The 57,142-nt window shown below is 73.7% G+C and carries 50 protein-coding genes, 1 tRNA gene, 1 other RNA gene and 2 riboswitches (2 of these 54 running past the window's edge); of the genes, 15 read left to right on the top strand and 37 right to left on the bottom strand.

Features of this window, described 5'->3' with window-relative positions:
- From AB0302_RS00790 to argS, 15 genes are all read right to left on the bottom strand, one after another.
- Positions 1-397: the 5' end (the start) of a F0F1 ATP synthase subunit delta gene (locus tag AB0302_RS00790; protein ID WP_366370236.1), read on the bottom strand. 416 nt of this gene lie to the left of the window's left edge; only the first 397 of its 813 coding nucleotides appear in the window; the start codon lies at positions 395-397; its stop codon lies off the left edge, out of view.
- Positions 397-951, bottom strand: coding sequence for a F0F1 ATP synthase subunit B (locus AB0302_RS00785; RefSeq protein ID WP_248115162.1), 555 nt, complete (start codon positions 949-951; stop codon positions 397-399). The genes AB0302_RS00790 and AB0302_RS00785 overlap by 1 nt, the downstream gene beginning before the upstream one ends.
- 88 nt (positions 952-1,039) lie before the next feature.
- Positions 1,040-1,249, bottom strand: a complete 210-nt coding sequence (gene atpE, locus AB0302_RS00780; protein ID WP_248115163.1) for an ATP synthase F0 subunit C — start codon at positions 1,247-1,249, stop codon at positions 1,040-1,042.
- Between the two features lie 146 nt (positions 1,250-1,395).
- On the bottom strand, positions 1,396-2,196 hold the full coding sequence (atpB, locus tag AB0302_RS00775) for a F0F1 ATP synthase subunit A (protein ID WP_319075346.1): 801 nt from the start codon (positions 2,194-2,196) through the stop codon (positions 1,396-1,398).
- Positions 2,197-2,450: 254 nt separating this feature from the next.
- Entirely contained in the window at positions 2,451-2,882 is a 432-nt protein-coding gene (locus AB0302_RS00770) for a hypothetical protein (RefSeq protein ID WP_319075347.1), read from the bottom strand.
- A complete protein-coding gene (locus tag AB0302_RS00765) occupies positions 2,879-3,997 on the bottom strand; it encodes an MraY family glycosyltransferase (protein WP_319075349.1) in 1,119 nt (372 codons plus the stop codon). Before AB0302_RS00765 ends, AB0302_RS00770 begins: the two co-directional genes overlap by 4 nt.
- 9 nt (positions 3,998-4,006) lie before the next feature.
- Positions 4,007-4,807: an L-threonylcarbamoyladenylate synthase gene (locus AB0302_RS00760; protein ID WP_248115167.1), complete on the bottom strand. Its 801-nt coding sequence runs from the start codon at positions 4,805-4,807 to the stop codon at positions 4,007-4,009.
- Complete coding sequence (locus AB0302_RS00755) at positions 4,795-5,757, bottom strand: HemK/PrmC family methyltransferase (RefSeq protein WP_298984695.1); 963 nt, start codon at positions 5,755-5,757, stop codon at positions 4,795-4,797. The genes AB0302_RS00760 and AB0302_RS00755 overlap by 13 nt, the downstream gene beginning before the upstream one ends.
- Complete coding sequence (gene prfA / locus AB0302_RS00750) at positions 5,754-6,845, bottom strand: peptide chain release factor 1 (protein WP_298712992.1); 1,092 nt, start codon at positions 6,843-6,845, stop codon at positions 5,754-5,756. Before prfA ends, AB0302_RS00755 begins: the two co-directional genes overlap by 4 nt.
- A 131-nt stretch (positions 6,846-6,976) precedes the next feature.
- Positions 6,977-9,088 (bottom strand): transcription termination factor Rho, encoded by a 2,112-nt coding sequence (gene rho / locus AB0302_RS00745; RefSeq protein ID WP_366370235.1) that lies wholly within the window; start codon positions 9,086-9,088, stop codon positions 6,977-6,979.
- A gap of 318 nt (positions 9,089-9,406) precedes the next feature.
- Positions 9,407-10,360, bottom strand: a complete 954-nt coding sequence (thrB, locus tag AB0302_RS00740; protein ID WP_319075351.1) for a homoserine kinase — start codon at positions 10,358-10,360, stop codon at positions 9,407-9,409.
- Between the two features lie 4 nt (positions 10,361-10,364).
- Complete coding sequence (gene thrC / locus AB0302_RS00735) at positions 10,365-11,477, bottom strand: threonine synthase (RefSeq protein ID WP_319075353.1); 1,113 nt, start codon at positions 11,475-11,477, stop codon at positions 10,365-10,367.
- 3 nt (positions 11,478-11,480) lie between these two features.
- Positions 11,481-12,821, bottom strand: coding sequence for a homoserine dehydrogenase (locus AB0302_RS00730; protein WP_298712981.1), 1,341 nt, complete (start codon positions 12,819-12,821; stop codon positions 11,481-11,483).
- Positions 12,818-14,305, bottom strand: a complete 1,488-nt coding sequence (gene lysA, locus AB0302_RS00725) for a diaminopimelate decarboxylase (protein WP_366370234.1) — start codon at positions 14,303-14,305, stop codon at positions 12,818-12,820. The genes AB0302_RS00730 and lysA overlap by 4 nt, the downstream gene beginning before the upstream one ends.
- Positions 14,306-14,313: 8 nt before the next feature.
- Positions 14,314-15,984 (bottom strand): arginine--tRNA ligase, encoded by a 1,671-nt coding sequence (gene argS / locus AB0302_RS00720; RefSeq protein ID WP_366370233.1) that lies wholly within the window; start codon positions 15,982-15,984, stop codon positions 14,314-14,316.
- A gap of 133 nt (positions 15,985-16,117) precedes the next feature.
- Between argS and AB0302_RS00715 the strand changes: the two genes are divergently transcribed.
- Both AB0302_RS00715 and AB0302_RS00710 read left to right on the top strand, forming a co-directional pair.
- Positions 16,118-16,193, top strand: a tRNA-Arg gene (locus AB0302_RS00715).
- A 73-nt stretch (positions 16,194-16,266) separates the two neighbouring features.
- On the top strand, positions 16,267-17,424 hold the full coding sequence (locus AB0302_RS00710) for a hypothetical protein (protein WP_366370232.1): 1,158 nt from the start codon (positions 16,267-16,269) through the stop codon (positions 17,422-17,424).
- Between the two features lie 21 nt (positions 17,425-17,445).
- On the opposite strand, the gene AB0302_RS00705 is transcribed toward AB0302_RS00710, so the two are convergent.
- Genes AB0302_RS00705 through AB0302_RS00690 form a run of 4 tightly spaced genes read right to left on the bottom strand, consistent with a single transcriptional unit; the run spans position 17,446 to position 20,998 of the window.
- Positions 17,446-18,621, bottom strand: coding sequence for a ThiF family adenylyltransferase (locus AB0302_RS00705; protein ID WP_366370231.1), 1,176 nt, complete (start codon positions 18,619-18,621; stop codon positions 17,446-17,448).
- A 1-nt stretch (position 18,622) separates the two neighbouring features.
- Positions 18,623-19,453 carry a thiazole synthase gene (locus AB0302_RS00700; RefSeq protein WP_366370230.1) on the bottom strand — a complete coding sequence of 277 codons (831 nt, stop codon included), beginning with the start codon at positions 19,451-19,453 and terminating at the stop codon, positions 18,623-18,625.
- Complete coding sequence (thiS, locus tag AB0302_RS00695; RefSeq protein ID WP_366370229.1) at positions 19,446-19,691, bottom strand: sulfur carrier protein ThiS; 246 nt, start codon at positions 19,689-19,691, stop codon at positions 19,446-19,448. The genes AB0302_RS00700 and thiS overlap by 8 nt, the downstream gene beginning before the upstream one ends.
- Positions 19,688-20,998, bottom strand: coding sequence for an FAD-dependent oxidoreductase (locus AB0302_RS00690; protein WP_366370228.1), 1,311 nt, complete (start codon positions 20,996-20,998; stop codon positions 19,688-19,690). Before AB0302_RS00690 ends, thiS begins: the two co-directional genes overlap by 4 nt.
- A 4-nt stretch (positions 20,999-21,002) precedes the next feature.
- Positions 21,003-21,107: riboswitch (TPP riboswitch) on the bottom strand.
- Positions 21,108-21,153: 46 nt separating this feature from the next.
- Here AB0302_RS00690 and AB0302_RS00685 point away from each other — a divergent pair.
- Positions 21,154-21,867 carry a thiamine phosphate synthase gene (locus AB0302_RS00685; RefSeq protein ID WP_366370227.1) on the top strand — a complete coding sequence of 238 codons (714 nt, stop codon included), beginning with the start codon at positions 21,154-21,156 and terminating at the stop codon, positions 21,865-21,867.
- 187 nt (positions 21,868-22,054) lie between these two features.
- Here AB0302_RS00685 and thiD read toward each other — a convergent pair whose 3' ends face one another.
- The gene (gene thiD / locus AB0302_RS00680) at positions 22,055-22,918 is read right to left on the bottom strand and encodes a bifunctional hydroxymethylpyrimidine kinase/phosphomethylpyrimidine kinase (protein ID WP_298712954.1); all 864 of its coding nucleotides are present in this window, start codon (positions 22,916-22,918) and stop codon (positions 22,055-22,057) included.
- A gap of 73 nt (positions 22,919-22,991) precedes the next feature.
- Positions 22,992-23,103, top strand: a riboswitch (TPP riboswitch).
- Between thiD and thiC the strand changes: the two genes are divergently transcribed.
- From thiC to AB0302_RS00665, 3 genes are all read left to right on the top strand, one after another.
- Positions 23,102-24,958, top strand: coding sequence for a phosphomethylpyrimidine synthase ThiC (thiC, locus tag AB0302_RS00675; protein ID WP_366370226.1), 1,857 nt, complete (start codon positions 23,102-23,104; stop codon positions 24,956-24,958). Its footprint overlaps the riboswitch before it by 2 nt.
- A 174-nt stretch (positions 24,959-25,132) precedes the next feature.
- Positions 25,133-25,843 (top strand): DNA-3-methyladenine glycosylase I, encoded by a 711-nt coding sequence (locus tag AB0302_RS00670; RefSeq protein ID WP_366370225.1) that lies wholly within the window; start codon positions 25,133-25,135, stop codon positions 25,841-25,843.
- Positions 25,844-25,917: 74 nt separating this feature from the next.
- Positions 25,918-27,336, top strand: a complete 1,419-nt coding sequence (locus AB0302_RS00665) for an NAD-dependent succinate-semialdehyde dehydrogenase (RefSeq protein WP_366370224.1) — start codon at positions 25,918-25,920, stop codon at positions 27,334-27,336.
- A 119-nt stretch (positions 27,337-27,455) separates the two neighbouring features.
- Here AB0302_RS00665 and putP read toward each other — a convergent pair whose 3' ends face one another.
- Positions 27,456-29,084, bottom strand: coding sequence for a sodium/proline symporter PutP (gene putP, locus AB0302_RS00660; protein ID WP_319075376.1), 1,629 nt, complete (start codon positions 29,082-29,084; stop codon positions 27,456-27,458).
- A gap of 161 nt (positions 29,085-29,245) precedes the next feature.
- Here putP and hrpA point away from each other — a divergent pair, with 161 nt between their 5' ends.
- Positions 29,246-33,445, top strand: coding sequence for an ATP-dependent RNA helicase HrpA (hrpA, locus tag AB0302_RS00655; protein WP_366370223.1), 4,200 nt, complete (start codon positions 29,246-29,248; stop codon positions 33,443-33,445).
- 22 nt (positions 33,446-33,467) lie between these two features.
- Here the strand turns inward: hrpA and AB0302_RS00650 are convergent, their stop codons facing one another.
- Both AB0302_RS00650 and AB0302_RS00645 read right to left on the bottom strand, forming a co-directional pair.
- The gene (locus AB0302_RS00650; protein ID WP_248115187.1) at positions 33,468-33,896 is read right to left on the bottom strand and encodes an HIT family protein; all 429 of its coding nucleotides are present in this window, start codon (positions 33,894-33,896) and stop codon (positions 33,468-33,470) included.
- Positions 33,897-33,954: 58 nt separating this feature from the next.
- Complete coding sequence (locus tag AB0302_RS00645; protein WP_366370222.1) at positions 33,955-34,920, bottom strand: sulfurtransferase; 966 nt, start codon at positions 34,918-34,920, stop codon at positions 33,955-33,957.
- A gap of 192 nt (positions 34,921-35,112) precedes the next feature.
- On the opposite strand from AB0302_RS00645, the gene AB0302_RS00640 reads away from it, so the two are divergent.
- The gene (locus tag AB0302_RS00640) at positions 35,113-35,541 is read left to right on the top strand and encodes a transcriptional repressor (RefSeq protein ID WP_298712918.1); all 429 of its coding nucleotides are present in this window, start codon (positions 35,113-35,115) and stop codon (positions 35,539-35,541) included.
- Between the two features lie 12 nt (positions 35,542-35,553).
- Here the strand turns inward: AB0302_RS00640 and AB0302_RS00635 are convergent, their stop codons facing one another.
- From AB0302_RS00635 to AB0302_RS00610, 6 genes are all read right to left on the bottom strand, one after another.
- Positions 35,554-36,330: an ABC transporter ATP-binding protein gene (locus AB0302_RS00635; RefSeq protein ID WP_298712915.1), complete on the bottom strand. Its 777-nt coding sequence runs from the start codon at positions 36,328-36,330 to the stop codon at positions 35,554-35,556.
- A complete protein-coding gene (locus AB0302_RS00630) occupies positions 36,327-37,217 on the bottom strand; it encodes a metal ABC transporter permease (RefSeq protein WP_366370221.1) in 891 nt (296 codons plus the stop codon). Before AB0302_RS00630 ends, AB0302_RS00635 begins: the two co-directional genes overlap by 4 nt.
- Before the next feature lie 65 nt (positions 37,218-37,282).
- Positions 37,283-38,281 carry a metal ABC transporter substrate-binding protein gene (locus tag AB0302_RS00625; protein ID WP_366370220.1) on the bottom strand — a complete coding sequence of 333 codons (999 nt, stop codon included), beginning with the start codon at positions 38,279-38,281 and terminating at the stop codon, positions 37,283-37,285.
- Between the two features lie 105 nt (positions 38,282-38,386).
- The gene (locus AB0302_RS00620) at positions 38,387-39,445 is read right to left on the bottom strand and encodes a hemolysin family protein (protein ID WP_248115193.1); all 1,059 of its coding nucleotides are present in this window, start codon (positions 39,443-39,445) and stop codon (positions 38,387-38,389) included.
- The gene (locus tag AB0302_RS00615; protein ID WP_366370219.1) at positions 39,442-40,761 is read right to left on the bottom strand and encodes a hemolysin family protein; all 1,320 of its coding nucleotides are present in this window, start codon (positions 40,759-40,761) and stop codon (positions 39,442-39,444) included. The genes AB0302_RS00620 and AB0302_RS00615 overlap by 4 nt, the downstream gene beginning before the upstream one ends.
- 194 nt (positions 40,762-40,955) lie before the next feature.
- A complete protein-coding gene (locus AB0302_RS00610) occupies positions 40,956-42,440 on the bottom strand; it encodes a GuaB1 family IMP dehydrogenase-related protein (protein ID WP_319074780.1) in 1,485 nt (494 codons plus the stop codon).
- Between the two features lie 194 nt (positions 42,441-42,634).
- Here AB0302_RS00610 and AB0302_RS00605 point away from each other — a divergent pair, with 194 nt between their 5' ends.
- Both AB0302_RS00605 and AB0302_RS00600 read left to right on the top strand, forming a co-directional pair.
- Positions 42,635-46,411, top strand: a complete 3,777-nt coding sequence (locus tag AB0302_RS00605; RefSeq protein ID WP_366370218.1) for a multifunctional oxoglutarate decarboxylase/oxoglutarate dehydrogenase thiamine pyrophosphate-binding subunit/dihydrolipoyllysine-residue succinyltransferase subunit — start codon at positions 42,635-42,637, stop codon at positions 46,409-46,411.
- A 22-nt stretch (positions 46,412-46,433) separates the two neighbouring features.
- The gene (locus AB0302_RS00600) at positions 46,434-47,039 is read left to right on the top strand and encodes a GDSL-type esterase/lipase family protein (RefSeq protein ID WP_248115197.1); all 606 of its coding nucleotides are present in this window, start codon (positions 46,434-46,436) and stop codon (positions 47,037-47,039) included.
- Between the two features lie 227 nt (positions 47,040-47,266).
- On the opposite strand, the gene rsrA is transcribed toward AB0302_RS00600, so the two are convergent.
- Together rsrA and AB0302_RS00590 are read right to left on the bottom strand one after the other, a co-directional pair.
- Positions 47,267-47,542 (bottom strand): mycothiol system anti-sigma-R factor, encoded by a 276-nt coding sequence (gene rsrA / locus AB0302_RS00595; RefSeq protein ID WP_248115198.1) that lies wholly within the window; start codon positions 47,540-47,542, stop codon positions 47,267-47,269.
- Entirely contained in the window at positions 47,539-48,237 is a 699-nt protein-coding gene (locus tag AB0302_RS00590; protein ID WP_366370217.1) for a sigma-70 family RNA polymerase sigma factor, read from the bottom strand. Before AB0302_RS00590 ends, rsrA begins: the two co-directional genes overlap by 4 nt.
- Positions 48,238-48,458: 221 nt before the next feature.
- Here AB0302_RS00590 and aroA point away from each other — a divergent pair, with 221 nt between their 5' ends.
- Genes aroA through AB0302_RS00565 form a run of 5 tightly spaced genes read left to right on the top strand, consistent with a single transcriptional unit; the run spans position 48,459 to position 52,825 of the window.
- Positions 48,459-49,868, top strand: a complete 1,410-nt coding sequence (gene aroA, locus AB0302_RS00585) for a 3-phosphoshikimate 1-carboxyvinyltransferase (RefSeq protein ID WP_319074774.1) — start codon at positions 48,459-48,461, stop codon at positions 49,866-49,868.
- Positions 49,868-50,965 (top strand): GTPase RsgA, encoded by a 1,098-nt coding sequence (gene rsgA, locus AB0302_RS00580; RefSeq protein ID WP_298712893.1) that lies wholly within the window; start codon positions 49,868-49,870, stop codon positions 50,963-50,965. Before aroA ends, rsgA begins: the two co-directional genes overlap by 1 nt.
- A gap of 20 nt (positions 50,966-50,985) precedes the next feature.
- Positions 50,986-51,843 carry a histidinol-phosphatase gene (gene hisN, locus AB0302_RS00575; protein ID WP_319074772.1) on the top strand — a complete coding sequence of 286 codons (858 nt, stop codon included), beginning with the start codon at positions 50,986-50,988 and terminating at the stop codon, positions 51,841-51,843.
- Positions 51,840-52,400: a CrcB family protein gene (locus AB0302_RS00570; RefSeq protein WP_366370216.1), complete on the top strand. Its 561-nt coding sequence runs from the start codon at positions 51,840-51,842 to the stop codon at positions 52,398-52,400. Before hisN ends, AB0302_RS00570 begins: the two co-directional genes overlap by 4 nt.
- Positions 52,397-52,825: a CrcB family protein gene (locus AB0302_RS00565; protein WP_366370215.1), complete on the top strand. Its 429-nt coding sequence runs from the start codon at positions 52,397-52,399 to the stop codon at positions 52,823-52,825. Before AB0302_RS00570 ends, AB0302_RS00565 begins: the two co-directional genes overlap by 4 nt.
- 77 nt (positions 52,826-52,902) lie before the next feature.
- On the opposite strand, the gene ssrA is transcribed toward AB0302_RS00565, so the two are convergent.
- The 6 genes from ssrA to prfB form a co-directional block, all read right to left on the bottom strand.
- Positions 52,903-53,273, bottom strand: a transfer-messenger RNA (tmRNA) gene (gene ssrA, locus AB0302_RS00560).
- A gap of 157 nt (positions 53,274-53,430) precedes the next feature.
- Positions 53,431-53,940 (bottom strand): SsrA-binding protein SmpB, encoded by a 510-nt coding sequence (gene smpB / locus AB0302_RS00555; RefSeq protein WP_298712880.1) that lies wholly within the window; start codon positions 53,938-53,940, stop codon positions 53,431-53,433.
- Positions 53,941-54,025: 85 nt separating this feature from the next.
- The gene (locus AB0302_RS00550) at positions 54,026-54,703 is read right to left on the bottom strand and encodes a CoA transferase subunit B (RefSeq protein WP_366370214.1); all 678 of its coding nucleotides are present in this window, start codon (positions 54,701-54,703) and stop codon (positions 54,026-54,028) included.
- Positions 54,700-55,521 carry a CoA transferase subunit A gene (locus AB0302_RS00545; protein ID WP_319074767.1) on the bottom strand — a complete coding sequence of 274 codons (822 nt, stop codon included), beginning with the start codon at positions 55,519-55,521 and terminating at the stop codon, positions 54,700-54,702. Before AB0302_RS00545 ends, AB0302_RS00550 begins: the two co-directional genes overlap by 4 nt.
- Before the next feature lie 41 nt (positions 55,522-55,562).
- Positions 55,563-56,771, bottom strand: a complete 1,209-nt coding sequence (locus tag AB0302_RS00540) for an acetyl-CoA C-acetyltransferase (protein WP_248115208.1) — start codon at positions 56,769-56,771, stop codon at positions 55,563-55,565.
- Positions 56,772-56,974: 203 nt separating this feature from the next.
- Positions 56,975-57,142, bottom strand: partial view of a peptide chain release factor 2 gene (gene prfB, locus AB0302_RS00535; protein WP_248115209.1) — the 3' portion only. It continues 966 nt past the right edge of the window; 168 of the gene's 1,134 nt are visible here — the last part of the coding sequence; the start codon falls outside the window, past its right edge; it ends in the stop codon at positions 56,975-56,977.

Raw genomic sequence — 57,142 nt, 5'->3', positions numbered from 1 at the left:
ACTCCTCGGTGAGGCGGTTGAAGGCCAGCAGCTCGCCCGAGAGGGCGGACAGGCCGTCATGGCCGCCACGCGCGGACTCGGCGGCCGCGGCATGCGCGGCCACCGTCTCCAGCGCATCGCCGAAGTCACGTTCCGCCGACCAGCGGCGGCCGGCCAGGTCCTTGAGGACCTGCAGAGCACCGGGGGTCGCCCGGGTGCCGAACAGGGAGTCCACGAGGCCGTGACGGCGCTCGGTGCTCCAGGCGGGGTCGGTCAGGGCACGCCGCAGCGCCCCCTGCTCGTCCACGACGTCCAGCGCGCTGAACAGCTCGCGTGCCAGGGCGACGCCGCCCTCGTCCAGCACCGGACCGACAGCCTGCAGAGAGGCGGTCAGGGAGTCCCTCGATGCACCCGTCATCATTCGGCCACACCCGCGCTCTGGTGCCGATCGAGATCAGCCAGGAAGCGGTCGACCACGCGCTGCGCGCGCGCATCGTCGTTCAGGGACTCGCCCACGATCTTGCTCGCGAGCGTCGTGGCCAGCGTGCCGACCTCGCCCTTGAGCTGCGTCGCGGCCTGGGCGCGCTCCGCGGCGATGTGGGCCTGGGCCTGCTCGGAGACGCGGTTCGCCTCGGCGACGGCACGCTCGCGGGCCTCGGCCACGATCTGGGTGGCCTCGGTGCGAGCCTCCTCGCGGATGCGGTTCGCCTCGGTGCGGGCGTCCGCCAGCTGGGACTCGTAGTCCGCCATCATCGCGTTCGCCTCAGCCTGGGCCTTCTCGGCCTTGGCGAGACCGCCCTCGATCGCCTCGACGCGGTCCGTGTAGGACTTCTCGAGGGTCGGGACGATGAACTTGATGACGATGAACATGAGCAGGGCGAAGCCCACCGCGACGACGAGGATCTCCCACGGATTGGGGATCAGGGGGTTGGCCCCCTCGGCCGCCGCGAGGATCAGTCCATTGCTGATCATGTTTCAACCATCCTTCGGTCGTGTGTCCTACAGGGCGTGAGGTGCGGACGACGTGGACACGGCGTCCCGCCCCGTGCGGTGCAGGGGATCAGAGGACGAACGCGAAGACCAGGCCCAGGATGGCGAGGGCCTCGGCGAGGGCGAAGCCGAGCAGCGCGATCGGCTGCAGGATGCGCTGGGCCTCGGGCTGACGGGCGACGCCGTTGATGTAGGCGGAGAAGATGAGGCCCACGCCGATGGCGGAGCCGATGGCGGCCAGGCCGTAGCCGATGAGGTTGAGGGAGCCCGAGATTTCCATGGTGTTCCTTTCACGGTGCCGGGGAGCCGGCAGGGTTGTGGAGGTAAGTCCGCCCGGGCGGCGCCCGTGGGGCGCTCCGAGTGGTCGGGTGGCGGCGAACCGCCGGACCGTGGCGACGATCTCGGATGAGGTCGCCGCCCGGCTGGTCAGTGGTCGTTCGCGTCGATCGCGCCCTGCACGTAGATGGCGGTGAGGAGCGTGAACACGAACGCCTGGAGGTACATGATGAGCAGCTCCAGGAAGTAGAGGGCCACGGAGCCGAGGATCACGAGGATGCCGGTCCCCTGCAGCGCGAGGTTGTGCGTCTGCGTGATCAGGAAGGCGGCGCCCGCGCCGGCGAGCATGACGATCATGTGGCCGGCGAGCATCGTCGCCATCAGACGCAGGGAGTGGGTCAGCGGACGCACGAGGAAGTTGGAGATGAACTCGAGCGGCACGAGCAGCGGGAGGATCCAGCCCGGCACGCCGCTGGGGACCACGGCGAGCTTGAGGTAGCGCGGGCCGTGGTGGCGCAGGCCGACGCCGATCCAGATCACATAGACGATGAGCGCGAGGCCGTAGGCGGCGCCGGCGTGGGAGAAGGAGGGCAGCTGCAGCAGCGGGATGGCGCCGAACAGGTTGTTCACCAGCACGAAGAAGAAGAGGGCGAACAGCAGGGGCACCCACTGCTTGAAGTGCTTCTCCCCCAGGATGTCCTTGGCGATGGAGTTGCGCACGAAGGAGTAGCCCGACTCGGCGAGCCACTGGGCCTTGCCCGGCACCAGCTTCGGGCGGCGCATCGCCCACGCGAAGAAGCTCGTGATGAGGACGACGCTCAGGAGGACGAGCAGCATCTGCTTGCCGAAGCCCGTGCCGTAGTGACCCATCCACGGGAAGATCTCCGGGAGGTGGCCGTCACTGATGGACGGGGGCACGAATTCCTTGGTGGCCAGCACGAGGGGTAGCACGCGGTTCCTCTCCGAAGTGATGCGTCGACTGGACGGCGGCATCGCCCCGTGCCGCGCTCGAGACCCGCGTCGATGCGGGGCTGAGAGGCGGTGCCGGAGGCGAGAGGCGGCACGAACATGCCGTCGAAGTGTTCGCTGGCAACGATACCAAACGGCGGCCCTTGTTCCGTACCGCACACGCGGCCCGCTGGCCAGGCGTCATGCACCGTCGATCGCGCCCTCCGCGGCGGGCGGACGGCCGGAGGCGCCGCGGCTCAGTCCGCGTAGATGGAGCGGCGCGTGCGGGCGAAGACGAGCACCTCGGCGGCCTGCCACGCCACGATCACCACGAGGGCGGCGACGGCGGCCGGCGTCGCCTCGAGCCACCCCGGCCGCGGCGCCATCCCGACCAGGATGCCGAACACGGCGATCTTCACCACGAACATCCCGATGCTCACCGGGAGCACGGCCTCGCGGGCGTGGTCCCACGCGAGCGCCGTCGTCGCGCCGGTGACCGCGGAGAGCGCCAGCACGATCCCCCCGCCGGTGAGGACAGAGGGCACGCCGCCGGGCCCGGAGAGGGTCAGGAACGCGAGCGCGGTCAGCGCGAGGGCGGCGCCGGCGCCGCACACGCTCCACCAGAGGATCCCCCACCACCCCGCGCGGTTCTCCCAGCGGCGGCGTGGTCGGGCGGTGCGGGCGGTCATCGGACCTCCTGGTCGGGGCGGGCGTCACGACGACGGCGCGCGAGGGGCCGCAGCGTGAGCCACCCGGCTGCGGCGAGCGCGAGGGCGAGCACGGGGAGGACGATCGCGTCGTCCACGAAGTTGAGGGACACCACGCCCCAGGCCACGAGGAAGGCCCACAGCCACAGCAGCCAGACCGCCTGCGCGTGCGTGTACCCCCCGTCCACCAGCTTGTGGTGCAGGTGGCCGCGGTCCGCGGAGAAGGGGCTCGTGCCGCGGGCCGTGCGGCGCAGCACGGCGAGCACGAGGTCGGCCAGCGGCAGGGCCAGCACGGCGAGCGGCAGGAGGATGGGCATGTAGGCCGGCACGTTGCGGAAGCGGAGCCCGGCCAGGGAGTCGAGGTCCGCGGTCACGGCGACGGCGGCCGAGGCCATGAGCAGGCCGAGCAGCAGCACGCCCACCTCGCCCATGAAGATGCGGGCCGGATGGTGGTTGGACGGCAGGAAGCCGATGCACGTGCCGATCAACAGGGCCATCAGCAGCGTGGCGAGGTTCGAGTAGTCGAACTGGTCGATCGTGCGCGTGAGCAGGTAGGAGTAGACGAAGAACGCCGACCCGCCGATGAGGGCCATCCCGGCGGCCAGCCCGTCCAGCCCGTCCACGAAGTTGATGGCGTTCATGGTGAGCACGATGGCGAACACCGTGAGCCCGACCTGGACCGTCGGACTGCCCACGGGGATCCATCCCACCGGCATGGCCTCGATCCGGATCCCTCCGAACGCCACGGCGAGGGCCGCGGCGCACTGGCCGAGCAGCTTGATCCACCAGCGCAGGTCCCACAGGTCGTCGGCCATGCCCACGAGGATCACGATCCCCACCGCGACGAGCAGTCCGCGCACGGCGGCATCGTCGGTGAAGATGCCGTGGAAGAAGGGGACGGTGCCGGCCGTCGCGAGGCCGATCAGCACCGCGGCCGCCATCGCCACGCCGCCCAGCTTGGGCACGGGGGCACGGTGCATGTCCCGCTGGCGGGCGGGCGTGTACACGTGCGCCGCGGTGCCCACGCGGCGCACGAGCGGCGTCAGTGCTGCGCACGCGACGGCGGTGACCACCACCACGAGGAGGTAGGCGCGCATGGGCGGGGCTCAGGCCTCGCGGGTGTCGGACGCCCCGGGCTCGGCGGCGGTCGGCGCGGGCTCGGCCGATTCGACCTCGGCGGCGGTCGTCGCAGGGCCGTCGGCGCCGCCGGTGCCCTGCGGCGTCAGCATGGCCTCCGGGACGGGCGGCTCCTCGCCCTCCGCCAGCAGGTCCGGCACGATCTCGCGCAGCTCCTCGAGCGGGACGGCGCCCTGCCGGGCCACGCGGAACGGGGTCACGGTGCAGTCCACGATCGTGGACGGCGCCTGCTCGGCGCGGTCCCCCGCATCCAGGTACAGCGCGACGGACTCCCCGAGCATCTCCTGCGCGGCCACCGCCGTGGTGGCCGCGGGCAGGCCGGTGCGGTTGGCGCTCGAGACCGCCATGGGCCCCACGGCGTAGAGCAGCTCGCGGGTGACGGCGTCGTCCGGCACGCGCAGTGCCACGGTGCCGCGTGTCTCCCCCAGGTCCCACGTCAGGGTGGGCTGGGACTTCAGGATCAGGGTGAGGGCGCCGGGCCAGAAGCGATCGGCGAGCTCCTCGGCCTCCGCGGGGACGTCGTAGGCCAGCCCCGCCATCACCTTGGCGTCCGCGATGAGCACGGGCGGCGGCATGGTGCGCCCCCGGCCCTTGGCGGCGAGCAGCACGGCCACGGCCAGGGGGGAGAAGGCGTCCGCGCCGATCCCGTACACGGTGTCCGTGGGCAGGACCACACACGCGCGGTCGGCGAGGACCTCGCGGGCCCGGGCGATGCCCTGTTCCAGCGCGGCGGGGTCGGAGACGTCGAAGAACTCACTCACGGCGCCCATTCTTCCACTACTGTCCCGCGGGACGGGCCCCGGCTCGCCCCGCCCGCCGCGGGACGGTCCGTGCGCACGGCGCCGATCCAGCGGTCACGGCCGGTCAGGTCCTGGTGGACCCGCACGTCGGAGAACGCCCCGGAGTCGAGGAGGGCCGCCGTCAGCGCGGCCCCCTGGGTCTCGTGGTGCTCCATCGCGAAGACGCCGCCCGGGCGCAGCAGGACGGCCGCGCGTCCGGCGATCCCCAGCGGGAGGCGCAGCCCACGGTCGTCTCCCCCGTACAGCGCGCGGGGCGGGTCCGCCAGCGCCTCGGGCTGCACGGCGAGCTCCGCCTCCGGGACGTAGGGAGGGTTGGACAGGACCACGTCCACGACGCCGGCCAGGTCCTCCCCCGCCAGCAGCGCGTCCTCGTGGCGCAGGTCCACGCCCCACGGCTCGAGGTTGCGCCGCGCCCACGCGTGGGCGGCGTCGTCCAGCTCGACGGCGGTGACCGCCACGTCCCGCCCGTGCGCGCGGGCCCACGCGGCGAGCGCGGCGGCGAGGGCGCCCGAGCCCGTGCACAGGTCCACCGCGCGGGCCGGGCGGTCGAGGGCCCTGAGCGCGCGGACGCCCTCGGCGGCGAGGAGCTCCGTCTCCGGCCGCGGCACGAAGACGCCGGGACCCACCGCGAGGTCCACCCCGTGGAAGTGCGCCACGCCGGTGATGTGCTGGAGCGGGTCGCGCCGCACGCGCCGGGCCACGGCGAGCTCGAAGCGCCGGGCCTGGTCCTCGCTCGGGCGCGCGCCGGCGAAGACGCGGGCGAGGGCCACGCCGCGGTCGGCCTCCATCACCGGGGCCAGGAGGGCCTCGGCGTCGGCGCGTGGGGCCTCGACGCCGGCCTCGGCCAGACGGGCGACGGCGACCCGCAGCAGCTCGGACCACTCGGGGAGCGCCCCCGTGTCGCGCGGCGCGGTGCTCACGCCCCCTCCCCCAGGGCGGCGAGACGGCGCTCCTCGTCGAGGGCGATGCAGGAGGCGACGACGGCCTCGAGCTGGCCGTCGAGGACGGCGTCGAGGTTGTGCGCCTTGTACCCCGTGCGGTGGTCGGCGATCCGGTTCTCCGGGAAGTTGTAGGTGCGGATCCGCTCTGAGCGGTCCATCGTGCGCACCTGGGCGGCGCGCGCGGCGGAGTCCTCGGCCTGCTGCTCCGCGCGCTGCCGTTCGAGGAGCCGGGAGCGCAGCACGCGCAGCGCCGCCTCGCGGTTCTGGATCTGCGACTTCTCGTTCTGCATCGAGACGACGATGCCCGTGGGCACGTGGGTGAGCCGGACCGCCGAGTCCGTGGTGTTCACGGACTGACCACCGGGGCCCGAGGAGCGGAACACGTCCGTCTTGACGTCGTTCGGGTCGATCTGGACCTCATCCGGGGCGTCCACCTCGGGCAGCACGAGGACGCCGGCGGCGGAGGTGTGGATGCGCCCCTGCGACTCGGTGACGGGCACGCGCTGGACCCGGTGCACGCCGCCCTCGAACTTCAGCCGGGCGTAGACGCCCTCGGCCGGGTCCGTGGCACTGCCGCGGATCGCCACGTGGACGTCCTTGTAGCCGCCGAGGTCCGAGTGGGTGGCGGAGAGGACCTCGGCCTTCCAGCCGCGGGACTCCGCGTAGCGCAGGTACATGCGCAGCAGGTCGCCGGCGAAGAGGGCCGCCTCCTCGCCGCCCTCGCCGCCCTTGATCTCCAGGATCACGTCGCGGGCGTCGTCCGGGTCGCGCGGGATGAGCAGTCGGCGCAGCCGCTCGGCGGCCTCCGCCTCGGCGGCCTCGAGGCCGGGGAGCTCCTCGGCGAACGCCGCGGCGTCGTCGCCGCCCTCCCCCGCGAGCTCCCGCGCGTCGGCGAGGTCCGCCGCCGCGACCGTCCACACCTCGTGCGCGGCGGCGACCGCGCCGAGCTCGGCGAAGCGCCGGCCCAGGCGTCGGGCGAGCGCCGCGTCCGCGTGCACGGCGGGATCCGAGAGCCGGCGGGTCAGCTCGCGGTGTTCGTCCAGCAGCGTCTGAACGGAGTCGAACACGTCGGTCAGGCCTCTCGTCGTCGGAAGGATGGGGCGCCGTCGTCCCTCGGGGCCGGCGCGGCGCCCCACCACGACGGCCCCGCCCCGCGCCGGTCAGGTCGCGGGACGGGGCCGAGGCGGTCACGCCGGGATCAGTCGTCGCCCTTGGCGCCGGGCGTGTTCTTGGAGACCATCATGAGGAACTCCGCATTGGACGCGGTGTCCTTGATCTTGTTGGTCAGCAGCTCGAGGGCCTGCTGCTGCTCGAGGCCCGAGAGCACACGACGCAGCTTCCACATGATCTTGATCTCCTCGGCGGAGAGCAGGGCCTCCTCGCGGCGCGTGCCGGACGCGTTGACGTCCACGGCCGGGAAGATGCGGCGCTCGGCGAGCTGGCGGGACAGGCGCAGCTCCATGTTGCCGGTGCCCTTGAACTCCTCGAAGATCACCTCGTCCATGCGCGAGCCGGTCTCGACGAGCGCGGTGGCCAGGATGGTCAGCGAGCCGCCGTTCTCGATGTTGCGGGCGGCGCCGAAGAACTTCTTCGGCGGGTACAGCGCGGAGGAGTCCACGCCGCCGGAGAGGATGCGGCCCGAGGCCGGTGCCGCCAGGTTGTATGCGCGGCCCAGGCGGGTCATGGAGTCCAGGAGCACGACGACGTCGCGGCCCATCTCCACGAGGCGCTTCGCGCGCTCGATGGCGAGCTCGGCCACGGTGGTGTGGTCGTCGGCCGGGCGGTCGAAGGTGGAGGCGATGACCTCGCCGGCCACCGAGCGCTGCATGTCGGTGACCTCCTCGGGACGCTCGTCGACGAGCACCATCATGAGGTGCACCTCGGGGTTGTTCGTGGTGATCGCGTTGGCGATCGACTGCAGCACCATGGTCTTGCCCGCCTTGGGCGGGGAGACGATGAGGCCGCGCTGGCCCTTGCCGATGGGGCTGACCAGGTCGATCACGCGCGGGCCCACGAGCTTGTGGTCCGTCTCCAGGCGCAGGCGCTCCTGCGGGTAGAGCGGCACGAGCTTGGCGAACTCCACGCGGTCCGGGTTCTCCGTGGCGGGCACGCCGTTCACCGTGGTGATCTTGGCCAGCGCATGGAACTTCTGGCGGTTGCCGCTCACGCTCTGCGAGGGCTTCTCGCCCTCGCGGGGGGCACGGATCGCACCTACGACGGCATCGCCCTTGCGCAGGCCGTAGCGCTTGACCATGGCCAGCGAGACGTAGACGTCGTTGTTGCCGGGCAGGTAGCCCGAGGTGCGCACGAACGCGTAGTTGTCCAGCACGTCGAGGATGCCGGCCACGGGCTGCAGGACGTCGTCCTCGGCCAGCTCGACCTCGTCCACCTCGGGGTTGTTGCGGCCCCGGCGGACACGGCCGCGCTCGTTGCGATTGCGACGATTGCGGCGCCCGCCCTCGTCGTTGCGGTCCTCGCGGCGGGAACGGCCGGAGCCGCCCTCGGAGCGGTCGCGGCCGCCGTCGTCGCCACGGTCGTTGCGATCCCGGTCGTTGCTGCGGTCACGATCGCGGTCCCCGCCACGGTCACGATCGCGGTCGTTGCGCTCGCGGTCCCCGCCACGGTCACGATCGCGGTCGTTGCGCTCGCGGTCCCCGCCACGGTCACGATCCCGGCCTCGGCCACGTCCGCGGCCGGAGTCCTCGCGGGTGCCCTCACGCCCGCCGCGGTCGTCCTCGCCGGAGGCCGAGGAGTCCTGCTCGCCGCGCTCGGCGGCGCGGTCCTCGCCGGAGGCGGCGTCGGCGTCCTCGGAGCGGCCGCGGGCGTCCTCGTCCCCGGCGCGACGGCGGCCACGGCCCCGACGCTCCTGGCGGGAGTCATCGCCGCGGGTGTCGTCGGCACGGGTGTCCTCGCCGCGGGAGTCGCCGCCACGGGCGGTCTCCACGGCATCCTGCTCGGCGCGCTCGGCGACGGGGGCCGTCTCGACGGAGCCCGAGGACTCCGCGCGGCGGGAGCGGCGGCGGGCCGGACGCTCGGCGGGGGCCTGCTCGGCGTCGCCGGAGGCGGCGGGAGCGGCGGCCGGCGTGTCAGCGGGCTTCTCGACCGGCTTCTCCGCGCGGGCCGCGGCATCGCGGTCGGCGACGGAGCCGCCGCGCTGATGGTCGGAGATCGCGGTCACGAGGTCCGACTTGCGCATGCGCGAGCCGCCCGTGATCCCGAGCTGCGAGGCCAGGGCCTGCAGCTGCGCGAGCTTCAGCGAGGCAAGGCCTCCGCCGGTGGTCGGCGTGGACTGTTCCGTGGATTCGGTCACGAAGGTTCCTTCTCCCTCGACAGCAGCTTCGGGGGCGCGGTGCGCGGTGAGGCTGCAGTGTGCGTCCGGCCGGGCACGCAGTGGTGCCCTGAGAACCGGGTCTGATGGTCTTCCCTGGGGTGGCCCCTCCCCGGCTCGCGCGCAGTCACTGCGTGGCGGAGCGGAGGAGCCGGAACTCGACCGGGCCGGGAGGCGGGGTGGCGACGCGCTCCGTGGATTCCACGGAAGCGGGGTGCCGCGTCCACTCAGCCGGCGGCGGGCTGGCGCGCGATCCTCACGAGGATCCCGCACCGGCGACGAGGCCGTGGGCCGGCCAGGTCAGCCGCGGTGGAGTGCTTCCACCCTAGCACCCTCGGTGGCCACGCCCGGCACCAGCACGCGCCACGCACGGCCCGTCTCCGCCGTCAGCGCACGGGCCGCGGCGGCCGCCTCCTCCCCGGCGCCAGCGCCGTGGGCGAGGACGAGCACGGTGGGACCGGCCCCCGAGACGACCGCGGCGTGGCCGCGGGCGCGCAGCCCGGCCACGAGGGCCGCGCTGTCCGGCATCGCCGCGGCGCGGGCGTCCTGGTGCAGCCAGTCCCGCGTCGCCGGCAGGAGCAGTTCGGGCGCAGCGGCGAGCGCGTGGACGAGCAGCGCCGCACGGCCCGCCTGCGCCGCCGCCACCGCGTGCGGCACGGTCGCGGGGAGCGCGGCGCGCGCGGCGCGCGTGGAGAGCTGCACGTCCGGGATCGCGATGACCGGAGTGAGGTCCGGGTGCAGGGTCAGGGGCGCCGTCTCGAAGCCGTCGCCCTCGTCCCGCGTCCATGAGACGGAGGCGCCGCCCGCGAGGGCGGGCGCCACGTTGTCCGGGTGTCCCTCTCGCCGGGCCGTGGCGTCCAGCAGCGCCGCGGTGGGCAGCCGCTCCTCCTCCGGCAGCAGCGCCTCGGCCGCCACGCACGCCGCCACCACGGCCGCCGCCGAGGACCCGAGCCCCCGCGCATGCGGGATCCGGTTGACGGCGCTCAGGCGCAGCCCCGGCGCCCGGAAGCCGCGGAGCCCGAGGTGCTCGTGGGCCAGGCGAAGGATCAGGTGGCTCCCGTCGGTCGGGAGCGTGCCCGCCCCCTCCCCCGTCACGGATGCCCGGTCCGGGCCGTCCACGACGCTCAGCCGGACCTCGTCCCTCAGCTCGACGGCCAGGCCCAGGGAGTCGAAGCCGGGACCGATGTTGGCCGACGTCGCCGGGACCGCGACGACGGACTCGGCACCGACGGGGAGCTCACGCAGCGCAGCCATGCGCTCAGGCGAGCCCGAGGGCGTCGGCCACGGTCACGACGTCGAACGGCACCGAGCGGGGCGTGATGTCGTCGCCCTCCGCCGTCTTGAGGGCCCACTGCGGGTCCTTCAGGCCGTGGCCCGTCACGGTGATGACCCAGGTCTTGCCCGCGGGGACGTCCCCGGCGGCGTGGTGCTTGAGCAGGCCCGCGACGCCCGCGGCGGAGGCCGGCTCCACGAAGACGCCCTCCTTCGAGGACAGCCAGCGGTGCGCCGCGAGGATCTCCTCGTCCGTGACCGAGTCGATCAGGCCGCCGGAGGCGTCACGCGCCGCCGTGGCCATGTCCCACGAGGCGGGGTTGCCGATGCGGATGGCGGTGGCGATCGTGTCCGGATCGGTGACGGGGTGGCCGAGCACGATCGGGGCCGCGCCGGCGGCCTGGAAGCCCCACATCACCGGGGTCTTCGTGGCCACGGCCGGCAGCTCCTCGTCCGAGGTGCCCGGGTGCGGGTTCACGTAGGGGCGGGCGTACTCCTGGTAGCCCTTCCAGTACGCCGTGATGTTGCCGGCGTTGCCGACGGGCAGCAGATGGTAGTCCGGGGCGTCGCCCAGGAAGTCCACGACCTCGAAGGCACCGGTCTTCTGGCCCTCGATGCGCGCCGGGTTCACCGAGTTCACGAGGAACACGGGGTAGTTCTCGGACAGCTTGCGGGCCACGTCGAGGCAGTCGTCGAAGTTGCCCTGCACCTGGAGGAGCTCGGCGCCGTGCGCGACGGCCTGGGACATCTTGCCCATCGAGATCCGGCCCTCGGGCACGAGGACAGCGCACGTGATGCCGGCCTGGGCCGCGTAGGCCGCGGCCGAGGCGGAGGTGTTGCCGGTGGACGCGCACACCACCGCCTTCGCACCGTTCTCCACGGCGGCGGTGATGGCCATGGTCATGCCGCGGTCCTTGAACGACCCGGTGGGGTTCATGCCCTCGAACTTGACGTGCACCTCGCCCTCCACGAGCGCGGAGAGGTGCGGCGCGCGGATGAGCGGGGTGCCGCCCTCCCCCAGCGTGATGACGCGGGTGTCCTCGGTGACGGGCAGGCGGTCGGCGTACTCGCGGATGACTCCGCGCCACTGGTGGGCCATGGTTCAGTTCCCTTCGACTTTCAGGACGGAGACGACCTCATGGACGGCGTCCAGGGCGGCGAGCGCGTCCACCGTGGCGTCGAGGTCGCGCTGGCGCGCTCGGTGGGTGATGAGCCGCAGCGAGGCGCCCGGGGCGGCGGCGCGGTCGGACTGCACCTGGCGCAGGGTCTCGAGGGACACGCCGTGCTCCTCGAACACCGCGGCCACCCGCCGCAGCACGCCGGGCTCGTCCGCCACGTGCAGCACCACCATGCAGGAGGTGCTGGCCTCGGCGGCGTCGAGGGCGGGGAGCTGCGCGACGGGGGTGCGCAGCCGCGCCGGGCCCCCGCGCACGATGCGCTGGGCGATCGAGACGACGTCGCCCATCACGGCGGACGCGGTGGGCGCCCCGCCCGCGCCGGGACCGTAGAACATCAGCTGGCCGGCGTTCTCCGCCTCCACGAACACGGCGTTGTACGCGCCCCGCACGGAGGCGAGCGGGTGCTCGCGGGGAAGGAGCGTGGGATGCACGCGCAGCACGGCGCCGGACGTGCCGTCCTCGGCGGTGGCCCGCTCCGCGATCGCCAGCAGCTTGATGACGTAGCCGGCGTCCGCGGCCGCCGCGTTGTCCTCCGCCGTGATCGCGGTGATGCCCTCCACCGCGACGTCGTCCAGCGTGTAGGGCGCGCCGAAGGACAGCGTGGCCAGGATCGCCGCCTTCGCGGCGGCGTCGAGGCCGCCGACGTCGGCGGTGGGGTCCGCCTCCGCGTAGCCCAGGCGCTGCGCCTCGGCGAGGGCGTCCGCGAAGTCCGCGCCCTCGGTGTCCATGCGGTCCAGGATGAAGTTCGTGGTGCCGTTGGCGATGCCCATCACGCGGGTCACGGTGTCGCCCGAGAGCGAGTCGCGCAGGGGGCGGAGGATGGGGATGGCGCCGGCCACGGCGGCCTCGAAGCTCAGCTGCGCGCCGGTCTCGGAGGCCAGGGCGAACAGCTCCTCGCCGTGCTGGGCCAGCAGCGCCTTGTTGCCCGTGATCACGGAGGTGCCGGCGGCCAGGGCGCGGCGGATGAGGGTGCGGGCGGGCTCGATGCCGCCCATCAGCTCGATCACGATGTCCGCGCCGTCCACGAGCGCCTCGGCGTCCGTGGTGTACAGCGCCGGGTCGGCCCGCCAGTCGCGCTCGGCCCCGCGGGAGCGCACCGCGATGCCGGTGAGCTCGAGCGGGGCGCCCACGCGGTCGCGGAGCGCCTCGGCGTCCTCGGTCAGGATGCGCGCCGCCTGGGAGCCCACGGTGCCGCCGCCCAGCAGGGCGACCTTGAGGGCGGCGGGGCCGGATGCCGCAGGGGCGTCCTGTGCAGGGTTCGTCATGCTCGGGTCTCCTCGTTGTGGGGATCCGCCTCGCGGGCGAAGAGGTCGTCCTCGGTCTCGCGCCGGATGATCACCCGGGCGGCGCCCTCGCGCACGGCGACGACCGCCGGGCGCGGCAGCGCGTTGTAGTTCGAGGACATCGCGTGGGTGTAGGCGCCCGTGGCGGGCACGGCGAGCAGGTCACCGCGGCCCAGGTCGGCCGGCAGGTAGACGTCGCGCACCACGATGTCGCCGGACTCGCAGTGCTTGCCCACCACGCGGGAGAGCACCGGCTCGGCCTCCGAGGTGCGGCGCGCCGAGACTGCGGTGTAGTCGGCGTCGTAGAGCACGGGCCGCGGGTTGTCGGACATGCCGCCGTCGACGGCGACGTACCGGCGCGAGGCCGTCCCGCCGTCGGGGGCGTCCGCGTCCACCGTCTTGGTCACGCCCACGGTGTACAGCGTCAGGCCCGCCGGCCCGGAGATCGCGCGGCCGGGCTCGAGCGAGATGCGCGGGCACGCCAGGCCGAGGCGCTCCACCGCCCTCTGCACGTCCGCCGCGAGGGCGTGCGCGATCTCGGCGGCCGGGCGCGGGGAGTCCACCGCGGTGTAGGCGATGCCGTGGCCGCCGCCGAGGTCCAGCTCGCCCAGCTCCACGCCGTGGCGCTCCTTCACCTCGGCCAGGAACGCGAGGACGCGCTCGGCGGCCAGGCCGAAGCCGTCCGCCTCGAAGATCTGCGAGCCGATGTGGCAGTGCACGCCCAGCAGCTCGACGCCCGGCGCCGCCAGGGCGGTCTCCACGGCGACGGCGGCCGGGGAGCGCCCGGCCGCGTTGCCGTCCGCGTCCTGCACGGACGGGGCGAGCGAGAGGCCGAACTTCTGGTCCTCGTGCGCGGTGGCGATGAAGTCGTGCGTGTGGGCGTGCACGCCCGGCGTCAGGCGCAGCATGACCGGGGCGGTGCGGCCCGTGGCCTCCGCGAGCGCGGCGAGGTGCGTCAGCTCGTCCACCGAGTCCACGATGATCCGGCCCACGCCGACCTCGAGGGCACGGCGCAGCTCGGCGTCGGACTTGTTGTTGCCGTGCAGGCCGATGTGCGCGGGGTCGACGCCGGCGCGCAGGGCGATGGCCAGCTCTCCGCCCGAGGCGGTGTCCACGCGCAGCCCCTCCTCGGCGGCCCACCGGGCGGTGGAGACCGTGAGGAAGGACTTGCCGGCGTAGTACACGTCCGCTCCCCCGCAGAGCTCGCGGAACGCGGCGTCGAAGCCGTCGCGGAAGGCGCGGGCGCGAGCACGGAAGTCGTCCTCGTCGATCACGAGCAGCGGGGTGCCGAACTGCTCGGCGAGCGCCGAGGCGGCGATCCCCTGCACCGTCAGCTCGCCGGAGGCGTCGCGGTCCACGCCGGCGGCCCACAGGACGGGCTCGAGGCGGTCCGGATCCCCGGGCGCAGGCAGCCAGGCGGGGGCCAGCGGGGAGGCGGCGAAGGCGCCGTCGTTCGTCGTCGCCACCCGCGCGCTCACATCGTCTCCGGCGCGGACACGCCGAGCAGGCCGAGGCCGTTGGCCAGCACCGTGGTGGTGGCGTCGTTCAGCCACAGGCGGGTGCGGTTCAGCGTCTCGACGGGACGGGGCGTGCCGTCGTCGGTGGGCAGCGGCACGATCCGGCACGCGGCGTACCACGCGTGGTACGCGCCGGCGATCACCTCGAGGTGCCGGGCCACGCGGTGCGGCTCCCGCAGGCGCGCCGCGGACGCGACGACGGCGGGGAACTCCGCCAGCTGGGCCAGGAGCTCGGACTCGGTCTCGTGGGTGAGCAGGGCGCCGTCGAACTCCGTGCGCTCCACGCCGTGGGCCACGGCCGTGCGCGCCGCGCCGCGGGTGCGGGCGTGGGCGTACTGCACGTAGTACACGGGGTTGTCGTTGGTGTTCGAGCGCAGCTTCTCGGGGTCGATCGTGATGGGCGAGTCGGCCGGGTAGCGCGCCAGGTCGTAGCGCAGCGCGTCCTTGCCGAGCCACTCGACGAGGTCCTTGAGCTCGATGATGTTGCCCGCGCGCTTGGAGAGCTTCGCTCCGTTCACCGAGATGAGCTGGCCGATGAGGATCTCGATGTTCTTCGCGGCGTCGTCGCCGGCGGCGGAGGCGATCGCCTTGAGGCGGTTCACGTAGCCGTGGTGGTCGGCGCCGAGCAGGTAGACCTTCTCCTCGAAGCCGCGGTCCCGCTTGTCCAGGTAGTAGGCGGCGTCGGCGGCGAAGTACGTGGGCTCGCCGTTCGCGCGGATGAGCACGCGGTCCTTGTCGTCGCCGAAGTCGGTGGTCTTCAGCCACACGGCGCCCTCGCGGTCCTCGATGTGCCCCTGCTCGCGCAGACGGGCGACGGCGGACTGGATGGCGCCGGACTCGTGGAGGGTCCGCTCCGAGGTGAAGACGTCGAAGTGCACGCCGAACGCGGTGAGGGTGTCCTTGATGTCCTGCATCTGCAGCCGGTAGGCGGTCTCGCGGACCACGGGGCGAGCGGCCTCGTCCGTCAGCTCGCGCACATCCGGGTGCTCGGTGAGGACCGCGTCGGCGAGGTCCTTGACGTAGCCGCCCGGGTAGCCGCCCTCCGGCACGTCGCGGCCGTGGAGGCGCGCGAGGACCGAGTCGGCGAAGACGTTCATCTGGTTGCCGGCGTCGTTGACGTAGTACTCGGCGGTGACCTCCGCGCCCGAGGCGCGCAGCAGGCGGGCGATCGCGTCGCCGAGCGCGGCCCAGCGGGTGTGGCCGATGTGCAGGGGGCCCGTGGGATTGGCGGAGACGAACTCCATGTTCACCACGTGGCCGGTCAGCGCCGTGTTCCGGCCGTAGGACTCGCCGGCCTCGACGATCTGGCGGGCCAGCTCGCCCGCGGCGGCGGCGTCCAGGGTGATGTTCAGGAAGCCCGGGCCGGCGACGTCCACGGAGGCGATGCCCTCGGCGGCGGCGAGGCGCTCGGAGAGCAGGGCGGCGAACTCCCGCGGGGCCATCCCGGCCTTCTTGCCCAGCTGGAGGGCGACGTTGGTGGCCCAGTCGCCGTGCTCGCGGCTGCGGGGTCGCTCCACCTTCACGCGCGCGGGGGTGATCTCCTCCCGCAGCGCGGCGGGGAGGTCACCGGCGTCGACGGCGGCGTTGAGGACGGCGGACAGCAGGGCGGAGAGGTCTTCGGGCTTCACCCGGGCAAGTCTAGTTTGGCGGCGGGCGCCGTCCGTGCGGGTGAAGGCGGGAGACCCGCCGGGCCGGCCGGACCCATGGTGTAGTGTTGGGGAGTCCGCCGCGCGATCGACTCAGCCGCGCGTGCGCACCCCCGCCTCCGTAGCTCAGGGGATAGAGCGTCTGCCTCCGGAGCAGAAGGTCGTAGGTTCGAATCCTATCGGGGGCACCAGCCACGGGCGGCCACCACACGGTGGCCGCCCGTCGTCGTCCCCGCCCCGCCGGCATCGTGAGAACCTGGAGCAATGCCCCAGGTCACATCCGCCAGCCCAGTCCCGACCCCGACGTCGGAGCCCGCGTCCGCCCTGCGCCCCACCTCGGCGCTCGGGATCGCGGCCACGTTCATCGGCACCACGATCGGCGCCGGCTACGCCTCCGGCAACGAGATCCTGCAGTACTTCGTGAGCTTCGGGCTCTGGGGCGGAACGGGGGCGCTCATCATCGCGGGCGCCCTCTTCTTCCTGCTCTCGGCCATCGTGCTGCGCCTGGCGCAGACGCTGCGCACCACGGACATCCACCGGCTCGTGAACCCCACGACGTCGCGCATCCCCACGTGGTTCGCGGACCTGTGCATCACCACGTCCCTGCTCGGCACGCTCGTGATCATGCTGGCCGGGGCCGGCGCGGCGGTGCAGACCTCCTTCGGCCTGCCGCACCTCGTGGGGTCCCTGCTCATGGCGGGCGTCTGCGTCGTCACCGTGCTGGCCGGCATCAGCGGACTCGTGAAGGTCCAGGGGATCGTGGTGCCCCTGATCATCGTCGTCGCCGTCGGCGTCGCGTGGTGGGGGCTCGCGCACCCCGCTCCCCCCGTGGCCGACGTCGCCGCGCTGGTGACCTCGTCCCCGCTGATCAACCAGTGGTGGGTCTCCGGCATCCTCTACGTGGCGTTCAACGTCCAGCTCGCCTACGCCGTGCTGGCCCCGATCGGCAAGGAGAGCTCCTCGTCCGGCCGCACCCTCGTCGCCGGCGCCGGGCTCGGGGCGATCGGACTCGTGGTCATGGCCGGCGCGATCATGGTCGCGATGAGCGCCCACGCGGACCTCATCGGCCGCGCCGAGCTTCCCATGGTGGAGCTCGCCGCCATGATCGGCGGCTGGGCCGCCCTCCTGTACACGGTCATCCTCCTGCTCGCCCAGTTCACGACGGCGGTCTCCTGCCTGTACGGCGGCGTGGAGCGCCTGAAGATGCTCAGCAGCCTCCAGGCCGTGCCGGGCTGGGCGATCGCCGTCGCGACGGCGATCGCGGCCACCCTGCTCTCGAGCGTCGGCTTCTCCCAGCTCGTGGGCACCGTCTACCCCGTGCTCGGCTACGCGGGCATCGTGATCGTGGTGATGCTCGTCATCACCGGGATCATCGAGCGGACCACGGTCCGCCGCCGGGCGGCGCGGGCCGCCCGCACCTGAGCCTCGCCACGGCGTCGACGCTCAGCCCCCCTCCCGCTCCCACGCCGCGTACCCGCCGGACAGGGAGAGCACCCGGCCGGTCAGCTCGGGTCGGGCGGCGACGATGAGGTCCCGGGCCTTCGCGGAGCGCACCCCGGCGGCGCAGTGCAGCACCCAGCGTGCCGGCTCGCCGTCCCCCGCGCGCGCCAGGCCTGCCGCAGGATCCCGTTCGATCGCCCCGAGCGGCACGTGGACCGAGCCCTCGATGGCGCCGAGCCGGCGCTCCCAGTCCTCGCGCACGTCCACCACCACGACGTCGCCGCCCGGCTCGGCCAGCGCCCGCGCCAGCGCCGCGGCCGAGACCGCCTCCCCCGCCGACGGGGCCGCGCAGCCGACGTCGCCGCGGACGGCCCGGTGCGCGTCCAGCGAGGTCACGGGCGAGCGGTCCGGATCCGGGGCGAGGGCCAGCGTGGTGAACCGCATGGTCAGCGCGTCGACGGTCAGGAGGCGCCCGAGGAGCGTCTCCCCCACGCCGGCCAGGTGCTTGATCGCCTCCGCCGCCATGAGCGTGCCGATGATCCCCGGCAGGACGCCGAGCACCCCCGCCTGCGCACACGTGGGGACATCGCCGGGCTCCGGCGGCTCGGGGAACAGGTCGCGGTAGACGGGGCCGTGGCCGGCATGGAACACGCTCACCTGCCCGGAGAAGCGCAGGATCGCGCCCCACACCACCGGCATGCCGAGGATCTCGCACGCGTCGGCCACGAGGTAGCGGGTGGCGAAGGTGTCCGTCCCGTCGACGACGAGATCCACCGCGCCGACCAGCTCCAGCGCGTTCTGCACCGTGAGGCGCTCGCGGTGCTCCACGACGCGCAGCTCGGGGTGCAGCGCGCGCATGCGGGCGGCGGCCGAGGCGGTCTTCGGCCGCCCGAGGACGTCCTCGCCGTGGATGACCTGGCGGTGCAGGTTCGAGCGCTCGACGACGTCGTCGTCGATCACGTGGACCTCCCCCACCCCGGCCGCGGCCAGGTAGGTGAGCACGGGCGCACCGAGGCCGCCGGCTCCCACCACCAGCACGCGGGAGCGCAGCAGCGCGAGCTGGGCCTCGGGGCCGAAGCCCTCGAGGGCGATCTGCCGGGAGAAGCGCTCGAGCTGCGTGTCGGCGAGCTCGTCGAGGCCCTGCGGCGCGCGGCGCGCGCGGGGGTCCGCGGCGCTCACCTCACCACCACCCCGTCCGGTCGTCGCCCTCGCCCACGGGGGCGATCCGCCCGGCCATCGGCGAGGACGCCGTGGCGAGCGCACGCGGCGGGATGCGCCCGGCGTGGGCGGCCTCCCAGCCGGACTCGACCGCGAGCGCGAGCGCCCGGGCCATGCGCGCCGGATGCGCGGCGCGCGTGATGGCGGACGCGGCCAGGACGGCGTCGCACCCGGCCTCCATCGCGAGGACCGCGTCCGAGGCGGTGCCCACGCCGGCGTCGAGGATGATCGGCACGGACGCGCGCTCGCAGATCAGCTCGAGGGAGTGGCGGTTGAGGATGCCCAGGCCGCTGCCGATCGGCGAGCCGAGCGGCATGACGGCGGCCGCGCCCGCCTGCTCGAGGCGCCGCGCGGCCACGGGGTCGTCCGAGGTGTAGGCCAGCACGGTGAAGCCGTCGGCGACGAGCCGCTCGGTGGCCTCGAGGGTCTCGACGACGTCGGGCAGCAAGGTGCTCTCGTCGGCGATCACCTCCACCTTGACCATGTCCGTCTCGAGCGCCTCGCGGGCCAGCTGCGCGGTGAGGACGGCATCGCGCGCCGTGTGGCAGCCCGCCGTGTTGGGGAGCACCGCGATGCCGAGACGGTCCAGCAGCGGGATCACGCCCGAGCCCCCGCCCACGGCGTGGCGGCGCATGGCGACTGTCGTGAGCGTGGTGCCCGAGGCGACCAGGGCGGCCTCGAGCGCGGCGAGGTCCGTGATGCCGCCCGTGCCCATGATGAGGCGCGAGCCGATCTCGCGACCGCCGACGGTGAGGGGCGGGACGACGTCCGGTGCTCCCCCGCGCTCAGCCACCCTGCACCGCCGTCACGATCTCGAGACGCGCACCGGCCTCGGGCACGGTGGCGTCCCAGCGGGAGCGCGGCACGACGGCCTCGTCCACCGCGACCGCGACGCCGAGCCGTCCGCCGTCGGCGGCCGTGCCATCGGGGCGGATCTCGCGGCCGGTCAGCTGCGCGACCACCGCGCGGAGGGAGAGCGGCGCGTCGAACGCTCTCACCTCGCCGTTGACCGTCAGGGTGTGCGGGCTCATGCGGGGACCTCCTGCGTGGGGGCGGGGGACGACTCGGCGGACGGCGCCGAGATGGCGAAGCGGTCGGGGCGGACGAGGTCGAGCAGCCCCTCGTCGTCGGCGGTCCAGGCGGGGCCGGCCCCGCCTGGCCTGCCCGGCTCCCCCGCCGCCCGGCGAACCAGCTCCAGCGCGGCGTGCGCCGACCACGCCGCGAGCAGCACCCCGTGCCGGTGGTGGCCGGTGCAGACGATCACGCGGGGCGCATCCGGCAGCGGGCCGAGGAACGGGGCGTCGTCGGGGCTGCCGGGGCGGGCGCGCGTGGTGACCTCCTCAAGCAGGCAGTCCCGGATGGCGGGCAGGATGCGGGCGGCGTCCTCGAGGAGGTCGAGCACGGCGCCGGCGGGGGTGCCGGCCTCGCGGTCCTCGCGGCTCGTCGCGCCGAGCACGAGCCCGCCGCCCGCGCGCGGGACGAGGTACACGGGCCGTCCGCCCACCAGAGCGCGCACGGTCCGGCTGAGCAGGTGCTCCTCTCCCGGGGCCAGCAGGGACGCCGGCACCCGCAGGCGCAGGATGTCCCCGTGCACGGGGCGCAGCGGCAGGGGCAGGGCGGCGGGGTCGCCCCCGAGCGCGGCGTGGCCGAGCCCCGCGGCCAACACGGCGACGTCGGCGGTGATCGGCTGCGCGGTCCCGGCACACCCGGCGGTGGTCACCTCCACCTCCTCGCCCACCTGGTGCACCGTCACGGCACGGGCGGGGACCAGGTGCACGCCGTCGTCGGCGGCGAGGCGCGTCAGGGCCGCGGCACGGGCCCGGCGGGGGTCGAGCTGATCGTCGTCGGGGGCGTCGAGGGCGCCGGCGAGGGCGGGTGAGAGGGCCGGCTCGGCGCGGCGCAGCGCCGCGACCGTCACCGGGGCGACGGGACGCGGCAGCCGCAGGGCGGTGCCGGGCTCCGCGGCGGGGGCCTGATCCGCGCCCGCGGCGTCGACGGACGAGAGCGTCTCGCGCCAGCGCCGCGCGTCGGCGGGCTCGGCGCCCACGAGCCACGCACCCTCCACGCGGTGGCCCGCGGAGGCGCCACCGGCCTCGATCCGGGCGACGAGGTCGCCGGTGAGCGCCCAGGACCGGGCGAGGAGCGCGCCGAGCCCGGACTGCGAGTACTGGGTCTCCCCGAGCGGGGCGAGCATGCCGGCCGCGGCGTGGGTGGCGGCGTCGCCGGCGGCGGGCGCGTCCAGGTCCGGGGCGATCACGGTCACCTCGTGGCCGGCGTCCCGCAGGCGCACGGCCGTCGCGAGGCCGACGATCCCGGCCCCCACCACCACGCAGCGCATGGGCTCCTCCTCACGGCGGCATGATCCGCATCGAGTCTGATGGTCGGCGCGCCCCGCGCGTGCGCGGACTGCGTCCCTCTCAGCCCGCTGTGGCGCGGGCTCCCATGGATGCCGCCCAGCATACGCCCGGTGGGCGGACGTGGCAGGGTGGGCGCATGCCGCACCGCCCCGCCGCCCTCGCCACACGCGCCGAGCGCGCCCGCCGCCTCGCGGGCGCCCGCCTGTACGTCTGCACGGACCTCTCCCGCCACGTCCGCGACGACGGCGCCCTCGACGCCGGCGCGTTCGCCGCCTTCGCGGCCGCGTGCTTCCGCGGCGGCGTGGACGCCCTGCAGGTGCGAGACAAGCAGGTCGAGGTGGGCGTCGAGCTCGAGGCCCTGGCGATCGTGGTGGAGCTGGCGCGCGAGCACGGGGCGCTTTCCGCCGCGAACGACCGGGCCGACGTCGCACTCCTGGCCGGCGTGGACGTGTTCCACGCGGGCCAGGACGACCTGACGAGCACGCAGGCGAGGCGCGTGCTCGGCCCCGAGGTGCTGCTCGGGCGGTCCTGCCGCACCGAGGAGCAGGTGCGCGGGGCCGCGGCCGATCCGGAGCTGGACTACTTCTGCACCGGGCCGGTGTGGGAGACGCCGACCAAGCCCGGCCGGGCCGCCGTGGGGCTCGCTCTGCCGCGGTTCGCGGCGGAGATCACCGCCCCCGGCGGCGAGGCGGCGGGACGTGTGTTCTTCGCGATCGGCGGGATCGACGAGGACCGTGTGCCCGCGGTGCTGGGCACGGGCGCCGAGCGGATCGTGGTGGTGCGGGCCGTGACCGGCGCCGACGATCCGGAGGCGGCGACGCGGAGTCTGCGTGCGGCGGTCACGGGCTGACGCTGCCGCGCCCGGGTGGGAGCGGCGCGGCAGCGCCGCGTGGACGACCCCCGCCCTCGCCACGGGGTCATCGACCGTGACCATGACGCGGTCGTGCTCCTGCGTCTCGTCGAGGGGGACCTCCAGGAGCGGCCTCGTCGAACTCCCTGGGTCTGCCCATGGTTCGAGGGGAGCCATTCCAGAACGATCAGTCCCGATCGCCCGCCCCCCGGTCCCGATGGCTGTGGTCGAGCGGGCCGTGCCAGCGGTCGGTGCGCCGGCCGACGTCGAGCCGCTCCCCCGCCGCGATGGCCTCCGCGAGCCACGGCTTGGCCGTGCGCAGGGCGTCCTCCCAGGCCGTCCCGCCCGCGGCGAGCACCGCGAGCGCCGAGGAGAGCGTGCAGCCCGTTCCATGCGTCGACCGGGAGGAGACGCGCGCGCCGCGCACCTCGGTGACCCGGCCTTCGGGGCCGATCACGGCGTCCGGGACCCCTTCCGCGAGGTCCGCGGCATGCCGGAGGTGGCCGCCCTTCAGGACGACCGTCACACCGTGCTCCGCGGCGAGGCCGCGGGCCAGCTCCAGGGCGTCCGCCCACCGCGCGGGGACGTCCGCGCCGGTCAACGCCGCGAGTTCGGGCAGGTTGGGCGTGACGACGTCCACCGCTGCGAGCAGCGGCGCCCACCCGGCGGGCACGGCGGCGTCGGAGAGCGCGTCCCCCGAGCTCGCCACCATCACGGGATCCAGCACGACGCGCGGGGGCCGGACCCGCTCGAGCCAGTCGCGGACGGCATCCCGGAGCTCGGGCGAGCCGAGCATGCCGATCTTCACGGCGTCGAGCCCGATGTCCGCGGCGACCGAGTCCAGCTGGGCGCGGACGACGTCGACGGGCAGCGGATGCACCGCCTGCACGCCCTGCGTGTTCTGCGCCGTGACGGCCGTGATCGCGGTGAGCCCGTAGCCGCCCCACGCCGCGATGGTCTTGAGGTCGGCCTGGATGCCGGCGCCGCCGCCGGAGTCGGAGCCGGCGATGGACAGGACGCGGGGCACGGACCGGCAGTCGGGGGCGCTCATGCGGCCCAGGGTGCCACGTCCGGCGCCCCCGCCGTGCGGTTCGACACACGCGGCCCGGATGGTCTAGCGTCCGTGGCATCCCCACGGGGGCCCCTGGCATGGGGCTGAGATCGGACTGACGCCGTCCGACCACCGTCTGAACCTGTCCGGGTCATGCCGGCGAAGGAAGAAGGAGACACGGCCATGGCCGTTTCCGAGCGCACCGCTCCGCCCACCGCCCCTGCCCCCGCCGAGGCCGCCGCGTCCGAGTCCGCCGAGGCCGGCGCCGCCGTCGTCGCGGAGGAGAACTACCCCACGCACCGCCTGGGCTTCCTCGAGGACCCCGAGCACGGCATCCGCGTGCCGGTGACCCGCGTGCACCAGGACGACTCCCCCGCCGGCACCCCGAACGAGCCGCTCACCGTGTACCGCACCATGGGCCCGGGCGCCGACCCCACCCGCGGCCTTCCGCCCCTGCGCGCGGAGTGGATCCGCACGCGCGGCGACGTCGAGGAGTACGCGGGCCGCGAGCGCGACCTGCTCGACGACGGCCGCTCGGCCGTGCGCCGCGGCGCCTCCACCCAGGAGTGGCAGGGAGAGACGCGCGCACCCCTGCGCTCGGTCGAGGGCCGGCGCGTGACCCAGATGCACTACGCCCGCCGCGGGGAGATCACCCCGGAGATGCGCTACGTCGCCCTGCGCGAGGGCGTGGACGTGGAGCTGGTGCGCTCCGAGGTCGCGGCCGGCCGCGCCATCATCCCGACGAACGTGAACCACCCCGAGTCGGAGCCGATGATCATCGGCAAGGCGTTCGCCGTGAAGGTCAACGCGAACATCGGCAACTCGGCGGTGACGTCGTCGATCGCCGAGGAAGTCTCGAAGCTGCAGTGGGCCACCCGCTGGGGCGCGGACACCGTGATGGACCTGTCCACGGGCGACGACATCCACACCACCCGCGAGTGGATCCTGCGCAACTCCCCGGTGCCGATCGGCACCGTGCCGATCTACCAGGCCCTCGAGAAGGTCGGCGGCGACCACCAGGCCCTGACCTGGGAGATCTTCCGCGACACCGTGATCGAGCAGTGCGAGCAGGGCGTGGACTACATGACCGTGCACGCCGGCGTGCTGCTGCGCCACGTGCCGCTGTCCGCGGACCGCGTCACCGGCATCGTCTCCCGCGGCGGCTCGATCATGGCCGGCTGGTGCCTGGGCCACCACAAGGAGAACTTCCTCTACGAGCACTACGACGAGCTCTGCGAGATCTTCGCGCGCTACGACGTCGCGTTCTCCCTGGGCGACGGCCTGCGGCCGGGTTCCGTGGCGGACGCCAACGACGCCGCCCAGTTCGCCGAGCTCGACACGCTGGCCGAGCTGACGGAGCGGGCGTGGGCGTACGACGTCCAGGTCATGGTGGAGGGCCCCGGCCACATCCCGCTGCACCTGGTGCGGGAGAACGTGGAGCGCCAGCAGGAGCTGTGCAAGGGGGCCCCGTTCTACACGCTCGGCCCCCTCGTCACGGACATCGCCCCGGCGTACGACCACATCACCTCGGCCATCGGCGCCACGGAGATCGCCCGCTACGGCACGGCGATGCTCTGCTACGTCACGCCCAAGGAGCACCTGGGCCTGCCGAACCGCGACGACGTGAAGACGGGCGTGATCACCTACAAGATCGCGGCGCACGCCGCCGACGTCGCCAAGGGACACCCGGGCGCCCGCGACCGCGACGACGCGCTGTCCAAGGCCCGCTTCGAGTTCCGCTGGCGCGATCAGTTCGGCCTGGGCCTAGATCCGCAGCTCGCCGAGGAGTACCACGACGAGACGCTGCCCGCCGAGCCGGCCAAGACCGCGCACTTCTGCTCGATGTGCGGGCCGAAGTTCTGCTCGATGCGCATCAGCCAGGACATCCGCTCCGAGTTCGGCACGGCCTCGGACCAGGCGCGGATCGCGGAGGCGGGCATGGCGGCGAAGTCGCAGGAGTTCCTGTCCCAGGGCGGCTCCGTGTACCTGCCCCAGCCGACCGTGCGCTCGGGCGGGGAGCCGGTGCCCGCGGCGGAGTGAGTGCCGGCGCGGGGGCGGCCCGGCCGTCCTGACCGCCCTGGCGGCGTGCGCGAGAGCACCGCCTGGTCCACGTGCTGCGCCGCCGCTCCTGCACCGGCGCCCGCACCGGGGAGCGCGTCCACCGGCGGCCTCCCCGGCTGACGACCCGTGCCATCGCTCCCCTAGCCTGGCCGCATGGACACCGACACCACGCACGGGACCCGGACTCCCCCCGGCGCCGAGTCCCCCGCCCTGGTCATCGGCGACGGCGGCCGGGCCCGTCCCGCCTGGGCCGCCGCCGACCCCCTGCTGCGCGCCTACTACGACGAGGAGTGGGGCGTCCCCGTCACGGACGAGGCGGGCGTGTTCGAGCGGCTCGTCCTCGAGGCGTTCCAGGCGGGCCTGAGCTGGCGGACGGTCCTGGCGAAGCGGCCCCGCTTCCGCGAGGCCTTCGTCGGCTTCGACCCGGACGCGGTCGCGGCCTTCCGCGAGGGCGACGTCGCGCGGCTCATGTCGGACGCCGGCATCATCCGCAACCGGGCGAAGATCCTCGCGGCCGTCGCCACGGCGCGGGCCGTCGTCGACATGCGGGCGGACGAGTTCACGCCCCTGCACGCCGCCTCGCCGGGGGCCGGCCCCGGATGGCAGGGCGAGGGCGACCGTCCCGTGCGGGGCGTCGCCGGGCTGGTCTGGTCCCATCAGCCCGCCGAGTCCCCGCGCCCGGAGACGCCGGCGGACATCCCGTCCACCTCGGACGAGTCCCGCGCCCTGGCGAAGGAGCTCAAGCGGCGCGGTGCGCGGTTCGTCGGTCCGACGACATGCTTCGCCCTGATGGAGGCGGTCGGCGTGGTGGACACCCACCTGCTCGGCTCCTGGCGAAGGGGCGCGTCCGGCGTCTGGGGCTGAGCGGAGGAGAGGAGGCAGGATGGCAGGAGAACCCGACGTCGCGGTGCGGCGCCGGCCTCGATGAAGGAGTCAGCATGACCGCGTCCCAGACCGCCTCCACCACGTATCGCACGATCAACCCGGCCACCGGGGAGCTCGTCCAGGAGTTCGAGCCCGCCACGGACCAGCAGGTCGCCGAGGCCCTCGACGCGAGCCAGGCCGCCTACGAGTCCTGGTCCGCGAAGACCGTGGCCGAGCGCGCGGCCGTGGTGAAGCGCATCGCCGAGCTGCTCGCCGAGCGTGCGAAGGACATCGCGACGCTCATCACCACGGAGATGGGCAAAGCCCTCGGCGGGGCCGTGGGAGAGGTCCGCTACAGCGCCCAGATCTTCGCCTACTACGCGGACGGCGCGGAGGAGATGCTCGCGGACGAGCCCGTCAAGGACTTCTCCGGTCAGGAGGCGTTCATCCAGAAGCTGCCGCTCGGCCCCCTGCTGGGGATCATGCCTTGGAACTTCCCCGTGTACCAGGTGGCCCGCTTCGCCGCACCGAACCTGGTCCTCGGCAACACCATCCTGCTCAAGCACGCCGAGATCAACCCCCAGACCGCTCAGCTCCTCGAGGACCTGTTCCGGGAGGCCGGACTGCCGGAGGGCGTGTACCAGAACCTCTTCGCCACCCACGATCAGGTCTCCACGATCATCGCGGACCCGCGGGTGCAGGGCGTGTCCCTCACCGGCTCGGAGCGCGCCGGCGCGGCGGTGGGCGAACAGGCCGGCCGCCACCTCAAGAAGTGCGTGCTGGAGCTCGGCGGCTCCGATCCGTACATCGTGCTCTCCACGCCGGATGTCCGCGCCGCCGCGCGTGACGCCCTGCGGACCCGCCTGGGCAACTGGGGCCAGGCCTGCAACTCCAACAAGCGCATGATCGTGATGGACGACATCTACGAGGAGTTCGTCGCCGAGCTCGTGGCCGAGGCCCGCAAGCTCGTCCCGGGCGACCCCGCGTCGCGTGACGCGGGCATCTACGGCCCCCTGTCCTCCGAGTCCGCGGCGGACGGCCTCGCGGAGCAGGTCGCGGCGGCCCGCGCGGGCGGTGCCACCGTGCACGTGGGCGGCGAGCGCGTGGCGGGTCCGTCCGGCGGCGGCTTCTACGTCTCCCCGGCCGTCATCACGGATGTGGAGAAGGACAACCGCGTGTTCCGCGAGGAGCTCTTCGGCCCTGCGGCCGTCGTCTACAAGGTGTCCTCCGCCGAGGAGGCGGTCGCCCTGGCCAACGACTCGCAGTACGGCCTGGGCGGCGCCGTGTTCTCCACCGACCTCGAGGAGGCGAAGGGCGTGGCCGATCGCCTCGCCGTGGGCATGGCGAACGTGAACCAGTACGCCCCGGCCGGCCCGAACCTGCCGTTCGGCGGCGTCAAGCGCTCGGGCTTCGGCCGGGAGCTCGGCCCGCACGCCGTGGACGAGTTCGCCAACAAGCGCCTCTACACGGTGCAGGGTCCGCTTCAGGGCTGACCCTCACCGGCCGGGAAGATCCTCATGCCCGCAGGCTCTCGAACGCGCCGAGGGCGGGGCACCGGCCATGCACACGGCATGGCGGGCGCCCCGCCCTCGGCGGAACGGTCAGCGAGAGGTCAGGCGGTCGGCGCGGCGGTGGAGCCGGCCGGGCCGCTGTTCGCCACGGCCGGACCGGAGCCGGTGACCGGCTCGCGGCCCTGCACGATGTCGATCGCGCCGGTGAACTCACGCTCGATGTGCGCCTGGACGTGGCGCGAGCGCTGGGTGAACAGCGAGACGAGGACGCCCGCGATCAGCGCGGCGACGAAGCCGGGCAGGAGCTCGTAGAGGCCGAACCAGCTCCACGTGTCCGCGGAGGCCTCGGACCAGGACCACGCCACGGCGGCGCCGACGACCATGGCGGCCATCGCGCCCCACGAGGTGAACTTCTCCCAGTACAGGGCGAGCAGGATCACGGGGCCGAACGCGGCGCCGAAGCCGGCCCACGCGAAGGACACGAGGTCGAGCACGGAGGAGTCCGGGTTCAGCGCGAGCAGGCCGGCGATCAGGGCGATCACGAGCACACCGAGGCGGCCCATCCACAGCAGCGTCTTCGGGGAGGCGGTGCGCCCGCCCACCTTGAACAGGTCCTCCACGAGAGCGGAGGAGCACACCACGAGCTGCGAGGACAGGGTGGACATGACGGCGGCGAGCACGGCCGCCAGCACGAGGCCCGCGATGAACGGGTGGAACATGATGGAGGAGAGCACGAGGAACACGGTCTCCGGGTCGGCGAGCGTGGTGCCCGGGTTGGCCTGGAAGTACGCGATGCCCACGAGCGCGGTGAGGACGGCGCCGAACACGGAGAGCGTCATCCACGTGATGCCCACGCGCCGGGCGACGGTCGCATCCTGGGCGGTGCGCAGCGCCATGAAGCGCACGATGATGTGCGGCTGGCCGAAGTAGCCGAGGCCCCACGCGAGCGAGGAGAGGACGCCGATCAGTGTCGCGTTGGCGAACAGCGAGAAGTGGTCCACGGGGTCACCGGCCGCCGCCGAGGCGGCATCGGCGGCACGCAGGCCCTCCACGACGGCGTCCCAGCCGCCCATGGAGATGATCACGACGATCGGCACGATCACCAGCGCGAGGAACATGAGGATGCCCTGGGCCACGTCGGTCAGGGATGCGCCCAGGAAGCCGCCGAAGAGGGTGTACAGCACGGTGATGCCGGCCACCACGATCATGCCGGTGAGGTAGTTGATGCTGATGCCCTCGGCGTAGAGCGAGTCCGGCCCGAAGGTCGACTCGATGAACTTGCCGCCGGCCACCATGCCGGAGGACACGTAGAACGTGAAGAAGACGAGGATGATGAGGCCGGCCACGATGCGCAGGATGTGCGTGCGGTCCTTGAAGCGGTTCTCCAGGAAGGAGGGGATCGTCACGGAGTTTCCGGAGACTTCGGTGTAGGAGCGCAGGCGCGGGGCCACGACCTTCCAGTTCACCCAGGCGCCGACGACGAGGCCGACGGCCATCCAGCCCTCGACGAGGCCGGCGGCATAGATGGCGCCGGGCAGGCCCATGAGCAGCCAGCCGGACATGTCCGAGGCGCCGGCGGAGAGAGCGGCCACCGAGGGCTTCATGTTTCGCCCGGCCAGGAGGTAATCGTCCAGGTCGGAGTTCTGTTTCGAGGCGTACAGGCCGATCGCCACCATGGCGGCGAAGTACAAGCCGATTGCCAATAACAAATAGATCGTGTTCATGTCCATTATTCCAGAGTTCCACAGATCGTCCCTGAACCCCAGCCGAAAGTCCGTGTGACAGAATGCCCGGCTCACGGCGATGACGAGGCCCACACCCGCGGGGACGTCATCCCTCCGCGGCGAACACCCCGCGCGGCGCCGACCGGCCTCCGTAGACTGGTCCGGCCATGACCGACTCCTCACGCCCCGGGACCCCCGACGCCGCCCCCACCGCGCCCGTCGACGCCCCCGGCAGCACCCCCACCTCCCCCGCCCCGCGCGAGCTCTCCTTCCCCGAGCACCTGCCGGTGGCGGAGCGCCGCGAGGAGATCATGGCGGCCATCCGCGACCACCAGGTGGTGATCGTCGCGGGCGAGACCGGCTCCGGCAAGACGACCCAGCTGCCCAAGATGTGCCTGGCCCTGGGCCTCGGGGACGCCGGGACGATCGGCCACACCCAGCCCCGCCGCCTCGCCGCCCGCTCGGTGGCCGAGCGCATCGCCGAGGAGATCGGCGAGCCGATCGGCCAGACGGTCGGCTACCAGGTGCGCTTCACGGCGCAGACCTCCAAGCAGACCCGGGTCAAGGTCATGACGGACGGCATCCTGCTGGCCGAGATCCCCCACGATCCGCTCCTGAAGCGCTATTCGGTGATCATCATCGATGAGGCGCACGAGCGCAGCCTCAACATCGACTTCCTCCTGGGCTACCTCCGGCAGCTGCTGCCGCAGCGCCCGGACCTGAAGGTGATCATCACCTCGGCCACGATCGACCCCGAGTCGTTCGCGCGTCACTTCGGCCGACCCGCCACGGACGCCGAGCGCGCCGAGCGCGTGGCGGACGGGGTGCCGGAGGAGCAGGCCGACGTCGTCCCCGCCCCGGTCATCGAGGTCTCGGGCCGCACGTTCCCGGTCGAGATCCGCTACCGGCCGCTCACCGACGAGCCCTCCCCCGACGATCCCGACGACGACGCCGACGACGCCGCGGAGACGCGTGACCCCCTCGACGCGATCGGCGATGCCGTCCTTGAGCTGGCCGCGGAGCCGACCGGGGACATCCTCGTGTTCCTGCCCGGCGAGCGGGAGATCCGCGACGCCGCGGACCACCTGGCCGGCGTCGTCGCAGGCTCGAAGCGCCTCGCCGGGACAGAGATCCTGCCCCTGTTCGGCCGCCTCTCGATGGCCGAGCAGCACCGCGTGTTCGGCCGCGCGGCGTCCGGGGTGCGCCGGCGGATCGTGCTGGCCACCAACGTCGCCGAGACCTCGCTGACGGTGCCGGGCATCAAGTACGTGATCGACACGGGCACGGCCCGCATCTCCCGCTACTCGAACCGCACGAAGGTGCAGCGTCTGCCGATCGAGCGCGTGTCCCAGGCGAGCGCCAACCAGCGCTCGGGGCGCTCGGGCCGCACGAGCGACGGCATCGCGATCCGCCTGTACTCGCAGGAGGACTTCCTCTCCCGCCCCGAGTTCACCGACCCGGAGATCCTGCGCACCTCGCTGGCCTCCGTCATCCTCCAGATGATGTCCCTCGGCGTCGCGCGGACGCCCGCGGACGTGAAGGACTTCCCCTTCCTCCAGCCCCCGGACGGCCGCCAGGTCACCGACGGCGCCACCGCACTCACCGAACTCGGCGCGCTCGCCGCCAAGGCGGGGACCATCACGCCGATCGGGCGCCGGCTGGCCCGCCTGCCCGTGGACCCGCGCCTGGGCCGCATGATCCTGGAGTCGGGCGAGCGCGGCTGCGTGCGGGAGGTCATGGTGATTGCCGCCGCGCTCACCATCCAGGACCCCCGGGAGCGCCCCACCGAGCAGCGCGAGGCGGCGGACGAGATGCACCGCCGGTTCGCGGACGAGAACTCGGACTTCTCCGCGATCCTCCGTCTGTGGGCCTACCTGCGAGAGCAGCAGAAGGAGCTCTCCGGCTCGCAGTTCCGCAAGATGTGCCGCCGCGAGCACCTGAACTGGCTGCGCGTGCACGAGTGGCAGGACCTCGTCCAGCAGCTGCGCCAGATCGCCAAGGACGTGGGCGTCACGGTCCAGGCCGGTCCCGTGGACCCGGTGGGCCAGCACGAGGCCGTGCACAAGTCGCTGCTGACGGGCCTGCTCTCGCAGATCGGCTCCTACGACGAGCGCCGCCGCGAGTACGCGGGCGCGCGGGGCACCCGGTTCGCCGTGTTCCCCGGCTCCGCGCTGTTCAAGAAGCGCCACCCGTTCATCATGGCGGCCGAGCTCGTGGAGACCTCCCGCCTGTGGGCCCGCTCCGTCGCCCGGATCGAGCCGGAGTGGGCCGAGGAGGTGGCGGGCGACCTGGTGAAGCGCACGTACAACGAGCCGCACTGGTCGCGCCGCGCCGGCTCCGTCGTCGCGCAGGAGAAGGTCACGCTCTTCGGCGTCACCCTCGTGCCGGACCGCTCCGTGCGCTTCGGTCGCATCGACCCGGGGCTCTCCCGCGAGCTCTTCATCCGCCACGCCCTCGTGGAGGGCGACTGGCGCACACGCCACCACTTCTTCGCCCGCAACCGCCGCGCCCTCGAGGAGGTCGAGGCCCTCGAGACGCGCCTGCGCCGCCGCGACCTGCGCGTGGGCGACGAGGACCTCTTCGCCTTCTACGACGCGCGGGTCCCCGCGAACGTCGTCTCCGAGCGCCACTTCGACGCATGGTGGAAGAAGGCGCGCCAGGAGCAGCCGGACCTGCTGGACCTCGACGTGGACGCCCTCCTCACGCAGGACGCCGCGGACCTCGACACGGACGCGTTCCCCACGACCTTCCGCTATCCGCTGCTCGGCGGCGACGTGGACCTCGACCTCGAGTACACGTTCGACCCCACGGGCGCCTCCGGCACGGACGGCGTCACGGTGGCCGTCCCGGTCCTCCTCCTGAACCAGGTGGCCCCGAGCCCGTTCGCGTGGCTCGTGCCCGGTCTGCGCGTGGAGCTCGTCACGGCGCTCATCAAGGCCCTCCCCAAGGCCGTGCGCAGGAACCTCGTGCCCGCCCCGGACGTGGCCCGGCAGCTCGTGGCCGACCTCGCAGAGCACGCGGACCCGCTCACGGACGACCTGCCCGCGGCGCTCTCGGCCGCCGTGCGCCGGGTCCGCGGGATCGTGGTGGAGCCGGAGGTCTGGGCGCCCGACGCGGTGCCCCCGCACCTGCGGATGGACTACCGCGTGGTGGACGCCCGCGGCGCCGTCATGGGCGCCGGCCAGGACCTCCCCGCCCTCCAGTCTCGCCTCTCCCAGGCGAACCGCTCGGCCATCGCGGCCCGCCTGGCCGGCACGGACGACTCCGCGAACGCGCGCCCGGGACCCCGCCAGGACGGCCGGGGCTCGGATCGTGGGGGCGCCGACGGTCGCGACGGCGGCCGGGGACGCCGCGGGCAGGGGAAGGACCGTCAGGGTGCCGAGTCCTCCACCCAGGCGGCGGGTCACGGGGACGGTGGGCCGTCGTCGACCGCGCCCGACGCCGGCCGTGCCGCCCCCGCGTTCGCGGAGCGGCATGGACTGACCACGTGGAGCGTGGGCACCGTGCCCCGCAAGATCACCACGGAGGCGGGCGGCCGCGGCCCCGCGATCACGGGCTACCCCGCACTCGTCCCCGAGACGACGCCGGAGGGCCGCCCCGCGGCGGGGCTCACCGTGGCCCGCTCGGCCGAGGACCAGGCCGCGTGGCACCGCGCCGGCGTGATCCGGCTCCTGCTGGCCGCCCTTCCCAGCCCGCAGCGCTACGTGCTGGACCACCTCGACAACCGGGAGAAGCTCGCGTTCACGCAGAACCCGCACGGCTCGGTGGACTCGCTCGTGGCGGACTGCACGCAGGCCGCTGTGGACCGGCTCGTCGGCCCGGAGCTCCCGTTCGGCGAGGCCGAGTTCCGGGCGCTGTTCGACCGGGTCCGCGCCGACCTCATCGACACCGTGTTCGCGGTCACGAAGCTCGTGGAGCAGGTGCTCTCCCGCGCCGCGGAGGTGCGCCGCCGGCTCAAGGGCTCCGTCTCCCTCGCGACGGCGCCGGCGAAGTCGGACGTCAAGGCCCACCTCGAGCAGCTCGTGTTCCCCGGCTTCGCGGCCACCACGGGGTGGGAGCAGCTGCAGCACCTGCCCCGCTACGTGCAGGGCATGCTGACGCGCCTGGACCGCCTCGACGCCGGCGGGCACCTGCAGCGCGACGGCCAGGCCATGGCGGTGGTCCAGCGCCTCGAGGACGACTTCGACGCCGCCGTGGCCGCGCACCGCGCCCGCTTCGCCGGCACTCCCGTGCCGGCGGAGCTCGAGCGCGTGCGCTGGCTCATCGAGGAGCTGCGCGTCTCCTTCTTCGCCCAGGAGCTGGGCACGGCCGTGTCCGTCTCGGAGAAGCGGGTGCGCCAGGCACTGGCCGCCGCCGCCCGGGCCTGAGGCCCGGACGGCACCGGCGGCGTCAGTCCTGCGGGACGGCGGCGGTGTGGCCGGCCGAGCGCAGTCCGTCGCGGATGCGCCGCGCGGCCTCCTCGAGGTCCTTCGGCTCGGGCGAGTTGTCCACGCGGGCCATGTCGTAGTCGTCCATGGAGTTGGACGGCCACACGTGCACGTGCAGGTGCGGGATCTCGTAGCCGGCCACCATCAGGCCGGCGCGCTGCGCACCGAACGCATCCACCTGCGCGCGGCCGATCCGCTGTGCGACCTGCATGAGGTGGGCGAGGAGCCCGGGATCGGCGTCGACCCACTGGTCCACCTCCTCGCGGGGCACCACGAGCGTGTGCCCCTGGGCCAGGGGGCCCGCCGAGAGGAAGGCGACGCACTGCTCGTCCTGCCAGACGAAGCGGGCGGGGAGCTCTCCGGCGATGATGCGGGTGAAGACGCTGGTCATGGGGTGTCCTTCCGGATCTGCGGGGTGGGCGGGCGCACGGCCCGCCGAGGGTCCGCCCTCAGTGTCCGTCAGGAGAGGCCCCCACGGCCACCGGCCGGGCCAGATCGTGGACCCATGAGGACCAGGAGCCGGGGAAGAGCGCCGCCCCGGGATGGCCCGCCACGGTCATCGCGAGGACCTGATGGGCGGCCGTGACGCCGGATCCGCAGTAGACGGCCACCCGGACGTCGTCCCGCACCCCGGCCGCCGCGAAGCGCGCCGCGAGCTGCTCGGGCGGCAGGAGGCGACCGTCGGGGCGGAGGTTCTGCGCGGTCGGCAGACTGTGGGCGCCGGGGATGTGGCCGGCCATCGGATCGAGGGGCTCGACCTCTCCGCGATACCGTTCGGCGGCGCGGGCGTCGAGGAGCAGGCCGCGCTCGGCGATCTCCTCGGCGCCGGCGGCGTCCACCACGGGCATGCGGCCCCACTGGATGGTCGCCGAGCCCGGCGTGGGGATCACCTCGCCCGACTGCAGCGGCAGTCCGGCCTCTCGCCACGCATCCAGCCCGCCGTCGAGCAGCAGCACGTGGGGCAGCCCCCCGTGGCGCAGCAGCCACCAGGCGCGCGCGGCGGCGAGGCCGCCGATGTCGTCGTACACGACCACGGTGTCGCCGTCGTCGATCCCCCACATGCGCACCGTCTCCGCGAAGTCCGCCGGATCCGGCAGCGGGTGACGGCCCTCCAGGGTCCCGGGCGGGCCGGCGAGCCGGCTCGGCAGGGCCACGTAGACGGCGCCGGGCAGGTGGCCGTGGAGATAGCCCTCATGGTCGGTCGCACCGCTGCCGAGCTCGTAGCGGATGTCGAGGAGCACGAGGCGCCGCGGTGCGGGGGCGTCGGCCTGCACGTAGGCGGGGACGGCCGGGACGGGCTCCGCCTCCATCGCGGGCGCCAGTCGGAGCCAGCCGGCCAGCACGTCCACCGTGACGACGGACGCCGCGGAGGCGGGGCGGATCGGGGCCGGGGCGTCGGAGGGAAGGGTGTGCACCCGCACACCATACGTGACGGTCCGTAACGCTCACCGCGCGGCGGACGCCCCGCGACGCGCCCCGTGTGCCCGGGGCACCACGCCGGATCCGGCCCCGCTGATAGCCTGGGACGAGTGCCCAGGAGCCGGTCATCGGCTCCGCGAAGCCCCCCGGGACCGTTCGGATCCGGCCGCGGAAGGAGGACCGTCAGCGTGACCAGCACCGCTCCCGACCCCCGCGCCGGACGCGTGCGCGCCACCCGCCAGAAGGCGGCTGTGGACCGTGCCCTGGACGAGCTCGAGGACTTCGTCAGTGCCCAGGAGCTCCACGCCCACCTCAAGGACGCCGGCGAGCGCGTCTCCCTCGCCACCGTGTACCGCACGCTGCAGCAGCAGCTCGAGGACGGCACCGTGGACGTCCTCCGGCGCGAGGACGGCGAGTCCGTGTACCGCCGGTGCGCCGCGCAGGGCCATCACCACCACCTCGTGTGCCGCTCGTGCGGGGCCACCGTGGAGCTCACGGCCCCGCCCGTCGAGCGGTGGGCGGCCGCCGTCGCCGCCGTGCACGGGTTCACGGCCACGGACCACACCGTGGAGATCACCGGCCTCTGCGCCGCGTGCACGGCGGCCGCGGCGGGCTGAGCCCCTGGGCGCCTAGCGGTGCTCAGGCCCCCCGGCGGGGTCGTCCAGATGCCCGAACACGGGCCGGTGGAGCGCGCCGCGCCCGTAGACCCGCTCGAGGTTCTCCTCCGTGAGCACGTGGGCGGGCACGCCCGAGGCGACCACGCGTCCGCCCATGAGGACCACATGGTCCGCCGCGGCCGCCTCGTCGAGGTCGTGGGTCGTGAACACCACGGAGACCCCCTCGTGCGGCTGCTCGTGGATCAGGTCGTCGATCGTGCGGGCCGAGACCAGGTCGAGGCCGGTGACCGGCTCGTCCAGCATGAGCACGTCATGCTCCTGGGCCAGACCCTGTGCGACGTACACGCGCTGCCGCTGGCCGCCGGAGAGCTGGTCGAGGTGCCGCGCCGCCAGGTCCGTGACCCGCATGCGCTCCATCGCCGCGTCCACCGCGGCCCGGTCGGCGGCCCTCAGGCGTCCGAACCAGCCGAGGGACGGGTACCGGCCCATGGTGACCACGTCCCGCACCGTGAGCGGGACGCCCTGCGGGAACTGGAGGGACTGCATCACGAAGGCGGTGCGGCGGGCCCGCTCGGCGGCGGGCTCGCCGAGCACGTGCACGGTGCCCGCCGCGGGCTCGAGCACTCCCGCGAGCGCCGCCAGGAGGGTGGACTTGCCGGAGCCGTTGGGCCCGATCACAGCCACCACGCACCCGGCGGGAACCGTGAAGGAGGAGGCCTCCACGGCCTGGTGCTCGCCGTGGCGCAGCTCGAGGCCTGCGGCCTCGGCGAGGATCCGGGGGTCGTTCACGAGGTCACGCTCCGGCGGGTCGGGAGGCCGTCACGCGTGCGGCGGGCCGCGGCGCGGAGGCGGCGCCCCCGGGCGGCCTGCACCGCGGCGCGCACGGCCAGGACGAGGAAGAACAGGACGATCGGCACGAGCGCCATGGTGGCGGATCCGGCCGTGCCCCAGTGGAAGCTCAGGATCAGGCCGAGGGTGACGGAGAGGGCGCCGATCAGCATGGAGGCGGCCATCATCCACGGCACGGTGCGCGTGATCAGCGCGGCGGTGGCGGGCGGGCCCACGAGCAGGCCGAACACGAGCACGGTGCCCACGGCCTGGAACGAGCCGATCACGGCGGCCCCGATCATCACGAGCAGGAGCGCGTGCGTGAGCCGGGGGCGCATGCCGAGGGCGCGCGCCTTGGCCTCCGAGAAGCTCAGGGCCAGCAGCGGACGGTACAGCACCAGGCCCAGCACCACGACGGCGGCCGCGATCGCGCCCTGCACCCGCAGCCCCTCCGGCGAGACGCCGAGGGCGTCGCCGAAGAGGATGGCGGTGAGGGAGCCCGTGTAGGAGTCCGAGAGCGAGATGATCACGACGCCGAGGGCCATCATCCCCACGAACAGCAGGCCGATGGCCGTGTCCTCGTTGAGGGTGGTGGCCCGGTGGACGAGCGAGATGCCGGCCATCATGACGGCGGCGGCCACGGCGGCGCCCACGTGCAGGTTCCCGCCCAGCACCACGGCGAGCGCGATGCCCGGCAGGACGCCGTGCACGAACGCGTCCCCGAAGAAGCTCATGCCGCGCAGCACGAGCCAGGTGCCCACCACGGAGCACGTGAGTGCGGCGATGAGCCCGCCGAGCAGGGCGCGCTGCTGGAATCCCAGCAGGAAGGGGTCGGTCAGCCAGTCCACGGGGGTGTCGGTCCTCAGGGTCGGTGTCGGTGGGGCCACGGGCGGTGCCCGCGGCGGGGGACGGGTCAGCCGGCGAGGGCGTCGGCGAGCGTCCGCGCGTTGTGGAGCATGGCGTCGGCATAGTCGGACTCGGCGGAGTCCGCGGGCCCGACGCCGGACTCGTACAGCTCCACGACCGGCAGGTCCCCCGCCTCCCGGGAGACCGCGTCCACGAGGCCCGTGCCCGCTGCCACGGAGGTGAGGATCGCATCCGCGCCGGACTCGCGCACCTGGGAGGCCAGGGCCGCGAGCTCCTGGGAGGAGGGCTCCGCGTCCGTCGATCCGCCCGGGATCACGACGCCGGCCACCTCGAACCCGTACGCCGCTCCGAAGTAGCCGTAGGCGTCGTGGTCGGTGACGAGCGTGCGCCGCTCCGCGGGGACGGCCGCCAGGATCTCGCGCACCTGCCGGTCGGTGTCCTCAAGCTCCCCCTGCACGCGGCGCCCGCACTCGGCGTAGCCGTCGTCGCCGGTGTGCTCGGCCAGGGCGTCGCCCATCACCGACGCGGCCGTGGCCATGCGCGCCACGTCCATCCAGACGTGCGGGTCCTGCGAGCCGTGGGCGTGGCCCTCGTGGGCGTGCTCCTCGGCACTCTCCCCCGCGTGCTCGGCCTCACCGGCGCCGAAGGGCAGGGGGTCCAGCCGAGGTGCCACCTCCACGACGTCGGCGCCGTCCCGCTTCGCATTCTCGAGCGCGGACCCCATGCCGCCCTCGAGGCCGAGGCCGTTGGAGAACACGAGTCCGGCGCGGACCATCTGGGCCACCTGCTCGGAGGACGGGGACACGTCGTGCGGATCGTCGCCCGGGCCCATGATCGTCCCGGACTCCGCGTCGCGGCACGCCGTGACGTCCGCGAGGACCGATCCGAGCTGGGTGGTGGTGGCCACGGCGACGGGCTTCCCCTCCCCCGGGTCGGCGGCCGGGCGGCCGGCCCCCTCGCCGGCCTCGGAGCCGCACGCGCTCAGCCCGAGGGCGAGCACGAGGAGGGGTGCGGCGAGAGTGCGGGCACGGCGGGGAGCGGTCACGGGCGAGGGGTCCTTCCGGGGGGGGCGGCGGCGCCCGACGGGGCGTCTTGTTGCTAACGATTCTCATGTTAGCAGGTCCCGGCGCCCCGCCGCCCGGGGCCCCGCTCAGGCCAGCCGCATCCGCCGTGGGGTTTGCGTGACGTCGTGGATCTCACCCACGAGCTCCTCGAGGACGTCCTCCAGGAACAGCACGCCCACGGTGGTGCCCTCCGTGGTGATCACGCGCGCCAGGTGGGAGCCGGTGCGCTGCATGAGCGCGAGCGCGTCCTCCACCTCGTCGTCGGCGCGCACGTTGGCCAGGGAGCGGATGCGCGTGAGCGGCACGGGACGCTCGTAGGCGTCGGGGGCCACCATGAGCACGTCCTTGAGGTGCAGGTAGCCGGTGTACCCGCCGTCGGGGTCCTCCACCACGAAGCGGGAGAAGCCCACCCGTCCCACGGCCCACTCGAAGGCCTGCGGGGTGACGTCCTCCGGCACCGTGACCACGCGCTCCAGCGGGACCATGACGTCGCCGGCCGTGTAGGAGGAGAACTCCAGGGCGGAGTGCAGCACGCCGGACTCGTCCTCGAGGGTGCCCGAGCGCGTGGACTCGGCCACGATCGACTGGACCTCCTCGAGCGTGAAGGAGGAGGCCACCTCGTCCTTCGGCTCGATCCCGAACGCCCGCAGCACGAGGTTCGCGGCCCAGTTCAGGGACACGATGATGGGGTGGAGCAGGCGGCTGAGCCACACGAGCGGCTGGGCCAGGAGCATGACGGCGCGATCGGCGAACGACACCGCCGCGTTCTTGGGGATCATCTCGCCGAACGTCACGTGGAGGAACGTGACCACCAGGAGGGCGACGACGAACGCGGCGATGTCCGCGACGCCCGCGGGCACGCCGACGGCCTCCATCGGCACCACGAGCAGGTGGTGCAGGGCCGGCTCCGAGACGTTGAGGATCAGGAGCGAGCACACGGTGATGCCGAGCTGGCACACGGCCAGCATCGCCGAGACGTGCTCCATGGCGTACAGGGCGGTCGTGGCCGGCCGGGAGCCTGCCTCGGCGCGCGGCTCGATCTGGGAGCGGCGAGCGCCCATGACGGCGAACTCGCCCGCCACGAAGAAGGCGTTGGCGACCAGCAGGACCACCAGCCAGAGCAGTCCGATCACGTCCTCGCTCATGCGCGGGCCTCCGTCCTGTCCGCGGGCACCGGGTCGAAGCGCACGCGCTCCACCCGCCGTCCGTCCATGCGCTCCACCGAGAGCGATCCGCCGTCGACGGCCACGACGTCGCCCACCCGGGCGATGCGGCCGAGGCGGGCCATCACGAAGCCGCCGATGGTCTCGTAGGCGCCGTCCTCGGGGACGGACAGCGCGGTGATCTGCGCCTGCGCCTCGTCCGGGCGCAGATCGGCCGGGAAGTACCAGCGTCCGGAGGCGGTCTGCAGGACGCCGGGGGTGATCCGGTCGTGCTCGTCGGCGACCTCGCCCACGATCTCCTCCACCACGTCCTCGAGGGTGACGACGCCGGCGGTGCCGCCGTACTCGTCCACCACCACGGCCATCTGCAGGTTGGCCTCGCGCAGCTCCGCGAGCAGCTGGTCCAGGTGGACGGTCTCGGGGACGCGGATGATGTCCGACATGAGGGAGCCGGCCGTGAGGTCGGCGCGGCGCTCCCGGGGGACGGCCGCGACCCTCTTCACGTGCACGACGCCGCGGATGTCGTCCGAGGACTCGCCGATCACGGGGAAGCGGGAGAAGCCGCTCTGCCGGGCGAGCTCCACGACGTGGGAGAGCCCCTCGTCCTCGCCCACGGTCTCCACGCGGATGCGCGGGGTCATCACGTCGGCCGCCGTGCGGTCCGCGAAGCGCAGGGTGCGGTCCAGGAACGTGGCCGTCTGCTGGTCGAGCGTGCCGAGCTGGGCCGAGCGCCGCACGAGCGAGGAGAGCTCCTCAGGGCTGCGGGCGCCGGAGATCTCCTCCTTCGCCTCGATCCCGAAGCGCCCGAGGACGCGGTTGGAGAAGCCGTTGAGGACCGCGATCGCGGGCCGGAAGACGGCCGTGAACACGAGCATGGGCCGCGCGAGCCGACGCCCGATGGGGAGGGGCTGGGAGATCGCCATGTTCTTGGGCACCAGCTCGCCGATCAGCATGGAGAGCAGCGTGGCCGTCACCATGGCGACGACGAGCGAGACGGTGCCCGCGATCGCCTCGGGCACGCCCGCCCCGATCAGGAGCGGGTCCACGAGGCGCCCGATCGCCGGGTCCATGACGTAGCCCGTCAGGAGCGTGGTGAGCGTGATGCCCAGCTGGCACGCGGAGAGCTGGGTGGACAGGGACTTCAGGCAGCGCAGGAGCGGCTCGGCGCCGCGGTCGCCCTGGTCCACCATCCGCTGCACGGTGGGCACGTCGATCGCGATGAGCGAGAACTCGACGGCCACGAAGAATCCGGTGCCCAGGACGAGCAGGATGCCGGCGATCAGCAGGATCCACTCCACGGGGCCTCACCCCCTCCCCGAGGAGTCGGGGTGGGCGTCGAACGGGCGACGCCGGGACTGGAAGGCTCCGATCCGGCCCCGTCCGCGAGCGCGGACGGGCAGGCTGGCACAGCAGTGTCAGGGTGATCCATAGTGCGACCAGTATAGGGGCGGGGCCGCGGGCGGAGAGCCCCCTTCGGGCGTGCCGCGCCGCCTCACCACGAGGCGGCCACGGGCCGGCCCTCGTCGTAGCCGGCGGCGGACTGCAGCCCCAGGACGGCCCGCTCGCGGAACTCCGCCAGGTCCCGCGCACCCGCGTACGTGAGGGCGGAGCGGACGCCGGCGGTGATGGTGTCCAGCAGGTCCTCCACGGAGGGGCGGCGGGGGTCCACGTCCATGCGCGAGGAGGAGATGCCCTCCTCGAACATGCCCTTGCGGGCCTTGGTGAAGGGGTCCTCGTGGCGCGTGCGGTGCTCGACGGCCCGGGCCGAGGCCATGCCGAAGCTCTCCTTGTGGCGGCGGCCGTCGGCGTCGTGCACGAGGTCCCCCGGGGACTCGAGCGTGCCCGCGAACCACGAGCCGATCATCACCGAGCTCGCCCCGGCCGCGAGGGCGAGGGCCACGTCACGCGGGTGCTTCACCCCGCCGTCGGCCCACACGCGGGCACCGGCCTCGCGGGCGGCGGCCGCGCACTCCAGCACGGCGGACAGCTGCGGGCGGCCGACGGCGGTCTGCATGCGCGTGGTGCACATGGCGCCCGGGCCCACCCCCACCTTCACGATGTCGGCGCCGGCGGCCACGAGGTCGTGCACGCCCTCGGCGGTCACCACGTTGCCGGCGACCACCGGCACCCCGGGGTCGAGCGAGCGCACCGCGGCGAGGGCGTCGAGCATCGTCTCCTGGTGGCCGTGCGCGGTGTCCACCACGAGCACGTCCACGCCGGCCTCGAGGAGGGCGGAGGCCTTCTCCCCCACGGCGCCGTTGATGCCGAGGGCCGCGCCCACGCGCAGCCGTCCGCCGGCGTCGCGGCTGGGCATGAAGAGGGAGGAGCGCAGCAGGCCCGCGCGGGTGACCACGCCGCGCAGGCGCGGGGCCCCACCGCCGGTCCCGGACTCGACGACGGGCGCCACGTCGAGGTGGGCGGCGTGCAGGCGCTCGAAGGCCGCGCGCAGCACGTCCGCGCCGGGGTGGGCGCCGGCGTCCCCGCCCAGCTCGTCCGCGGTCAGCGTGAGCGCGGCCGGGTGCATCACGGAGGACGCCGAGGCGAAGCGGTCCACGTCGTCGCAGTCCCGCGGACGGACCAGGCCGAGGAGGCCGCCGTCGGCGTCCACCACCGCGACGACGCCGTGGTTGCGCCGGTCCATGAGGTGCAGCAGGTCCAGGACGGTGTCGTGCGGGCGCACCGTCAGCGCGGTGTCCACCACGGGGTGGGCGGACTTCACGCGGGCGACCGTCTCGGCGATCACGTCGGCGGGGACGTCCTGGGGCAGGATCCCGAGGCCGCCGCGGCGGGCCATCGTCTCCACCATGCGCCGGCCGGTGACGGCGGTCATGTTGGCCGAGACGAGCGGGATGGAGCCGCCCGTCGCGTCGTCCGGGGCGATGTCCACGTCCATGCGGCTCGCGACGTCGGAGCGGGAGGGGACGAGGAACACGTCGTTGTAGGTGAGGTCGACGCTCGGCGGGGTGAGGAAGCGCATGTGGCCAGTCTCCCAGACCGGGACGCGGCCCCTGCCGGACGCTCCGCCCTCGCCCCCGACGGGGCCCGAGCACCTATGATGTTCGGAGGCGCCCGCCAGCGGCAGCACGGGCGCACCGCTCGCGACCGGACCGCTCCCCTGGGCGGTCCCCGTCGGACCATCGCATCACAAGGCTCAGGAAGAGGCGTTGCACAGTGCCAGAACTCACGTCTGATCGGCTCGCGCAGGAGTTCCCCGGGAACGAGAAGCTCGTGGCCGAGATCTACCGGAAGTACCGCGCCGACGAGGGCTCCGTGGATCGTCAGTGGGCACAGATCTTCGCTCGCCTCGAGGCGAGCGCCCCGCAGCAGGCGGCCTCCGCCACGCCGTCGAAGCCCGCCCCCGCGAAGGCCGCCTCGGCCGAGGGCGTCGGCCCGCAGTCCGCCACCGCGCCGTCAGCGAACGCCACCCCGGTCCGCACCGGCGGGGACACCCGCGCCGCGTCCGCGACCGCGACGGCCGCCCCCGCCACCGCCCAGCCGAAGACCGCGCCCGCCAAGACCAGCGCCAAGAAGGCCGCCGCCCAGGCCGTGCCCTCCGAGCCCGCCAAGGACGAGCCCACCGCGGGCGCCTCCACGAAGGAGGAGAAGGCCACCGTGCTCAAGGGCATGGCCAAGGCCGTGGCCTCCAACATGGACGCCTCCCTCTCCATGCCCACCGCCACCACGGTGCGCGACGTGCCCGCCAAGCTGCTCATGGACAACCGCGCCATGATCAACAGCCACCTGGCCCGCACCCGCGGCGGCAAGGTCTCCTTCACGCACCTCATCGGCTACGCGATCGTGCGCGCGCTGAACGAGATGCCCGCCATGAACGTGCTCTACGAGGAGCGCGACGGCAAGCCCACCATGGTGGAGCCCGCCCACGTGAACTTCGGCCTGGCCATCGACCTGCCCAAGCCGGACGGCACGCGCGCGCTCGTGGTCCCCAACGTGAAGGCCGCCGAGACCCTGGACTTCCGCGGCTTCTGGCAGGCCTACGACGACCTGGTCCAGCGCGCCCGCAAGAACAAGCTGACCATGGACGACTACGCCGGCACCACGGTCTCGCTGACCAACCCCGGCGGCATCGGCACGGTGCACTCCGTGCCCCGCCTCTCCAAGGGCCAGGCCGCCATCATCGGCGTCGGTGCCCTCACCTACCCGGCCGCCTTCCAGGGCGCCGCGGAGAGCACCCTCAACGACCTGGCGATCTCCCGCACCATCACGCTGACCTCCACGTACGACCACCGCGTGATCCAGGGCGCCGGCTCGGGCGAGTTCCTCAAGATCATCCACGGCTACCTGCTCGGCGAGGACGGCTTCTACGACGAGGTCTTCCAGTCCCTGCGGATCCCCTACGAGCCCGTCCGCTGGGCCCAGGACGTCCAGGTCAACCCGGACGAGCAGGTCGGCAAGGTCGCCCGCGTGCAGCAGCTCATCCACGCGTACCGGGACCGCGGCCACCTCCTGGCCAACGTGGACCCGCTCGAGTACACGATGCGCACCCACCCGGACCTGGACGTCCGCGAGCACGGCCTCACCCTGTGGGACCTGGACCGCCCGTGGCCCACGGGCGGCTTCGGAGGGCAGTCCACGCTGCCCCTCCGCGCCATCCTCGGCGTGCTGCGGGACGCGTACTGCCGCACCATCGGCGTCGAGTACATGCACATCCAGAACCCGGCCGAGCGCGCCTGGTTCCAGGACCAGCTCGAGCGCCCGTACAACAAGCCGACCCGCGAGGAGCAGCTGCGCATCCTCAGCCGCCTGAACGCGGCCGAGGCCTTCGAGACGTTCCTGCAGACCAAGTACATCGGCCAGAAGCGCTTCTCCCTCGAGGGCGGCGAGTCCCTCATCCCCCTCCTGGACCACATCCTGGGCGACGCCGCGGACGCGGGCATGGACGAGGTGGCGATCGGCATGGCCCATCGCGGCCGTCTGAACGTGCTCACCAACATCGCCGGCAAGACCTACGGCCAGGTGTTCCGGGAGTTCGAGGGCGCCACGCCGAACGGCGCCTCCGGCTCCGGCGACGTGAAGTACCACATGGGCACGGAGGGCACCTTCGTGTCCGACGCCGGCAACAGCACCCGCGTGTACCTCGCCGCCAACCCCTCGCACCTGGAGGCCGTGGACCCGGTCCTGGAGGGCATCGTCCGCGCGAAGCAGGACCGCCTCGACCTCGGCTCGGAGCACCCGGACTCCTTCAGCGTGCTGCCGATCCTGGTGCACGGCGACGCGGCCTTCGCCGGCCAGGGCGTGGTGACCGAGGTGCTCAACCTCTCCCAGCTGCCCGGCTACCGCACCGGCGGCACCGTGCACGTCATCGTCAACAACCAGGTGGGCTTCACGACGCCGCCCTCCCAGGCCCGCTCCTCCGTGTACGCCACGGACGTGGCCAAGAGCATCCAGGCGCCGATCCTCCACGTGAACGGCGACGAGCCGGAGTCCGTGATGCGCGTGGCCCAGCTGGCGTTCGAGTACCGCCAGCGCTTCAACAAGGACGTCGTCATCGACCTCGTGTGCTACCGCCGCCGCGGCCACAACGAGGGCGACGACCCGTCGATGACGCAGCCGCGCATGTACAACCTGATCGAGCAGAAGCGCTCCACCCGCAAGCTGTACGTCGAGTCCCTCGTGGGCCGCGGCGACATCACGCAGGAGGAGGCGGACACCGCGCTGCGGGACTACCAGCAGCAGCTCGAGCGCGTGTTCGCGGAGACCCACGAGTCCAACGCCGACACCTCGGGCACCGGCGGCATCGAGCCCGCGAGCGACCGCGACCGCGCTCCCCAGGCCCCGGCCAAGACGGCCATCTCCCCGGAGACCCTGCGGGCCATCGGCGAGGCGCACCTGGCGACCCCGGAGGACTTCACCGTCCACCCGAAGCTCTCGACCCTGCTGGAGCGCCGCGCCAAGATGGCCGTGGACGGCGGGATCGACTGGGGCTTCGCGGAGCTCGCGGCGTTCGGCTCCCTCCTGATGGAGGGCGTGCCGGTGCGCCTCGCGGGCCAGGACTCGCAGCGCGGCACCTTCACGCAGCGCCACTCGGTGTTCCACGACCGCGTCACGGACGAGGAGTGGACGCCGTTGAAGAACCTCTCGCCGGACCAGGCGAAGTTCTGGGTCTACAACTCGCTGCTCTCCGAGTACGCCGCCCTCGGCTTCGAGTACGGCTACTCGGTGGAGCGCTCCGACGCCCTGGTGCTGTGGGAGGCGCAGTTCGGCGACTTCCTCAACGGCGCGCAGACCGTGATCGACGAGTTCATCTCCTCGGCCGAGCAGAAGTGGTCGCAGAGCTCCTCCGTGGTGCTCCTGCTCCCCCACGGCTACGAAGGCCAGGGGCCGGACCACTCCTCCGCCCGCATCGAGCGCTTCCTGCAGATGTGCGCCGAGGACAACATGCGCGTGGTGAACCCCTCGAACGGCGCGAGCCACTTCCACCTGCTGCGCGAGCAGGCCTACGCCCGCCCGCGCAAGCCGCTGATCGTGTTCACGCCCAAGCAGCTGCTGCGTCTCAAGGCGGCGGCCAACTCGGTGGAGGACTTCACGCAGGGCCGCTTCCAGCCGGTCATCCCGGACGCCGGGGTGGACGCGAAGAAGGTCACGCGCGTGCTCCTGGTCTCCGGCCGGCTGTACTACGACCTCCTGGCCCGCCGCGAGAAGTCCGGCGACGAGACGACCGCGATCGTCCGCGTGGAGCAGCTCTACCCGCTGCCCCTCGAGGAGATCCGCGAGCAGCTCGCCGCCTACGGCGACGCCGAGGTCATGTGGGTGCAGGACGAGCCGGCCAACCAGGGCCCGTGGCCCTTCATGGCCCTCAACCTGGTGCCTCAGCTGGGCCGCGAGGTGCGCCTCGTCTCCCGCCCGGCCTCCGCCTCCACCTCGGCGGGCACGAAGGGCCGGCACGACACCGAGCTGCAGACCCTCCTGGACACCTCGTTCGGCCGCTGAGCCGGCGCGAAAGGACACACCCGTGCAGTCTCGCCAGATCCGGATCGCCGCCGTCGGCGACCACATCCTCGCCGGCGCGGGGGATGCCCGCGCCATCGGGTGGTGGGGTCGCGTGCTTGCCCGCACGTCCGCCCAGGACGTGACCCTCGAGAACTACGTCCTCGCGGTGCCGCATGAGACCACGGAGCAGCTCAACGAGCGCTGGTGGGGCGAGGCCTCGCGGCGGTTCTCCGCCACCACGGAGAATCGCCTCGTGGTGGCCCTCTCGGACGCCGACCTGGACATCGAGGCCTCGTCCTCGGCCCGTTCGCGCCTCAACCTCGCGAACGTGCTGGACACCGCCTCCCAGCGGGACATCCCCGTGCTCGTGGTCGGCCCCACCCCCTCGCTCGACGAGGAGCGCAACGCGCGGCTCGCCGAGCTGAACGCGGCGTACCTGGACGTGGCCGACCGCCGTCGCCACGTGTACGTGGACGCGTTCACGCCGCTCGTGGGCCACGAGCAGTGGCGCTCGGACCTGGCGTCCGGCCAGGGCCTGCCGGGCCAGGCCGGGCACGGGCTGATCGCGTGGCTCGTGCTGCACCGCGGGTGGTACCAGTGGCTGGGCGTCCCGGAGCCCACCGCCTGACGCGCACCGCTCCCGCGGTGTGACAGAATGGACCACTGACCGAAGCCCGCTTCATCGGAGAGGAGACCCCCATGAGCAAGCGTGGACGCAAGCGTCGCGATCGCAAGAAGGGCGGCGCCAACCACGGCAAGCGCCCCAACGCCTGAGCATCGCTCAGCCGCATCGCACGAGAAGGGCCGACCCCCACGGGGTCGGCCCTTCTCGTGCATCGGGGGCGGGTTGCGCCGTCAGCCCCGGTGGTGCGTGGTGGTCACCTGGGTGATGCGAGTCATGATGGTGGCGCGCAGCTGCGCGGGCGCCTTCTCCTGGCAGGACCGCCGCACGGCCGTGCGGATCAGCAGCTCCAGCTCCTGCTGACGGTGGCAGTCGGGGCACTCGTCCACGTGGGCGCGCACCTGCTCGAAGTCCTCCGGCGTCAGGGCGCCGTCGAGGTAGCGGTACAGCTGCTCCATGCGGCGCTCGACCGCCTCGCGGCACTCGCGGCCGCCGTCGTCCTGGGTCATCGCGTGGCCTCCTTCGTGCTCGTCGCCTCGGTGTCCGCCCGGCGGCCCTTGGGACCCATCCCGCGCTCGGCGGCGTAGTCCGTGAGGCGCTCCCGCAGCTGCTTGCGCCCGCGGTGGAGACGGGACATCACCGTGCCGATGGGCACGTCGAGGATCTCGGCGATCTCCTTGTAGGCGAAGCCCTCCACATCGGCGAAGTACACGGCGAGGCGGAACTCCTCGGGGATGGCCTGCAGCGCCGCCTTGACCTCCGAGTCCGGCAGGTGGTCGAGCGCCTCGGTCTCCGCGGAGCGCAGCCCCGTGGAGGTGTGCTCGGCCGCGCGGGCCATCTGCCAGTCCTCCACCGTGTCCGTGTCCGCCTCGAGGGGCTGGCGCTGCCGCTTCCGGTACAGGTTGATGTACGTGTTGGTGAGGATGCGGTAGAGCCAGGCCTTGAGGTTCGTGCCGGGCCGGTACTGGTGGAACGAGGAGTACGCCTTCGTGTAGGCCTCCTGCACCAGGTCCTCGGCGTCCTGCGGATTGCGCGTCATGCGCATCGCGGCCGAGTACAGCTGGTCCACGAACTCGAGGGCGTCACGCTCGAAGCGGGCGCGGCGCTCGGGGTCGGACTCGGCGGCGACGTCGATGCTCGCGAGGTCGTGCTCCGGGGCGTCGGCGGGCCGGGCGATCTGGCGCGCGCTGTCTTCAGTGCTCATCGCCGCCCAGTCTACGGGGGACGGCCGCGGCGCCGACGGCGTCGGTGTGGCCGAGGCGGGCGCGGCCAGCAGTGCGGTGCTCACGGGTGCGGCCTCCTCCCCGGCTCGGGCGGTGCCGGCGGGGTCTCTCCCGCACCGGCCTCTGCTGCCCGGGTACAGCGCGCCCGAGGCGACGCCTATTCCCCCGCCTCGTTCCCCGCGCGCCTCGGTAGGCTGGGCCGGTGACCGAACCCACGCCGCCCCGCCCCTCCGCGCCGTCGGGCGCGCCCTCCTCCACCCCGTCCGTGCCGGACCCGTGGCCGGCGCCGACCACCGCCGGGCCCGTGGTCGGGACGGTGCGCCTGCCGGGGTCCAAGTCCCTCACGAACCGCCTGCTCGTGCTCGCGGCGATCGCGGACGGGCCCTCGGAGCTGCGCGGCGCGCTGGACTCCCGGGACACCCGCCTCATGCGCGCGGCGCTGACGGCGCTCGGCGCGCGCTTCGAGGACGGCGACGACGGCGTCCTGCTCGTACACCCCCTGCCCGTGGGCGAGCCCCTCGCGGGCGAGGTGCACGTGGACTGCGGCCTGGCCGGAACGGTCATGCGCTTCCTCCCGGCGGTGGCCGCGCTGCGCCCCGGACGCGTCGTCCTCGACGGGGACCCGGGCGCCCGCGAGCGGCCCATGGGCCCGCTCGTGGACGGCCTGCGCCAGCTCGGCGTGGGGGTGACCGAGGCCGGGGAGCCGGGCCGGCTCCCGCTGGTGCTGGACACGACGGCCGCGGCCGCCGCCCCGGAGGAGGTCGCCGTGGACGCCGCCGGGTCCTCGCAGTTCCTCTCCGGCCTCCTGCTCTCCGCCGTGCGCCGCCCGGGCGGTCTGACCGTCCGGCACACGGGCTCCCGCGTGCCCAGCCCGGAGCACGTCTCCATGACCGTGGCCGTGCTGCGCGAGCGCGGCGTCCGCGTCGACATCCCCGCCGCGGGGGTGTGGCGCGTACACCCCGGTCCGCTGGCGGGCTTCACCGCCGTCGTCGAGCCGGACCTGTCGAACGCGGGCCCGTTCCTGGCCGCCGCCGTCGTGACCGGGGGGACCGTGACGGTGCCCGACTGGCCCACGGGCACCACGCAGCTCGGCGACCGCTGGCGCTGCATCCTCCCCGCGTTCGGGGCCGACGTGGCCTTCGAGGTCGGGAGCGAGGACCGCTCGCAGGGCGCGCTCACGGTCACCGGCGGCGTCGGAGAGGACGGGGCGCCGCGCGTGACCGGGGCCGGCGAGGTCCCGGACACCGCCGAGCTGGCGCCGACGGTCGCGGCGCTGGCGCTGCTGGCGGAGGGCCCGACGCGCCTGACGGGCATCGCCCATCTGCGCGGGCACGAGACGGACCGGCTCGCGGCCCTCGCCGCGGAGGCCGCCCGCTTCGGCGTCGAGGTCGAGGAGGGCGCGGACGAGCTGGGCTTCCCCGGCCTGGACGCGTCGGGGTCCCTGAGGCCTGCGCTCGCCGAGACCTACCACGACCACCGGATGGCGACGTTCGCCGCCGTCATCGGGCTGCGGGTGCCGGGCACGCGCGTGCACGACGTGGCCACCACCGCGAAGACCATGCCGGGCTTCCCCGCCCTGTGGGCGGCGCTCGTGGGCGGGGAGGAGGCCTGATGGGACGGCGGCTGGACCCCACGGCGTGGGACGAGGCGGACATCCGCGAGCGTCCCTCCAAGCGCGGCACTCGACCGCGCACGAAGGAGCGGCCCGCGCACGAGGACGCGCAGACCGGCATGGTGACGACGGTCGACCGCGGCCGGTACACCGTGGTGCTCCCGGACCGCCTCGACGAGCGGATCACCGCGATGCGCGCCCGCGAGCTGCGGCGCACCCCGATCGCCACCGGCGACCGGGTCGCCGTCGTGGGGGACCTCTCCGGCGACGACGGCACGCTGGCCCGCGTGGTGCGCGTGGAGGACCGGGGCACGGTGCTGCGCCGCTCGGCCGACGACTCGGACGAGGTGGAGCGCGTGGTGGTGGCCAACGCCGACACCCTGATGATCATGGTGGCCGCGGCCAATCCGGAGCCGCGCACCGGCTTCATCGACCGCGCCCTCGTGGCCTGCTACGACGCCGGCATCCACCCCGTCCTGCTCATCACCAAGACGGACCTGCGGGATCCGGCCGAGCTCGTGGCGCACTACGAGTCCCTCGACCTCGAGGTCATGACCTCCGGCGCCTCGACCTTCGAGGCGGAGACCGGGGACACCGAGCTGGACGGGAGCCTCGTGGACCGCGTGGCCCAGCGGCTCGAGGGCCACGTCGCCGCGTTCGTGGGCCCGTCCGGCGTGGGCAAGTCCACGCTGCTCAACGCCCTCACCGGCGCCACGCGCGCCACGGGGCACGTCAACGCGGTCACGGGCCGGGGCCGGCACACCTCCTCCTCCGCGCTGGCCCTCCCCCTCACCGACGCCCACGGCGCCCCCCTGCCCGACACGTGGGTGGTGGACACCCCCGGCATCCGCTCGTTCGGCCTCGGCTGGGTGGACCCGGACCGCGTGGTGGAGGCGTTCGGCGACCTCGCCGGCGGCCTCGAGGACTGTTCCCGCGGGTGCACGCACGGCGCGGACTCCCCCGGCTGCGGCCTCGACCCGTGGGTCGCCGCCGGACACGCGGGCGCGGCGGGTCCGGCGCGACTGGCCTCGCTGCGGCGCCTGCTCGGCAACCGGTCCACGGCCGAGGGCGAGACCTCCGCCTCCTCCGAGGACTGAGGCGGTATAGCGTGGCACCCATGGAGAGCACCGGACAGACGAACGGGCGGGACCTCACGGAGGACCTGCGCCTGGCCCACATGCTGGCCGACAACGTGGACTCGATCACCATGGCCCGCTTCAAGGCCCAGGACCTCCAGGTCAGCACCAAGCCGGACCTCACCCCCGTCTCGGACGCGGACCGCGCCGCCGAGGAGTCCATCCGCGCCACCCTGGCGAAGGCCCGTGCGCGGGACACCGTGCTCGGCGAGGAGTTCGGCGGCCGCTTCAGTCGGGTCGGGCGCCAGTGGGTCGTGGACCCGATCGACGGCACGAAGAACTTCGTGCGCGGCGTGCCCGTGTGGGCCACCCTGATCTCCCTGCTGGTGGACGGCGAGCCGGTGGTCGGCGTCGTGTCCGCCCCCGCGCTGCACCGCCGCTGGTGGGCCGCCTCCGGGCAGGGCGCCTTCACGGGCACCTCGCTCATGCGCTCCGAGCGCATCCACGCCTCCTCCGTGGACCGGCTCTCCGACGCCTCGCTCTCCTTCTCCTCCCTCGAGGGCTGGCGCGAGCGCGGGTCCATCCGCGAGTTCCTCCAGCTGACCTCGGACGTGTGGCGCGTGCGCGGCTTCGGCGACTTCTGGTCCTACATGCTCGTGGCCGAGGGCGCGGTGGACATCGCGGCCGAGCCCGAGCTCGCGCTGCACGACATGGCCGCGCTCGTGCCGATCGTGCGCGAGGCTGGCGGCCGCTTCACCTCCCTCGAGGGCGAGGACGGTCCCTTCGGCGGCAACGCGCTCGTGACCAACGGGCTGCTGCATGACGAGGTCCTGGCGCGGCTGCGCCTGGCCGACGACGACGGCCCGTGGGGCGCCGAGGACGGGACCACGCACGCATGACCGCCCGGCGCGTGGCGGAGCCGGACGGGCCGCGCAGCGTGCTCCCCGCCGTCGCGCTCGGCGGATCCGCGGGCGCGGCGTGCGGCGCGGCGCTGAGCTCCGCGACCACGGCGTGGGTGGCCACGGCCGCGGCCGGCCCCTCCGGCCTGAGCGTGGCCGGCCCGACGGGCGCCCTGGTGCACACGCTCTCCTCCGCAGCGCCGCTGCTCGCGGTGAACGTGTCCGGCTCGTTCCTGCTGGGCCTGCTGTGGGCCCGCTCGCGGCGCGCGGGCCCACAGTGGCGGCCCCGCCTCGTGGCCGGGCTCGGCACCGGGTTCCTCGGGTCCTTCACCACGATCGCCTCGGCCGTGGCGCTCGTGATCGGTCCCCTCCAGTGGGGCATGGACGCCGTCAGCGCCGTGCCCTCCGGCATCGACGGCGCACTGGGCGCCGCCGCCCTCCTGGGCCCCGTGCTGGTGGTCCTCGTCCTGCTGGCAACGCTCTCGACGGCAGCCGCCGTCCTCGGGCTCCGGCTGGGCGGCGCGCCCGCGCCGGACCGTGGAGCAGGTGCGGCATGACGGCTCCCTCACCGGCCGAGGCCGTGCTCTACTCGGCACTGGGCTTGGCGGCGCTGGCCCTCGGAGGAGCCCTCGGCGCGCCTCTGCGCCTGGTGCTCGAACGGCATCTCTCCCGGCGCGGCCTCCTCGTGGCCAACACCCTGGCCGCCCTCGTGCTCGGCCTCTCGATGGGCCTGCCCACGGCGAACCTGCTCGTCGAGCGTCACCTCCTGGGCGCGGCCGTGCTCCTCGGCGCGGCCCTCGTGAGCGGCTTCTGCCTCGCCCTCGGCACGTGGTCCACGGTGGCCGGGTGGACCGCCGACGCCGTCCTGGCCTCCCGCTGGGGCGAGGCTGTCCGGACCTGGGCGGCCCACCTCGGGCTGGGGCTGGCGGCCGTCATCGGGGGCTGGGGTGCGGGACACGCCCTGTCCGCCGCGCTGGGCTGAGACCCGTCGGCGAGGGACGGCGACCCCGGAACGCACGAAGGCCCCGAGACACATGTCTCGGGGCCTTCGCCTGTGGTGAGTGGAGCCGGCGGGAATTGAACCCGCGTCCGATGTGGTGTTGCCAGGTCTTCTCCGGGCGCAGTCTGCTATGGGTGTTGCTCGGCCCTGTCCGTCCCGCAGACGGGCGGACAACCCGGGCCCAGCCGGATTGATGTCGGCATCACGACCCCCGGCGAGGGTGATGCCCAGTGGCTATCTAGCTGACGCCATGGTCCGGGACGACAGCGATCCCGGGATGACGGACTCGATCACTGATCAGGCAGCGAGAGCGAAGTCAGTGCGCTTAGAAGTGGCACTTATTGTTGTGCAGAGAGCGTTGACGAGATGACTCTGCATCCTCGGCCCGCTTCTCCCGACGCGACACACACCGTCGAAACCGATCGGCCCCTGGGGGCGACTCCTCTATGAGGTTGTCAATCACCACTCGCGCGAACCCGCCTGAACGGGCCTGCGAGATGGACAACGTACCACGGGCGGGGATCATTCCCGCAAGGGGGCCTCGCGCGCGCCCGGGTGTCGGCCGTCCGGGTGCCGGCCGCCTCCGCTCAGGCCGCGCGGCGGTTGCGGGCCCGCATGGCGCGCTGCGCCTCGCGGGCGTCCTGCTTCTCGCGCAGCACGTGGCGCTTGTCGTACTCCCGGTTGCCGCGCGCGATCCCGATCTCCACCTTGACCCGGCCGTCCAGGAAGTACAGCTGCAGCGGCACGATGGTCAGGCCCGACTCCTGGATCTCACGGCTGATCTTGATCAGCTCCGCACGGTGCAGGAGGAGCTTGCGGCGCCGGCGGGCGGCGTGGTTGGTCCACGAGCCGTTGAGGTACTCGGGGATGTACACCTGCTCCAGGAACAGCTCGTCCCGGTAGAACACGGCGAACCCGTCCACCAGGGACGCCTTGCCCTCGCGCAGCGACTTCACCTCTGTGCCGGTCAGGACCAAGCCGGCCTCGTAGGTGTCGAGGATGGTGTAGTCGTGCCGGGCCTTGCGGTTGGAGGCGATCACCATGCGCTCGCCGGGGGCCGGCTGCTTGGCGGGCTTCCCCTTCGCGTTCTTTCCCATGGTTCCACTCCTCTCGCCTGGTCGCGTCCTTCCGACGACGACGGTCGCGCCCGGAACGGGCGCGACCGTCCATGCTACAGGCGGCTCAGCCCAGCGGCGCGCCGGTGAGCGCGCGGACCTGCTCCTCGGTCACGCCGGGAGCGGTCTCCACGAGCGTGAGCTCGGGCTGCTCCGGGGTGCCGACGACGTCGATCACCGCGAGGTCGGTGATGATGCGGTCCACGACCGCCCGGCCGGTCCGCGGCAGCGAGCACTGCGCGACGATCTTGGGCGTGCCGTCCTTGGAGACGTGGTCCATCATGACGATCACGCGGCCGGCGCCGTGGACGAGGTCCATCGCGCCGCCCATGCCCTTGACCATCTTGCCCGGCACCATCCAGTTGGCCAGGTCGCCGGCGGCGGAGACCTCCATGCCGCCCAGCACGGCGACGTCGATCTTGCCGCCGCGGATCATGCCGAAGCTCATCGCGGAGTCGAAGAAGGACGCGCCCGGGCTCACCGTGACGGTCTCCTTGCCGGCGTTGATGAGGTCCGGGTCCACGTGGGCCTCGTCCGGGTACGGGCCGACGCCGAGGATCCCGTTCTCCGACTGCAGCACCACGGTGCGACCCTCGGGGATGTGGTTCGGGATGAGCGTGGGCATGCCGATGCCGAGGTTCACGTAGGCGCCGTCCGGCAGCTCCTGCGCGGCACGGGCGGCCATCTGGTCCCGGGTGAGGCCCTGGGGGGCGGACTGCTGGGCCGGGGTGGTCTGCTCGGTCATCGGGTCTCCTCCTGGGCCTCGGCCGGGGCCTGGCGCACGGTGCGCTTCTCGATCGGCTTCTCGATGTCCGTGCCGACCTCCACGATCCGGTGCACGAACACTCCCGGCAGGTGGACCTCGTCCGGGTCGATCTCCCCGGGCTCCACGAGCTCCTCCACCTGTGCGATGCACACGCGCCCGGCCATCGCGGCGGGCACGGAGAACTGGCGGGCGGCCTTGTTGAAGACGAGGTTGCCGTGCCGGTCCCCCTTCTTCGCGTGCACGAGCGCGACGTCCGTGACGATGGACTCCTCGAGCACGTAGACCTGGCGCTCGGCCGGATCGACGCTGACGTACTGCTCCCCCAGCACGAACGTGTCCGTCGGCTTGGCCTCCGAGGCCTTCACCACGTTCCCCTCGGCGTCGTAGCGCATGGGCAGGCCGCCCTCGGCGACCTGCGTGCCCACGCCCGAGCGGGTGTAGAACGCCGGGATGCCGGAGCCGCCGGCGCGCAGCTTCTCCGCGAGGGTGCCCTGCGGCACGAGCTCCACCTCAAGCTCGCCCTCGAGGTACTGGCGGGCGAACTCCTTGTTCTCCCCCACGTACGAGCTGGTCATCTTGCGGATGCGCTGCGCCGAGAGCAGGACCCCCAGCCCCCAGCCGTCGACGCCGCAGTTGTTCGAGACGACGGAGAGGTCGTCGGCGCCCTGCTCGAGGAGGGCCTCGACGAGCTGGATGGGGTTGCCGGAGAGGCCGAACCCGCCGACGGCGAGCGAGGCGCCGGACGGGATGTCCGCCACCGCCTCGGCCGGGGTGGCGACGGTCTTGTCGAGGGCCATGGGACTCCTTCGTGGGCGGGACGGGTCGTGGCGGTGCCGCGTCAGCGGAACAGGATGAGGGCCTCGCCCTGACCGCCGCCGCCGCACAGGGCCACGGCGGTGCGGCCGGAGCCGCGGCGGTCCAGCTCGAGGGCGGCGTGCAGGGCCAGGCGGGCGCCGGAGGCGCCGATGGGGTGACCCAGGGCGATCGCGCCGCCGTGGATGTTGCACTGCTCGGCGGAGTAGTCCAGGTCCTTGAGCGACTGCAGAGACACCGCGGCGAACGCCTCGTTGATCTCGATGAAGTCGAGGTCGGAGGCCTCCCAGCCCTGCTTGGCCAGTGCCGCGGAGATCGCGTCCGAGGGCTGGGAGTGCAGCTGGGAGTCCTTCGGGCCCGCGGTCTGGCCGGGGGCCCCGATGGTGGCGAGGATCGTCAGGCCGTGCTCCTCGGCGTAGGCGCGGGAGGTCACGACGACGGCGGCGGCGCCGTCCGAGAGCGGCGACGCGTTGCCGGCGGTGATGGTGCCCTCCTTCGCGAAGGCGGGGCGGAGCTTCGCCAGAGTCTCGGCGGTGGTGTCGGCGCGGACGCCCTCGTCCGCGGAGACCACCACCGGCTCGCCCTTGCGCTGCGGGATCTCGATCGGGGCGATCTCGCCCTCGAAGACGCCGTCGGCCTGCGCGGCGGCGGCACGCTGGTGGGACCCGGCCGCGATCTCGTCCTGGGCCGCCCGGTCGAGGCCTCGCTCGCCGTTGCCGGACTCGGTCAGCTCGCCCATGGCCTCCTTGGTCAGGGCGTCCGTGAGGCCGTCGTAGGCCACGGAGTCGAGCACGGTGACCTCGCCGTACTTGTAGCCGGCGCGCGCCTTGGGCAGCAGGTGCGGGGCGTTGGTCATGGACTCCTGGCCGCCGGCCACCACGACGTCGGCGTCGCCGAGGCGGATGAGGCGTGCGGCGTCGATGATCGCGGTGAGGCCGGAGAGGCAGACCTTGTTGACGGTCATGGCGGGGACCGTCCAGGGCAGGCCCGCGGCGAGCGAGGACTGGCGCGCGGGGTTCTGCCCCTGCCCGGCCTGGACGACCTGGCCCATGATGACGGTGTCCACCTCGTCCGCGCCGACGCCGGCCCGCTCGAGCGCGTGCCTGATCGCGTGGGCGCCGAGGTCCATGGCGGTCAGGGAGGCCTGGCCGCCGAGCAGGCGGGTGAACGGGGTGCGGGCGCCGCCCACGATCACGGCGTCGGCGGGCTGCGGGGCGGGGTGCTCGGTGGTCATCAGGATCCTCCAGCGGGGGCGGGCCCGGCGTCGCGGGCTCAGTGAATGGCGATGAACTGAGATCACCGCCAGTGTATGGCGCAGGTCATGTTCGGGCCAGCCGCGTCCGGCATCGGCTCCCCGACGACGACGCCGGCCCGCACCTTCGCTGCGGAAGGTGCGGGCCGGCGTCGGGACCCGGGGGTGAGGCGCCCCGGGAGGGATCAGGCCTGCTCGGCCTCGTCGCGGGCGATCTGGGCCTGCTCGGCGCGCCAGCGGATGCCGGCGTCGATGAAGTCGGTGATCTGACCGTCGAACACGGAGGCGGGGTTGCCCTCCTCGTGGCCCGTGCGCAGATCCTTGACCATCTGGTACGGGTTCAGCACGTAGGA

The organism is Micrococcus sp. NPDC078436, from assembly GCF_040702705.1.
Taxonomy (GTDB): Bacteria; Actinomycetota; Actinomycetes; order Actinomycetales; family Micrococcaceae; genus Micrococcus.
This window is presented reverse-complemented; position numbering and strand designations above follow the sequence as displayed.

Bases quoted from the DNA above. Each gene is read 5' to 3' on its own strand.
- AB0302_RS00785 (WP_248115162.1), bottom strand. From the start codon at position 951: ATGATCAGCAATGGACTGATCCTCGCGGCGGCCGAGGGGGCCAACCCC.
- atpE (WP_248115163.1), bottom strand. From the start codon at position 1,249: ATGGAAATCTCGGGCTCCCTCAACCTCATCGGCTACGGCCTGGCCGCC.
- AB0302_RS00770 (WP_319075347.1), bottom strand. From the start codon at position 2,882: ATGACCGCCCGCACCGCCCGACCACGCCGCCGCTGGGAGAACCGCGCG.
- AB0302_RS00765 (WP_319075349.1), bottom strand. From the start codon at position 3,997: ATGCGCGCCTACCTCCTCGTGGTGGTGGTCACCGCCGTCGCGTGCGCA.
- AB0302_RS00760 (WP_248115167.1), bottom strand. From the start codon at position 4,807: ATGGGCGCCGTGAGTGAGTTCTTCGACGTCTCCGACCCCGCCGCGCTG.
- thrB (WP_319075351.1), bottom strand. From the start codon at position 10,360: ATGGCTGCGCTGCGTGAGCTCCCCGTCGGTGCCGAGTCCGTCGTCGCG.
- thrC (WP_319075353.1), bottom strand. From the start codon at position 11,477: ATGGCCCACCAGTGGCGCGGAGTCATCCGCGAGTACGCCGACCGCCTG.
- AB0302_RS00730 (WP_298712981.1), bottom strand. From the start codon at position 12,821: ATGACGAACCCTGCACAGGACGCCCCTGCGGCATCCGGCCCCGCCGCC.
- AB0302_RS00710 (WP_366370232.1), top strand. From the start codon at position 16,267: ATGCCCCAGGTCACATCCGCCAGCCCAGTCCCGACCCCGACGTCGGAG.
- thiS (WP_366370229.1), bottom strand. From the start codon at position 19,691: ATGAGCCCGCACACCCTGACGGTCAACGGCGAGGTGAGAGCGTTCGAC.
- AB0302_RS00690 (WP_366370228.1), bottom strand. From the start codon at position 20,998: ATGCGCTGCGTGGTGGTGGGGGCCGGGATCGTCGGCCTCGCGACGGCC.
- AB0302_RS00685 (WP_366370227.1), top strand. From the start codon at position 21,154: ATGCCGCACCGCCCCGCCGCCCTCGCCACACGCGCCGAGCGCGCCCGC.
- thiD (WP_298712954.1), bottom strand. From the start codon at position 22,918: ATGAGCGCCCCCGACTGCCGGTCCGTGCCCCGCGTCCTGTCCATCGCC.
- thiC (WP_366370226.1), top strand. From the start codon at position 23,102: ATGGCCGTTTCCGAGCGCACCGCTCCGCCCACCGCCCCTGCCCCCGCC.
- AB0302_RS00670 (WP_366370225.1), top strand. From the start codon at position 25,133: ATGGACACCGACACCACGCACGGGACCCGGACTCCCCCCGGCGCCGAG.
- AB0302_RS00665 (WP_366370224.1), top strand. From the start codon at position 25,918: ATGACCGCGTCCCAGACCGCCTCCACCACGTATCGCACGATCAACCCG.
- putP (WP_319075376.1), bottom strand. From the start codon at position 29,084: ATGGACATGAACACGATCTATTTGTTATTGGCAATCGGCTTGTACTTC.
- hrpA (WP_366370223.1), top strand. From the start codon at position 29,246: ATGACCGACTCCTCACGCCCCGGGACCCCCGACGCCGCCCCCACCGCG.
- AB0302_RS00650 (WP_248115187.1), bottom strand. From the start codon at position 33,896: ATGACCAGCGTCTTCACCCGCATCATCGCCGGAGAGCTCCCCGCCCGC.
- AB0302_RS00620 (WP_248115193.1), bottom strand. From the start codon at position 39,445: ATGAGCGAGGACGTGATCGGACTGCTCTGGCTGGTGGTCCTGCTGGTC.
- AB0302_RS00610 (WP_319074780.1), bottom strand. From the start codon at position 42,440: ATGCGCTTCCTCACCCCGCCGAGCGTCGACCTCACCTACAACGACGTG.
- rsrA (WP_248115198.1), bottom strand. From the start codon at position 47,542: ATGACCCAGGACGACGGCGGCCGCGAGTGCCGCGAGGCGGTCGAGCGC.
- AB0302_RS00590 (WP_366370217.1), bottom strand. From the start codon at position 48,237: ATGAGCACTGAAGACAGCGCGCGCCAGATCGCCCGGCCCGCCGACGCC.
- rsgA (WP_298712893.1), top strand. From the start codon at position 49,868: ATGGGACGGCGGCTGGACCCCACGGCGTGGGACGAGGCGGACATCCGC.
- hisN (WP_319074772.1), top strand. From the start codon at position 50,986: ATGGAGAGCACCGGACAGACGAACGGGCGGGACCTCACGGAGGACCTG.
- AB0302_RS00570 (WP_366370216.1), top strand. From the start codon at position 51,840: ATGACCGCCCGGCGCGTGGCGGAGCCGGACGGGCCGCGCAGCGTGCTC.
- AB0302_RS00565 (WP_366370215.1), top strand. From the start codon at position 52,397: ATGACGGCTCCCTCACCGGCCGAGGCCGTGCTCTACTCGGCACTGGGC.
- smpB (WP_298712880.1), bottom strand. From the start codon at position 53,940: ATGGGAAAGAACGCGAAGGGGAAGCCCGCCAAGCAGCCGGCCCCCGGC.
- AB0302_RS00550 (WP_366370214.1), bottom strand. From the start codon at position 54,703: ATGACCGAGCAGACCACCCCGGCCCAGCAGTCCGCCCCCCAGGGCCTC.
- AB0302_RS00545 (WP_319074767.1), bottom strand. From the start codon at position 55,521: ATGGCCCTCGACAAGACCGTCGCCACCCCGGCCGAGGCGGTGGCGGAC.
- AB0302_RS00540 (WP_248115208.1), bottom strand. From the start codon at position 56,771: ATGACCACCGAGCACCCCGCCCCGCAGCCCGCCGACGCCGTGATCGTG.